This is a genomic window from Hymenobacter artigasi (assembly GCF_012275535.1).
GTDB lineage: Bacteria > Bacteroidota > Bacteroidia > Cytophagales > Hymenobacteraceae > Hymenobacter > Hymenobacter artigasi.
In genome coordinates this window covers 55,955-113,625 of record NZ_JAAVTK010000014.1, presented here as the reverse complement: position 1 = coordinate 113,625, position 57,671 = coordinate 55,955, and the positions used below count along the sequence as shown (strand labels likewise).

At 61.6% G+C, this 57,671-nt stretch carries 45 protein-coding genes and 1 pseudogene (1 of these 46 cut by a window edge); 19 read left to right on the top strand and 27 right to left on the bottom strand.

What is annotated here, in order from left to right; translation table 11 throughout:
• Positions 1–8: 8 nt before the first annotated feature.
• The 6 genes from HBN54_RS19135 to HBN54_RS19110 all read left to right on the top strand — a co-directional run bounded on the left by HBN54_RS19135 (position 9) and on the right by HBN54_RS19110 (position 6,621).
• Positions 9–944, top strand: coding sequence for a hypothetical protein (locus tag HBN54_RS19135; RefSeq protein ID WP_168674836.1), 936 nt, complete (start codon positions 9–11; stop codon positions 942–944).
• A gap of 204 nt (positions 945–1,148) precedes the next feature.
• Positions 1,149–1,625, top strand: a complete 477-nt coding sequence (locus tag HBN54_RS19130; protein WP_168674835.1) for a nucleoside deaminase — start codon at positions 1,149–1,151, stop codon at positions 1,623–1,625.
• Positions 1,626–1,772: 147 nt separating this feature from the next.
• Complete coding sequence (locus tag HBN54_RS19125) at positions 1,773–3,320, top strand: FAD binding domain-containing protein (protein WP_168674834.1); 1,548 nt, start codon at positions 1,773–1,775, stop codon at positions 3,318–3,320.
• Positions 3,321–3,490: 170 nt separating this feature from the next.
• Positions 3,491–5,782: a xanthine dehydrogenase molybdopterin binding subunit gene (locus tag HBN54_RS19120; RefSeq protein WP_168674833.1), complete on the top strand. Its 2,292-nt coding sequence runs from the start codon at positions 3,491–3,493 to the stop codon at positions 5,780–5,782.
• 8 nt (positions 5,783–5,790) lie between these two features.
• Positions 5,791–6,081, top strand: coding sequence for a MafI family immunity protein (locus HBN54_RS19115; RefSeq protein WP_168674832.1), 291 nt, complete (start codon positions 5,791–5,793; stop codon positions 6,079–6,081).
• 126 nt (positions 6,082–6,207) lie between these two features.
• Positions 6,208–6,621, top strand: coding sequence for a DUF3805 domain-containing protein (locus tag HBN54_RS19110; RefSeq protein WP_168674831.1), 414 nt, complete (start codon positions 6,208–6,210; stop codon positions 6,619–6,621).
• 78 nt (positions 6,622–6,699) lie between these two features.
• Here the strand turns inward: HBN54_RS19110 and HBN54_RS19105 are convergent, their stop codons facing one another.
• Together HBN54_RS19105 and HBN54_RS19095 are read right to left on the bottom strand one after the other, a co-directional pair.
• Positions 6,700–7,059: a nucleotidyltransferase domain-containing protein gene (locus HBN54_RS19105; protein WP_210428117.1), complete on the bottom strand. Its 360-nt coding sequence runs from the start codon at positions 7,057–7,059 to the stop codon at positions 6,700–6,702.
• Positions 7,060–7,274: 215 nt separating this feature from the next.
• The gene (locus tag HBN54_RS19095; protein WP_168674828.1) at positions 7,275–7,427 is read right to left on the bottom strand and encodes a HEPN domain-containing protein; all 153 of its coding nucleotides are present in this window, start codon (positions 7,425–7,427) and stop codon (positions 7,275–7,277) included.
• A gap of 241 nt (positions 7,428–7,668) precedes the next feature.
• Here HBN54_RS19095 and HBN54_RS19090 point away from each other — a divergent pair, with 241 nt between their 5' ends.
• The gene (locus HBN54_RS19090) at positions 7,669–8,166 is read left to right on the top strand and encodes a hypothetical protein (RefSeq protein ID WP_168674827.1); all 498 of its coding nucleotides are present in this window, start codon (positions 7,669–7,671) and stop codon (positions 8,164–8,166) included.
• Between the two features lie 93 nt (positions 8,167–8,259).
• On the opposite strand, the gene HBN54_RS19085 is transcribed toward HBN54_RS19090, so the two are convergent.
• From HBN54_RS19085 to allB, 11 genes are all read right to left on the bottom strand, one after another.
• On the bottom strand, positions 8,260–10,668 hold the full coding sequence (locus tag HBN54_RS19085; protein ID WP_168674826.1) for a glycoside hydrolase family 3 N-terminal domain-containing protein: 2,409 nt from the start codon (positions 10,666–10,668) through the stop codon (positions 8,260–8,262).
• 187 nt (positions 10,669–10,855) lie between these two features.
• Complete coding sequence (locus HBN54_RS19080) at positions 10,856–12,091, bottom strand: glycoside hydrolase family 88 protein (RefSeq protein WP_168674825.1); 1,236 nt, start codon at positions 12,089–12,091, stop codon at positions 10,856–10,858.
• Positions 12,091–13,512 carry a RagB/SusD family nutrient uptake outer membrane protein gene (locus HBN54_RS19075; protein WP_168674824.1) on the bottom strand — a complete coding sequence of 474 codons (1,422 nt, stop codon included), beginning with the start codon at positions 13,510–13,512 and terminating at the stop codon, positions 12,091–12,093. Before HBN54_RS19075 ends, HBN54_RS19080 begins: the two co-directional genes overlap by 1 nt.
• 36 nt (positions 13,513–13,548) lie before the next feature.
• Entirely contained in the window at positions 13,549–16,617 is a 3,069-nt protein-coding gene (locus HBN54_RS19070; protein ID WP_168674823.1) for a SusC/RagA family TonB-linked outer membrane protein, read from the bottom strand.
• Between the two features lie 391 nt (positions 16,618–17,008).
• Positions 17,009–18,442 (bottom strand): DUF6986 family protein, encoded by a 1,434-nt coding sequence (locus HBN54_RS19065; RefSeq protein ID WP_168674822.1) that lies wholly within the window; start codon positions 18,440–18,442, stop codon positions 17,009–17,011.
• Between the two features lie 186 nt (positions 18,443–18,628).
• Entirely contained in the window at positions 18,629–18,967 is a 339-nt protein-coding gene (gene uraH / locus HBN54_RS19060) for a hydroxyisourate hydrolase (protein ID WP_168674821.1), read from the bottom strand.
• Positions 18,964–19,473 (bottom strand): 2-oxo-4-hydroxy-4-carboxy-5-ureidoimidazoline decarboxylase, encoded by a 510-nt coding sequence (uraD, locus tag HBN54_RS19055; RefSeq protein ID WP_168674820.1) that lies wholly within the window; start codon positions 19,471–19,473, stop codon positions 18,964–18,966. Before uraD ends, uraH begins: the two co-directional genes overlap by 4 nt.
• On the bottom strand, positions 19,470–19,742 hold the full coding sequence (locus HBN54_RS19050; protein WP_168674819.1) for a hypothetical protein: 273 nt from the start codon (positions 19,740–19,742) through the stop codon (positions 19,470–19,472). The genes uraD and HBN54_RS19050 overlap by 4 nt, the downstream gene beginning before the upstream one ends.
• A gap of 193 nt (positions 19,743–19,935) precedes the next feature.
• The gene (gene allE, locus HBN54_RS19045; protein WP_168674818.1) at positions 19,936–20,682 is read right to left on the bottom strand and encodes a (S)-ureidoglycine aminohydrolase; all 747 of its coding nucleotides are present in this window, start codon (positions 20,680–20,682) and stop codon (positions 19,936–19,938) included.
• Positions 20,683–20,744: 62 nt separating this feature from the next.
• A complete protein-coding gene (locus HBN54_RS19040; RefSeq protein WP_168674817.1) occupies positions 20,745–22,007 on the bottom strand; it encodes an allantoate amidohydrolase in 1,263 nt (420 codons plus the stop codon).
• Between the two features lie 4 nt (positions 22,008–22,011).
• The gene (gene allB, locus HBN54_RS19035; RefSeq protein WP_168674816.1) at positions 22,012–23,349 is read right to left on the bottom strand and encodes an allantoinase AllB; all 1,338 of its coding nucleotides are present in this window, start codon (positions 23,347–23,349) and stop codon (positions 22,012–22,014) included.
• A 308-nt stretch (positions 23,350–23,657) separates the two neighbouring features.
• On the opposite strand from allB, the gene HBN54_RS19030 reads away from it, so the two are divergent.
• Both HBN54_RS19030 and HBN54_RS19025 read left to right on the top strand, forming a co-directional pair.
• Positions 23,658–25,076: a urate hydroxylase PuuD gene (locus HBN54_RS19030; RefSeq protein ID WP_210428116.1), complete on the top strand. Its 1,419-nt coding sequence runs from the start codon at positions 23,658–23,660 to the stop codon at positions 25,074–25,076.
• Between the two features lies 1 nt (position 25,077).
• A complete protein-coding gene (locus HBN54_RS19025; protein ID WP_168674815.1) occupies positions 25,078–26,121 on the top strand; it encodes an XdhC family protein in 1,044 nt (347 codons plus the stop codon).
• Between the two features lie 183 nt (positions 26,122–26,304).
• Here HBN54_RS19025 and HBN54_RS19020 read toward each other — a convergent pair whose 3' ends face one another.
• Together HBN54_RS19020 and HBN54_RS19015 are read right to left on the bottom strand one after the other, a co-directional pair.
• Entirely contained in the window at positions 26,305–26,919 is a 615-nt protein-coding gene (locus HBN54_RS19020; RefSeq protein ID WP_168674814.1) for a DUF4136 domain-containing protein, read from the bottom strand.
• Between the two features lie 307 nt (positions 26,920–27,226).
• Positions 27,227–27,832 carry a histidine phosphatase family protein gene (locus HBN54_RS19015; RefSeq protein ID WP_168674813.1) on the bottom strand — a complete coding sequence of 202 codons (606 nt, stop codon included), beginning with the start codon at positions 27,830–27,832 and terminating at the stop codon, positions 27,227–27,229.
• Between the two features lie 197 nt (positions 27,833–28,029).
• Here HBN54_RS19015 and HBN54_RS19010 point away from each other — a divergent pair, with 197 nt between their 5' ends.
• Positions 28,030–28,635, top strand: coding sequence for a Uma2 family endonuclease (locus HBN54_RS19010; RefSeq protein WP_168674812.1), 606 nt, complete (start codon positions 28,030–28,032; stop codon positions 28,633–28,635).
• A 41-nt stretch (positions 28,636–28,676) separates the two neighbouring features.
• Here the strand turns inward: HBN54_RS19010 and HBN54_RS19005 are convergent, their stop codons facing one another.
• Complete coding sequence (locus tag HBN54_RS19005; protein WP_168674811.1) at positions 28,677–30,560, bottom strand: ABC transporter ATP-binding protein; 1,884 nt, start codon at positions 30,558–30,560, stop codon at positions 28,677–28,679.
• A gap of 314 nt (positions 30,561–30,874) precedes the next feature.
• Here HBN54_RS19005 and HBN54_RS19000 point away from each other — a divergent pair, with 314 nt between their 5' ends.
• Positions 30,875–31,348, top strand: coding sequence for a hypothetical protein (locus tag HBN54_RS19000; RefSeq protein ID WP_168674810.1), 474 nt, complete (start codon positions 30,875–30,877; stop codon positions 31,346–31,348).
• 151 nt (positions 31,349–31,499) lie between these two features.
• On the opposite strand, the gene HBN54_RS18990 is transcribed toward HBN54_RS19000, so the two are convergent.
• Together HBN54_RS18990 and HBN54_RS18985 are read right to left on the bottom strand one after the other, a co-directional pair.
• On the bottom strand, positions 31,500–31,847 hold the full coding sequence (locus HBN54_RS18990; RefSeq protein ID WP_168674808.1) for a transposase: 348 nt from the start codon (positions 31,845–31,847) through the stop codon (positions 31,500–31,502).
• Positions 31,844–32,161, bottom strand: coding sequence for a transposase (locus HBN54_RS18985; protein ID WP_168674807.1), 318 nt, complete (start codon positions 32,159–32,161; stop codon positions 31,844–31,846). Before HBN54_RS18985 ends, HBN54_RS18990 begins: the two co-directional genes overlap by 4 nt.
• Positions 32,162–32,244: 83 nt before the next feature.
• Between HBN54_RS18985 and HBN54_RS18980 the strand changes: the two genes are divergently transcribed.
• Positions 32,245–33,079 (top strand): IS5 family transposase gene (locus HBN54_RS18980; RefSeq protein WP_382214478.1). Its coding sequence is split into 2 segments (ribosomal slippage): positions 32,245–32,603 and positions 32,602–33,079, totalling 837 coding nucleotides; the frame shifts between segments, so codons are not numbered across the junction.
• A gap of 75 nt (positions 33,080–33,154) precedes the next feature.
• Here the strand turns inward: HBN54_RS18980 and HBN54_RS18975 are convergent.
• Together HBN54_RS18975 and HBN54_RS18970 are read right to left on the bottom strand one after the other, a co-directional pair.
• Positions 33,155–34,144: pseudogene (locus HBN54_RS18975) on the bottom strand (DDE-type integrase/transposase/recombinase).
• A 106-nt stretch (positions 34,145–34,250) separates the two neighbouring features.
• Entirely contained in the window at positions 34,251–36,506 is a 2,256-nt protein-coding gene (locus HBN54_RS18970; RefSeq protein ID WP_168674805.1) for a pectate lyase family protein, read from the bottom strand.
• A gap of 414 nt (positions 36,507–36,920) precedes the next feature.
• On the opposite strand from HBN54_RS18970, the gene HBN54_RS18965 reads away from it, so the two are divergent.
• From HBN54_RS18965 to HBN54_RS18950, 4 genes are all read left to right on the top strand, one after another.
• The gene (locus tag HBN54_RS18965) at positions 36,921–38,159 is read left to right on the top strand and encodes an MFS transporter (protein WP_168674804.1); all 1,239 of its coding nucleotides are present in this window, start codon (positions 36,921–36,923) and stop codon (positions 38,157–38,159) included.
• A 108-nt stretch (positions 38,160–38,267) separates the two neighbouring features.
• The gene (locus HBN54_RS18960; protein ID WP_168674803.1) at positions 38,268–40,328 is read left to right on the top strand and encodes a DUF3857 domain-containing protein; all 2,061 of its coding nucleotides are present in this window, start codon (positions 38,268–38,270) and stop codon (positions 40,326–40,328) included.
• 113 nt (positions 40,329–40,441) lie between these two features.
• Positions 40,442–42,493: a DUF3857 domain-containing protein gene (locus tag HBN54_RS18955; RefSeq protein WP_168674802.1), complete on the top strand. Its 2,052-nt coding sequence runs from the start codon at positions 40,442–40,444 to the stop codon at positions 42,491–42,493.
• A 132-nt stretch (positions 42,494–42,625) separates the two neighbouring features.
• Positions 42,626–44,566, top strand: coding sequence for a DUF3857 domain-containing protein (locus HBN54_RS18950; RefSeq protein ID WP_168674801.1), 1,941 nt, complete (start codon positions 42,626–42,628; stop codon positions 44,564–44,566).
• A gap of 322 nt (positions 44,567–44,888) precedes the next feature.
• On the opposite strand, the gene HBN54_RS18945 is transcribed toward HBN54_RS18950, so the two are convergent.
• From HBN54_RS18945 to HBN54_RS18935, 3 genes are all read right to left on the bottom strand, one after another.
• Positions 44,889–48,407 (bottom strand): T9SS type A sorting domain-containing protein, encoded by a 3,519-nt coding sequence (locus tag HBN54_RS18945; protein WP_168674800.1) that lies wholly within the window; start codon positions 48,405–48,407, stop codon positions 44,889–44,891.
• Positions 48,408–49,092: 685 nt separating this feature from the next.
• The gene (locus HBN54_RS18940) at positions 49,093–51,132 is read right to left on the bottom strand and encodes a helix-hairpin-helix domain-containing protein (protein WP_235955601.1); all 2,040 of its coding nucleotides are present in this window, start codon (positions 51,130–51,132) and stop codon (positions 49,093–49,095) included.
• A gap of 224 nt (positions 51,133–51,356) precedes the next feature.
• Positions 51,357–52,301 (bottom strand): PorV/PorQ family protein, encoded by a 945-nt coding sequence (locus tag HBN54_RS18935; RefSeq protein WP_168674798.1) that lies wholly within the window; start codon positions 52,299–52,301, stop codon positions 51,357–51,359.
• 106 nt (positions 52,302–52,407) lie between these two features.
• On the opposite strand from HBN54_RS18935, the gene HBN54_RS18930 reads away from it, so the two are divergent.
• Genes HBN54_RS18930 through HBN54_RS18920 form a run of 3 tightly spaced genes read left to right on the top strand, consistent with a single transcriptional unit; the run spans position 52,408 to position 54,340 of the window.
• On the top strand, positions 52,408–53,142 hold the full coding sequence (locus tag HBN54_RS18930; RefSeq protein WP_168674797.1) for a M48 family metallopeptidase: 735 nt from the start codon (positions 52,408–52,410) through the stop codon (positions 53,140–53,142).
• A 22-nt stretch (positions 53,143–53,164) separates the two neighbouring features.
• Positions 53,165–53,389, top strand: a complete 225-nt coding sequence (gene yidD, locus HBN54_RS18925; RefSeq protein WP_168674796.1) for a membrane protein insertion efficiency factor YidD — start codon at positions 53,165–53,167, stop codon at positions 53,387–53,389.
• A 45-nt stretch (positions 53,390–53,434) separates the two neighbouring features.
• A complete protein-coding gene (locus HBN54_RS18920; protein ID WP_168674795.1) occupies positions 53,435–54,340 on the top strand; it encodes an SdiA-regulated/phytase-like domain-containing protein in 906 nt (301 codons plus the stop codon).
• Between the two features lie 183 nt (positions 54,341–54,523).
• On the opposite strand, the gene lgt is transcribed toward HBN54_RS18920, so the two are convergent.
• The 4 genes from lgt to nadE all read right to left on the bottom strand — a co-directional run.
• Positions 54,524–55,534, bottom strand: coding sequence for a prolipoprotein diacylglyceryl transferase (gene lgt, locus HBN54_RS18915; RefSeq protein ID WP_168674794.1), 1,011 nt, complete (start codon positions 55,532–55,534; stop codon positions 54,524–54,526).
• A gap of 100 nt (positions 55,535–55,634) precedes the next feature.
• Entirely contained in the window at positions 55,635–55,937 is a 303-nt protein-coding gene (locus HBN54_RS18910) for a hypothetical protein (RefSeq protein WP_168674793.1), read from the bottom strand.
• Complete coding sequence (locus tag HBN54_RS18905) at positions 55,930–56,571, bottom strand: RNA polymerase sigma factor (protein ID WP_317170252.1); 642 nt, start codon at positions 56,569–56,571, stop codon at positions 55,930–55,932. Before HBN54_RS18905 ends, HBN54_RS18910 begins: the two co-directional genes overlap by 8 nt.
• A 310-nt stretch (positions 56,572–56,881) precedes the next feature.
• Positions 56,882–57,671: the 3' portion of an NAD(+) synthase gene (nadE, locus tag HBN54_RS18900; RefSeq protein WP_168674792.1), read on the bottom strand. The gene runs 1,133 nt beyond the window's last position; 790 of the gene's 1,923 nt are visible here — the last part of the coding sequence; the start codon falls outside the window, past its right edge; its stop codon occupies positions 56,882–56,884.

Sequence of the window (57,671 nt, the reverse complement as noted above, 5' to 3'; positions counted from 1 at the left end):
GCTCATCTATGAATACCGCTTTTTTACGCTCCAGCTTCCGGCCCTGGGGCGCTGCTTTGGCCGCTGGCTCCCTCCTACTGGCCACCGCCTGCTCGGCCCCGCGTGCCATCATCGCCACCGGCAAAGTCACGCCCCAGGGCGAGTTTCGGGTGGGCTACAACCAGGGCTTTAACGTAGCTACGGCCCCCCTGGCCAAAGCCAGCAGCGCGGTGAAGGAAGCCGCCAGCCAGGCCGCCAGCCAGCAAAAAGTAGACTACACCGAGGCCACCACCCAGCTGCAGGCCGCTGCCCTGGCCTACATCCTCGACCCGGTGCAGCCCACCGCCGACCTCAGCATCCGCTACGGCATTGTGCCGCGCCTCGATGCTGGCTATAAGTACGCTTTCGGCTCGCACGTTTTTGATGCGCAGTACCAGCTACTCGGGCCCACCGGCACCCCCGAAAACCCCGGCCGGGGCGCGGTGAGCGGCACCACGTATGCCAGCATCGGCCTGCAGTTTGCTACCCAGCGGGCCAAGCTGCCCAGCCTGCCCTTCCTGTCCGATATCAACTCGGTGCTGAATTTCCGGGCCAACCGCAACGACCTGCTTATCCCGCTCACCTTCAGCCAGTCGTTTGGGCCGGAGGAGGAAATCGGGGCCATCAGCTACGGCCTGGTGTACGCCCATAGCTGGGTGAGCTACGGCTTCGCGCCCACCAAAATCTATAATGGCTCGGTCCAAGTGCCCGAGCTGCCGCTGCAAAGCCGCAACTTCTCCTCGTTCGGCGGCTTTGTCAATCTGAAGCTGGGCTATCGGTATTTCTACGTCATCCCGGCCGTGTCGCTTTTCTACCAGAACTACGGCGACTACGCCCTCCTCAATGGCCAAAGCACCTCGCTGAGTGGCATTACGGTGGTGCCCTCGCTGGGCTTCCAGCTGCGCATTCCTAATTTCACGAAGTAGGCCGCGCAGGCTCCGGCTACCCCGAAGCGGTGCTGCATCTTCCGGATGCGGCACCGCTTTTCTTTTGCCCACCGCCGTCTGGTGGGCGGCATGGCGGGCTTCATCGGGACACCCGCCGCAGAATGTGGCTTTCTGTGGCTTTCTTTGTTGCCCGTTTTTCAAAACTTTACGCAGCTGCTGCCGCCCACCTTTTCCGCCCCACCCATGGAAGCTCCCAACCCCGAATTCATGCGCGAAGCCATTCGCCTGTCCATCGACCAGATGAAGGCCGGCCACGGCGGTCCCTTCGGCGCAGTGGTGGTAAAGGACGGTAAAATCATTGCCCGCGGCTTCAACCAGGTCACCACCACCCACGACCCCACCTGCCACGCCGAAGTCGATGCCATCCGCAAAGCCTGCAAAGCGCTGGGCACTTTCCAGCTCGACGGCTGCGACCTGTACACCAGCTGCGAGCCCTGCCCCATGTGCCTGGGCGCCATCTATTGGGCCCGCCCGCGCCGCGTGTTTTACGGCAACACTAAGACGGACGCGGCTGCAATTGGCTTCGACGACCAGTTCATCTATGAAGAACTGGACCGGCCCATGGAAGGCCGTAAATTGCCTATGACGCAGCTGCTGCGCGATGAGGCGCTGGCCGGGTTCCGGGCCTGGACGGAACTGGAAGGCAAGACGGAGTATTAATGTAAATCGTCTGTCATCCTGAGCGCAGCGAAGGACCTTATCACCGAAGGACGATTTGCGGTAATCAATTTATTTACTGCAAACTGGTCAGGCGTGATAAGGTCCTTCGCTCCGCTCAGGATGACAGGGACGCACCAAGCACTAACCATGATAAAGTTCTTCCTCAACGACCAGCCCATTCGCACCAGCGAGGCCCCGGCCAGCGCCCTGCTCGATTTCGTGCGCTACCACGAGCAGCTGAAAGGCACTAAAATCGGCTGCCGCGAGGGCGACTGCGGGGCCTGCACCGTACTGGTGGGCGAGCTAGCGGCCGACGGCCAGACGGTGAACTACCAAAGCATGACCAGCTGCCTCACGCCGCTGGGCAACGCCGCCGGCAAGCACATCGTCACGGTTGAAGGCATCAACGCGGCCGGCAGCCAGCTCACGCCCGTGCAGCAGGCCATCGTGGACGAGGGCGGCTCGCAGTGCGGCTTCTGCACGGTGGGCTTCGTGATGTCGCTCACCGGCCACAGCCTGAGCAGCGAGCCAGCCACGGATAAAAACACCATCGCGGCCATCGACGGCAACATCTGCCGCTGTACGGGCTACAAGAGCCTGGAGCGCGCCGCCGCCAAACTCACCGCCGACCTTGCCACCCGCCCCACGGAAAACACCTTGGCCTGGCTGAGCGAGAAGCAATACGTGCCCGGCTACTTTGCCAGCATTCCCGCCCAGCTGGCTGCTTTGCGCCCCGCCGCCCCGCAAGCTGCTGAAGCTTCTGTTGTCGCATCAGTTGCCGCCGCCGCCACGCCCCACGCCAACGGCGGCAGCGCCGTTTCGACCACGCCCAACGGCCACGCCCAAAGTCAGAACGACCACGGCCACGCCACCCCGGCCCCCTTCACCCACCCCCTCGTGGGCGGCGGTACTGATTTGCTGGTACAGCGCCTGGAAGAGCTGCGTGAGCAGCCCGGCGTGCGCCTGATTTTCGACCAGCCCGGCCGGCGCGGCATTCGCCACGAAACCACCGGCCGCGTGGTGCTGGGCGCGGCCACCACGGCCAGCCAGCTGCTTGAATCGGACCTCCTGCGCGGACTGCTGCCCAAGCTGCCGCAGTATCTGAAGCTGGTGAGCAGCACGCCCATCCGCAACATGGGCACCGTAGCCGGCAACTTCATCAACGGTTCACCCATCGGCGACCTCACCATTATGTTCCTGGCCCTGGGCGCGTCCGTCACGCTGCTCGATGCGGCCGGCCACACCCGCGAGCTGGCCCTGCCCGACCTCTACCTGGGCTACAAAAAGCTGGCGAAAGCGGCCGACGAGCAGGTCACCGACATCAGCTTCCCCGCCCCGCTGGCCGACGACTTCTTCCACTTCGAGAAAGTCTCCAAGCGCACCCACCTCGACATTGCCAGCGTGAATTCTGCCGCCTGGCTGCGGGTCGACAACGGCATCATCCAGGCAGCCCGCGTGTCGGCGGGTGGCGTGGGGCCGGTGCCCCTGCTGCTGGCCCGCACCAGCGAGTTTTTGGTGGGCCGCGAGCTCACGGCCGAAACCCTGACCGCCGCCAACGCCGTGATGCAGGAAGAAATCAGCCCGATTTCCGACGTGCGCGGCACCGCCGACTACAAGCGCCTGCTGCTGCGTCAGCTGCTGTGGGCACATTTCCTGGAGTTCGCGCCGGAACTGGCAGTGGATGAATTGATTTAAATTTACAGAGAGACGCCCTCCACGGCTCACCTCACCCCCCGGCCCCCTCTCCCGCGGAGAGGGGGAGCCTGACGATTTCCACAAGATTTTCGTCAGGAGCATGGCCGGTGCCCCCTCTCCACGGGAGAGGGGGTCAGGGGGTGAGGTGAACGCCAGAACGAAACCCCACCATGAACCACCTCGACCCCAACCGCCACGTGCGCGGCGAATCGCAGTACCTCGACGACGTACCCGTGCAGCAGGGCACCCTGTACGCGGCCGTGTTTGAAAGCCCGCTGGCCCACGGCGTGCTCCGCAGCCTCGATTTCAGCGCCGCGCTGCTGGCGCCCGGCGTGGCGCGGGTGCTCACGGCCCAGGACATTCCGGGCATCAACCAGATTGGTGGCATCGTGGCCGATGAGCCGCTGCTGGCCGAGGGGCACGTGCATTTCCGGGGGCAGCCGGTGGCGCTGGTGCTGGCCCGCACTGAGGCGCAGGCCCACGCCGCCCTCAAGCTCATCAAAGTCGAAATCGACCCGTTGCCCATCATCACCGACCCGCGGGTGGCGGCCGCGCAGGGGGAGCTGATTGTGCCACCGCGCACTTTCAAAATTGGCGATTCGCAGGCGGCCTGGGCTTCGTGCGCGCACGTCTTTGAGGGCGTGGCCGAGAGTGGCGGGCAGGAGCATCTGTACATCGAAACGCAGGGCGCGTACGCCTTCCCCACCGAGATGGGCGGGGTGCGCATGATTTCCTCGACCCAGGGGCCCACGGCCGTGCAGCGCCACACGGCCCACGTGCTGGGCCTGGGCATGCACCAGGTAGAAGTGGACGTGACGCGCCTCGGGGGCGGGTTCGGGGGCAAGGAAGACCAGGCCACGCCCTGGGGCGCGCTGGCCGCGCTGGGCGCCTTCCTCACCAAGAAGCCGGTGAAGCTGGTGCTCGACCGCATGGCCGACATGCGCATGACCGGCAAGCGCCACCCCTACTCGTCCGATTTCAAAATCGGCTTCGATGCCGACCTCAAAATCGTGGCCTACGAAGTCACCTTCTACCAGAACGCGGGCGCGGCGGCCGACCTCTCGCCGGCCGTGCTGGAGCGCACGCTCTTCCACGCCACCAACGCCTATTTCATACCCAACGTGACGGCCACGGCCTTTTCGTGCCGCACCAACCTGCCGCCCAATACGGCCTTCCGGGGCTTCGGCGGGCCGCAGGGCATGTTCGTGATAGAGTCGGCCCTGGCCAAGGCGGCCGAGGAGCTGGGCGTGCCGGCCAGCAAGCTGCAGCGCCGGAACCTGCTGCGCGAGGGCGACCTGTTCTCGTACCGGCAACCGGCCGAAATGTGCCACGCCGAGCAGGCCTGGGACACGGCCGCGCAGCAGTTCGACCTGGCCGGGATGCGGGCCGAGGTAGAGCAGTTCAACCAGACCAACAAGCTGAAGAAGAAGGGCCTGGCGGTGATGCCGATTTGCTTCGGCATCTCGTTCACCAAAACGCCCATGAACCAGACGCGGGCGCTGGTGCACATCTACTCCGACGGCTCGGTGGGCATCAGCACGGGCGCGGTGGAGATGGGCCAGGGCGTGAACACGAAAATCGCGCAGGTGGCGGCCCGCACGCTGGGCATCTCGATTTCGCGCATCAAAATCGAAACCACCAACACCACCCGCGTGGCCAACACCTCGCCCAGCGCCGCCAGCGCCACCGCCGACCTCAACGGCAAGGCCACCGAAATGGCCTGCGCCGCCCTGCGCGAGCGGCTGCTGCGCCACGCCTGCCTCGAGTACACGCTCAACTACGAGGGCCTGGAAATACATGACGAGCAGGTGCTGGCCGCCGGCGTGCCCGCCGAAACCAACTGGGAGAAGCTGGTGTCGTCGGCCTTCTGGAAGCGCGTGGCCCTCACCGAAAACGCCCACTACGCCACCCCCGACCTGCATTTCGACGCCACCACCAACACCGGCCACCCCTTCGCCTACCACGTGTACGGCACGGCCCTCACCAGCGTAACGGTGGACTGCCTGCGCGGCACCTACACCGTGGATGCCCTGCGCATTGCCCACGATTTCGGCCAGAGCTTCAACCCCGTCATCGACCGGGGCCAGATTGAGGGCGGCGCGGTGCAGGGCATCGGCTGGATGACCATGGAAGAAGTGGCCTACAACGCCGAGGGCCGCCTGCTCAGCAACTCGCTCAACAGCTATAAAATCCCCGACATCTACGCCGCCCCCCGGGTGCTCGACGTGCATTTCCTCGACACGCCGGGCCACCCCAAGGCCATCCTGCGCTCCAAGGCCGTGGGCGAGCCGCCGCTCATGTACGGCATCGGCACCTACTTCGCCCTGCGCGACGCGGTGCGGGCCTTCCAGGGCCACACGGCGCTGCCCTTCTCCGCCCCGCTCACGCCGGAAAAGGTGCTGGTAAGCTTGTACCCGGAATTTGCTCATGAACCCTCGGCTACGGTGGCAACAGCTAATTAGCTGGATTTATGTGGCGCTGGCTAAAAGGGCGGTTTGGACAGGATAAAGCAAGCTTGCTGGTGAAGCAGCTACTTGCTCAATCCGGACGGCTGGGGCTGCCGGCCCGAGATTCTATCATCGCCCAAGAATATCTGGACTACACGGAGTGGGGCTTGGCCTTTGAGCACATCGTGACGCGGCTTTTCGAATATGCTATTCCCCTAACGTCCGACTTTTACGAACAGGTAGAAGTTTGTGCCGAAAGCATGGGAATGGCCCCTGAAACGTATTCTATTCTGCTGCTGCTTATAAAGAAATAAGAGGCTGAAAAAGCGACAGAATCATCAGCAGCTTCAGGCTTCAACAAAATATCTGCGATGTTAAAACGTACAATTCTACCAACATTTTACTTCCTCGTTGCGGCTACACTTACAAACTGCTCCAACATGCAAAAGACGCAACAATTTGAACCAGACAATAAGTGGTTCAAGCTAATTTACCCGCCATCTTGGCAAGTAGAATCTGAAGACGGTATCTACACCTTCACAGAGGCACACGACCCAAGTTGGGCATTCCAAATATCCGCGTACCGAGCTACGCACGACACAATACCAGATTTTAGCATTAGTGAGGAATTACAGAACACCATCAAAAGTCATCCCACAGCGAAAATAATTGCTTTACCGAATCGAAAAGCTGTTTACTACACTGAACGCAAAGGCTCTTCTTTGTTGCAAATCTGGATAATTGGCGGAAAAAGGTGCAAAGCTTTTTGCAGTTATACAGCCGATGGGCCAGCATTACAAAACACGAATTACATTGCTTCGCAACAGGCGGTCAGTTCAATGAAAATTCAGTAAACATGAATAACAGAAACAGCAAGAGGCTGAAGCGCCCGTAGCTTCAGCCTCTTGCTGTTTCTGTCGCAGCGCAGGGCATTACAGTTGCATGGCGCGATTATCAGGGGCGGTGGGCTCCCATTCGCCGATGACGATGCCGGTGCGCTTGATTTCCTGCACGAAGGGGTTCCAGTCGGTGAACTGCGCGGGCGAGAAGGTGTGCGGCTCGATATCGACAAACTGCTTCTGAATGATGGCGCTGCTGATGAGGCCCACGTCCTGAAACCCGAAACCGGTGAACTCGTCGGCCACCAATGCCACGTCGATATCCGAAAACGCCCGCTGCTCGTTGCGGGCATAGGAGCCGAACATAATGACTTTCCGCAGCGACAAATGATGGCTGCGGAGGCTTTCGGCGAAGGCTTTGACCCGTTCTAAGGCAGCTGATTGAGTAAGCATTGGCGGAGGTCGGTTACATCTTGCAGCACCGCTTGGGTGAAGGCCGGGGTGGCTTGCTGGCGCAGGCTGGCCGTGTAGCTTTCATAACGTCCTTCCAGCTGAAAGGTGTTCAATTGCTGCACAAACGTGGCCTGGGCCGGCGTCAGGGCGATGGTCGTATCGGCCAGCAGCCGGGCAATATTGTGCGTAAACGGGGGCGTGTCGCCGGGGTTGTCCTACACCCAGAGCGCCTTGGCCAACTTCTCAATGGTAAGGTGGGCCCAGAACAGACACGGCACGTAAGTGCCAGCTGTGAACATGCTGCCTACCTCCTGCCAGTTCTGGGCGGCGGCATTCATCCAGTAGGCGATGTGGTCGGCTTTCGTCACGCCGCAAGTTAACGCACAAGAGGCTGAAGCTACGGGCGCTTCAGCCTCTTGTCGTTTCTGCCGCAGTTCAGGGCTCTGGGGAAGGAGTTGGGCAGGCTCGGGCTGGTGGCGGCAGCGCCGAAGGAAGGGGTAGCTGGTGGGGGCTTTGCAACGCCACCCGCCTGTTTCTTTCGCCGCCCCTATGACGCCGGAAATGGTTTTCGTACTTTTGCACCCCGATTTTACGAACCCCCTCCCCTACTTGCAACTTACCCGCTCTATCCCACTTGGTACCCACGTCCAGGGCTTCCTGATTTATGCCGCCGGCGATACCGCCGCCGCGCTGGTGCTACATCAGTTTAGCTTGCTGCGACTGCTGGGCATGGCCCTGGTGGGCGGCTTGCTCTACTCCGTGGAGGTACCGGCCTTTTTCCGCTGGCTCGACGCGCGGGTACCGGCTCGACCAGACGGCAGCCAGTTGCGCAAAACTAGCCGCGCAGCCCTCACTCTGCTCTACTTCAACCCGCTCTGGATTGCCCGGCACTACGTGTTTCTGGCCATATTTGGGGGCGCCACCGAAACGATTTCGCTGGCCCTGCTGCCCGTCGCCGGCCGCTCCTTCCTGCTGAACGCCCCGGTTTCGCTGGCGGCCAACTACTACATTCAGAACTGCGTAGCCACCGAGCGGCGCTTCATGGCCAGCTCCATCTTCTCGGGGTTCATGGCCGTGTCTTACGCCCTAAGCGCGGCTTGGCTGTAGGGCTCACGGGCAGGGCCTGATGGCCCCGGATGCAGCCGCCGGACTGGCAATGCGCCACCCGCACTCACCGGTTTCGGAACGCGGCAACGCCCGTTACTCCGCCTTGCTCACAAACGTCTGTTTCGCCCGGATATCTGTGGAGGAACTGCCCACCAGCACTTCGAATTCGCCAGGCTCGACTACCCAGTTCATGTTGCGGTCGAGGAGTTTCAGGTCGTCGGGGCGGAGGGTGAAGTGGATGGTTTTCTTCTCGCCGGGGGCCAGGCTCACGCGCTCGAAGCCGCGCAGCTGGCTGTCGTAGGTGATGACGGTGCTGAGCTTGTCGCGCAGGTAGAGCTGGACTACTTCGTCGCCTTTTACCGGGCCGGTGTTGGCTACGTCCACGGCAATTTCGATGGGGGCCTGGGGGGCGGCTTCGCTCGGGGTCACCTGGAGGTTGGAGTAGGTGAAGGTGGTGTAGCTCAGGCCGAAGCCGAAGGGATAGATTGGGCCGTTGGTGGCGGTTTTGCCGCCGCCGTTGGGGTCACCGGCAATGGGCTGGTCGGCCTGGGAGGCAGGCTTGAAGGGGAAGTTGAACTCAATCTGGCCCGTGCTTTTGGGGAAGGTCATGGGGAGCTTGCCGCCGGGGTTGTAATCGCCAAACAGCGCTTCGGCGATGGCCGTACCGCCCGACGGGCTCGGGAACCACGCCTCCAAAATGGCCGGCACGTTGCGCGCCGCCCAGTTTATAGTGAGCGGCTGGCCGTTAATGAGCACCAACACCACGGGCTTGCCGGTGGCGTGCAGGGCCTCCAGCAGTTGCTGCTGACGGCCGGGCAGGTCGAGCGAGGTGCGCGAGAGGCTTTCGCCCACGGTTTTGTCGTCCTCGCCCAGTACGGCGATGATGACGTCGGCGACCTGGGCCTTGGCCACAGCGTCGGCAATGCCCTGCTGCTCAGTGGGGCTCAGGAGCGTGGGCACCAGCTCGGTATCGGGCCAGCCGGGGCAGACTACGTCGCAGCCCTTGGCGTACTGCACCGTGAGGCCGGGGCCAGCGGCGGCCTGCAGGCCCTTGAGCACGGTGGTGACGGGGTTGTTCGAGGGGCCGTAGCGGCTGATGGCGGGGTCGGGATTATCGGCCAGCGGGCCCACTACGAGCAGGTTTTTGAGCTGGCTTTTTTGCAGGGGCAGGCGGGCGTTTTCGTTTTTCAGCAGGACGAGTGACTCGCGGTTGGCTTGCAGGGCGAAGGCCTCATCGGCGGGCGTGTGCACGGTTTTGTCGGCTTGCCGGGGGTTGGGTACATAGGGCTGGTCGAAGAGGCCGAGGCGGAATTTCACGCTTAGGACCTGGCGCACCCGCTCATCGACGGTGGCCTGGGCCAGGCGGCCGGTTTTCACCAGCTCGCGCACGTTGTTGATGTAGGTGGCGGGGGTGTAGAAGTTGGTCCACACGTTCAGGCCAGCCTCTACGGCCTGGCGGGTGCCGTCGAGGAAATCGGTTGCGACGTGGTGCTTATCCGCAATAAACTCCACCGCCCGACTATCGGACACCACGTAGCCATCGAAGCCGTATTGCTGGCGCAGCAGCTCCGTCAGGAAGTAGTGGCTGCCGGTGATGGGCACGCCGTCCCAGTCGTTGTAGCTGCTCATCACGCCCAGCGGGTGGGCCTCCTGAATGACGCGGCGAAACGGGTACAGGTACATCTGGTGCAGCTCGCGCGGGGCCACGTGCGGGTCGGTGCGGGCGTTGCCGTCGCGCCCGCCCTTGGGCACGCTGTACACGGCAAAGTGCTTGAGCGTGGCGGCTACGCCCTGGCCCTGCACGCCGAGGACCATCTGCTTGCCCAGCTCCGCGATGAGGAAGGGGTCTTCGCCGTAGCATTCCACCACGCGGCCCCAGCGCGGGTCGCGGGCGGGGTCCAGAATGGGCACGTACACATTGGTGTAGCCCAGGGCTTTGGCCTCGCGGCCCACGGTTTCGCCGGCGCGGCGCACCAGGGCCTTGTTCCAGGTGCTGCCGATGCCGATGGGCGCCGGCAAGGGCGTGGCGCGGTCGTGGTTCAGCCCGTGGATGCCCTCGTTGGTGAAATCGACGGGGATGCCCAGCCGCGTTTCCTCCACGAACCAGCGCTGCACGTTATTGATGCCCTCGGCGTGCCGGCTGAACGGGTAGGTGTATTTGCTGGCGGCTTTCGGGGTGTTGCGCACGCCGTTAAGCTCCTCGTCGATGTTGGCGATGCCGTCTTTCCAGACTTCGGTTTTCCAGCCGGGGGTGGGCATCTCGTCCTTCAGCACCCGCCCGAAACCGTAGAGCGTGGCCATCTGGCAGGTTTTTTCGTCCAGATTCATCTGGGCCAGCAGGTCGTCCACGCGCTTGTCCAGCGGCTGGGTCACGTCCTCGTACACGTCGCGCCGGCCGTTTTTGTTGAAGTCGACCCAGCCTTTGTGGTAGAGGCTTTTCTGGGCGTGAAGCGGGCCGCTGGCCAGGCACAGTAAGGCCAGGAAGAGTTTATTTCGATTCATTCGGGGAGCAATAGTCACTTGAGATATTCTGAGCCCGTTTAGGGTTTCGATTTTTTCGTCGTTTGTCATCCTGAGCTTGCGAAGGACCTTATTACAACTGCTTTTTTATGCTTGGTTCTAAATCGCACGAACTTGATAAGGTCCTTCGCAAGCTCAGGATGACAGATTTTGAAACCCTAAACAGCCCCTACTTGGCAAATACCAGGGTAGCATAATGCTGGTAGCGCCACAGGGCTTCCAGCAGGTAATAATCGGCGTAAACCAAAGGCACATCGATTTCCGAGCCAGCGGGCTTGTTGCCGGTGCTGTGCTTCAGCAGGAAGAAGTTGTTGGTGCCCGGCGCGGCCAGGTACTGCGGCGAGCACAGGCTGCTGAGCATGGCCGTGGCGGCCGCATAATACTGCTTCGGGTTCCGGGCGTACTTGCTCAGCTCCAGCAGGCCCGAAGCGGCCACGGCGGCGGCCGAGGCATCGCGCGGAGCGTTGGGGATGTCGGGCGCGTTGAAATCCCAGTACGGAATGTGGTCCGCGATTTTATTGGTTTGTTTGATGAAGTAATCGGCGGCGTGCCGGGAGGCCGCCAGGTAGCGCGGGTCGCGGGTGTAGCGGTAGAGCATGGCGTAGCCGTAGATGGCCCAGGCCTGCCCCCGGGCCCAGCAGGAGTTATCGGCGTAGCCCTGATGGGTCATTTGCTTGCGTAGCTGGCCGGTGGCGGGGTCAAAATCGAGCACGTGAAACGTGCTGTAGTCCTCGCGGAAGCGGTACTTGAGGTCGGTATTGGCGTGGGTTTTGGCGATGTGGGCGAAGCTGGTATCACCGCTGAGCTTGCTGGCCGAAAACAGCATTTCCAGGTTCATCAGGTTATCGACGATGACCGGATAGGTGAACGGTGCAAAGTCCCAGGAGCGCAACGCCCCCACCGTGGGGTTGAAGCGGCGCACCAGCGTAGCCGCGGCCTGCAGCACGACGGCGCGGTATTCCGGGCGCTGCGTCAGCGCGTAGCCCTGGCCGAAAGAGGTGTTCAGAATAAAGCCCAGGTCGTGGGTGTTGGTGGTGTTTTTTTCCGCTTCCAGGGTTGCGGTGCGGGCGGTGGCGCGGCGGCGCCACGCGTCCTTACCCGTGAAGCGGGCCAGGTACCAGAGGTTGCCGGCGAAGAACCCGCTGGTCCAGTTGCGGCTGCTGGTGAGCTGCAGCGAGCCGTCGGCGTTGGTACTGCGGGGCTGCCGGGTGCTGTCCGGGTACTGGCGCAGCAGGGCGGCGTACTGGGTTTCGGCCAGCGCCACCACCTGGGCCACGGGAATATCCGGAGCCTTTTGGGCACAAGCGGGGCCCGCCAGCGCGAGTAGCCCCACCAGCAGCAACGGGCGCGCCCCCGCCAGAATGCGCGATGCCGATACGGCCCAGCGAAAACGTAGGGCCCGCATCAAAAACCGGGGTTTTGCACCAGGCTGGGGTTCAGCAGGATTTCGCCCTGCGGCAGGGGCAGCAGCAGGGCATTGGTCGGCACGGCACGGCCGAGCACGGTCTGCTCCACCTGCTGCAGGCGGCCCAGGCGCAACAGGTCGAAGCGGCGGTGGCCTTCCTGGGCAAACTCCCAGGCGCGCTCCTGTACCAGTTGGTCAACAAAGGCCGCCTTGCTGGTGGCCGTGGTGGGCAGCGGGGCCAGTCCGGCCCGCACCCGCACCCGGTTGATGCCGGTGTACTTGGTTGGGTCGGCGGCGTTGAGGTTGTTGAGGGCCTCGGACTGCATCAGCAGCACATCGGCGAAGCGTAGAATCAGCCAGTTGGCCCGCGAGTCGTTGCCGATGCGCTTGTCGTCCCGGAACTTGTTGAAGTAGTATTGCGCCAGCGTGGCCGTACCGGCCTTGTTGGTCAGCGTCCAGTCCTTGCGCACATCGGCGGTGGCGTAGGAATTGGCAAACTGGTCGGTAGCCGTAAACGAGCCGAAGCCGCCGCCCGCCGCCGACAGGTACTGCCGCACAATGATGTTGCCCACGTTCGGCGGCAGGTCAAACTGCACCGAGAAGATGTGCTCGGCCCCGTTTTCCTTGTCGGCGCTGAACACGTCGCCAAACACGGGCAGCAGGCTGTAGAGATTGGTCCCAATGACGCGGTTGGCGGCGGCCAGCGCGTCGGCATTGTCGCCGGCCTGCGCATCGGCGCTGCTAGCGCGGGTCAGGTAGACTTTGGCCAGCAGGGCGGCCGCCGCCCCGCTCGATACCCGGCCTTTGCTGGTAGCCGCAATCTGGTTCTCGGGCAGGCAATTGGCTTCGGCAAACTTCAGGTCGTCGATAATTTGGTTGTACACCCCGGCGGTGGGCGTGCGGGCGGGGCGCAGGTCGTCGTTGGGGCCGCTCACCGGGGCCAGAATCAGGGGCACGGCCCCGAAGCTGCGCACCAGCTCGAAGTAGCCCAGCGCCCGCAGGAAGCGGGCGTTGCCCACCAGGTTGTTTTTGCGGGCCGCGTCCATGTTGATGGGCGGCACCTTCTGAATCACGTCGTTGGCCCGCGCAATCATCAGGTAGGTGCTGCTCCACCAGAAGGAAATTTCGCCGTTATTGGCCGTGTAAGTGTAGCGGTTCAGCTCGGCGCGGTCGCCGGTGGTGGCGCCCACCACCTCAATGTACTCGCCGCCCAGCTCCTGCACCAGCCAGGCCGTGCGGCCGTAGTGGCGCTGCTGCTGCATGATGGAAAACGCGCCGTTGAGGCCCGCCACGGCGTCGCCTTCATTCTGGTAAAAGTTGGAGGCCGTGAGGAAATCGTAGGGCTTTTCTTCCAGAAATTTTTCACAGGAAGAAAGCAGGCCCAGGGTAAGCAAACTGAGTAGAACGAGGTTCTTTTTCATATCGAAGCGGAATAAGGAATGCCTGGGTGGGAAGGGTTAGAAGCCGATTCTGATGCCGGCGATGTAGGTCCGGGAGCTGGGAAAGGCATTGTAGTCCGTGTTCAGGCTCAGGTTGGAGTTACCGAAGGAGTTCACCTCGGGGTCGTAGCCGGTGTATTTGGTGAGGGTAATCAGGTTCTGACCAGTCACGTAGATGCTGGCCGATTTCACCGTTTTGCCCATGCCCGCCGGCACCGGAATGGTGTAGCTGATGGTGGCCGTTTTCAGGCGCACAAAGCTGCCGTCTTCCACCACATCGCTCGTGATGCCGGTTTGGCGGCGCAGCACGCTGTTAGCCTTGGGAATGGTGTTGCTGGTGCCGGGGCCGGTCCAGCGGTCCAGCACAGCTATCACCTTGTTGGGGGCCACAAACCCCGATTCCAGCTCGTAGCGGTTCAGGTTGAGCACGCTGCTGCCCTGCACGCCCTGGATGAACACGCTCAGGCTCAGCCCCCCGAAGGTGAAGTTGTTGGTGACGCCATAGATGAACTTGGGCTGGGCCTGGCCCACGATAACGCGGTCGCCGGCATCGATGCGCTTGTTGCCGTTGTTGTCGGCGTAGCGGGGGTCGCCGGGGCGCACTTTGTCGGTGATGCCGCTCTCGGTGATTTCCTGCTGGGTTTGCCAGATGCCCTGAAATTGGTAGCCGTAGAAGGCTCCAATGGGCTCGCCCACGCGCAGAATGCCGGTGTTGCCGGCCGCGCCCGGAAACACGCTGCCGCTCGACTGCCCCACGAACCGCTCGTATTCGCCGTTCAGGTCCAGCACTTTGTTGCGGTTCAGCGAGAAGTTCAGGTTGGTTTTCCAGCCGAAGCGGGCACCCTCCACGTTCACCGTGTTCACACCCAGCTCGAAGCCCTTGTTCTGCACGCTGCCCGAGTTGAGCAGGATGCTGGAGAAGCCCGAGGTTTGCGGAATGGACACCTGCAGCAGCAAGTCGCTGGTTTTCTTGTAGTAATAATCAGCCGTGAGCAAAATCCGGTTTTTCAGGAAGCCAATGTCGATGCCCACGTCGGTCGAGGCCGTCGATTCCCAGGTCAGGTCGGGGTTGGGAATATTGGCCGCCGTGAGGCCCACCAAACGGGTGGTGCCGGCCGTGTACGGGTTGAGGCCGTAGCGGGCCAGCGACTGATAGGAGCCGATTTCCTGGTTGCCGGTCACGCCGTAGCTGGCCCGCACCTTCAGGTCCGTGAACACGGGCATCGCCTTCATAAAGTTCTCGTCGATAACCCGGTAAGCCACCGCCGCCGACGGAAAGTAGCCCCACTTGTTATTGGTACCGAAGCGCGACGAGCCATCGGCCCGCATCGTGAACGTGAACAGGTATTTCTCCATGAGCCGGTAGTTCACCCGCCCGAAGTACGAGGCCAGCGTGTTGGAATTGCGGCCCGAACCCGGCGTCAGCACATTGCCCCCAATGCCCAGGTTGTCATTACTCAAGGCATTGGTAAACAGGTTGCTGACCGAAGCATTGTAGCGGTCGAAGTTGAATTCCTGAAACGTGAGGCCGGTCACCACGTTCAGGGCGTTGTTTTCGTTGAGCTTGCGGTCGTAGGTCAGCGTGTTCTCGTTCAGCCAGCTGTAGCTCGTGGAGGAACTTTTGGAGGCGAAACCGTTGGTATTCGCCCCCTGGTACACCGTGGAGGGGATGTACTGGTCGGCCACGTTGTTGTTGATGTCGGTGCCGCCGGCCAGGCGCAGCTTCAGGCCGGGCAGTATTTCGTAGGTGGCGGCCACGTTCAGCAGGCCGCGCAGCACGGTTACCTCGTTGCGCACCTGCTCGGCGTAGGCCACCGGGTTGCCGCCGATTTCCACGTAGGGCTGGGGCTGGTTATCGAGGGTGTAGTTGCCGCTGGCGTCGCGCACGGGCACGGCCGGGTTGAAGCGCAGGGCGTCGAGCACGGTACCGCCGTTGCTGCCGCCGTCGGTGTTCACGTTGGCCCGCTGCTGCCTGGTGCGCGAGAGCTGGCTGGTAAAGCTGAAATTGACCTTCTCGCTCACCTTCCGGTCCAGGTTCAGGCGCACCGAAGCCCGCTTGAAGCCCGAGTTGATGATGATGCCCTGCTGGTCGAAGTAGTTGAAGCTCATGTTATAGCGCGTGGCATCAGTGCCCCCGCTAAAGCCCAGCTGGTAGTTGTTCATGGGCGCGGTGCGGAAAATCTCCTTCTGCCAGTTGGTGCCTTCGCCCAGGGCGGCAATCTGCTCCGGGGTGTAGGGCAGGGCGCGGGGCGAGGTATTTTCGGCGTTGTTCAGGGTCTGCACCTCGTTGAGGTAGGTGGCAAACTGGGTGGCGTTCAGCAGCTCGTAGGGCTTGCGCACGATGTTCACGCCGGTGTAGGCCTCAAAGTCGATGACGTTGCGGCCGGCCTTGCCCTTTTTGGTGGTCACAATCACCACGCCATTGGCCCCGCGCGAGCCGTAGATGGCCGTAGCCGAAGCGTCCTTCAGCACCTCAATGCTCTCGATATCGGAGGGGTTGATGGAGTTCAAATCGCCCGCGCCGGGGAAGCCGTCAATCACAAACAGCGGCTCGTTGCCGGAGTTGATGGAATTGGTGCCCCGGATGCGGATGGACAAGCCGCCGCCGGGCTCGGAGTTGGTTTGCGTCACCTGCACGCCGCTCACGCGGCCCTGCAAAATCTGCTCGGGCCGGCTGATGGGCACCTCGGCCACCTGCGCGGCCGAGATGGAGGCCACCGAGCCGGTCAGGTCCTGCCGGCGCTGGGTGCCGTAGCCCACCACCACCACGTCGTTGAGGCTGGTGCTCTTCTCCGTGAGCCGCACCGGCTCCACGGTCGAGCTGCTGCCCACGCGCACTTCCACGGTTTCGAAACCGACAAAAGAATAGACCAACACGGCCTCGTTGCCTGCCACCGGCAGGCTAAACGTACCGTCGCCACCGGTGGCGGTGCCCACGTTGGTGCCTTTCACCAGCACCGACACGCCGGGCAGGGGCGAGCGGTCGGCGGCGCTCAGGACCGTGCCGGTCACCTGCCGGGTCTGGGCCTGCGCCGTAAGGGCCGCCGTTGCGGCCAGTGGTATTAGTAAAAGAGTACTGGTTCGCATAGGCCAAGGTGGGAATTGTATCAGGGAGGTTAACTCCCTGTAAACATGCGGCTATTATCCATTTTAACCTACGCTTTTTTACGTAAACGTTTGCAGTAAAACCCCCAGGCGCGGGCTGTGGGCCTAATACCGGCACCACAACTATTAATCCCTCAAAACCAGCCGGTAGCAGCAATCATAAGGATTAGCCAAGACCTGAGAAACTGCTGCAGAAGCCGGTGCCCGCGATGGATTGCGATTCATTGCCAGCCAGCGCCCAAACCACCCGGCAATTTGCGGTGCAATGGCAACCAAATACTCAGCTGGACGACAAAGCAGGCTCAAACGAAAAGAGCCAACTGCTAAATGCAGTTGGCTCTTTTCGTTTGAATAATCCCGTTCTGGCCGCGTGCTATGCCTTCGCGCGCCGTCCTTCCAGAATGCGGAAGAACGAGCGGGTCTGCACCTCTTCCAGGGTGAGGCCGGTGGCCAGTATTTCCTCTTCCGAAATCGCGCCGCAGTTCAGGGCTTTGAGGAAGAAGTTGAGCAGGCCCTGACCGGTGGCGGCGTCGTCGAAAATGTCGCCGGTGAGCGTGGAGATGGCGGCGCGCTCCACGAAGGTTTTCAGGCGGAAAACGGCGTCGTCGTAGCTGCTCAGGAAGAAGTTGTAGGTAGCGGCGTAGCGCATGGGCAGCTGGGCGGGGTTCAGGTCCCAGCCCTGGTAGAAGCCGTTGATGAGCGAGTGCGTGGTGTGGTCGTAAGCCTGGCGCCAGGCGTTGTGCACCGACTCGCGGTTTTCGCGCAGCTGGGCAAACGTCAGGTTGTCGCCGCGGTGCGGACCGATGGGCATCACGTTGGTAGCGCCATCTGAGAGCCAGATGCCGGTGCTGCCGAGGGCCACTTTGGTCATGTGGTGGGCGAAGTCGTTCACGGGGTGGCCCATGGTCTGATACTTGGCCGTGATGCCGCAGCTGGCCGTGTAGTCGTAGGTGCCGAAGTGGGCCGCGATGCAGCGCCCCTCGCTGGCCCGGATGATGCGCATGAGCGGGTTGCGCCCTTCTTCGTCCATGATAATCTGGGTGGCCTCCACCATCGTTTCCATTTTGAGGGTGCCGGGTGCCAGGCCGTTGGCCTGCTCCAGCAGCTCGAATAGGCGCACCAGGGTAGTCATCTGCTCGGGGATGGTCACCTTAGGCAGCATCACCACAAAATTGGCGGGCAGCTTGCCGCCGGTTTCGGCCAGCAGCGTGGTCAGGAAAATGTCCAGCGTGCGCACGCCGCGCGCCTTCAGGTCTTCGGTGAAGGGCTTGATGCGAATGCCGATAAACGGCGAAAGCGTACCCTGCGTCATGCCCTTGACTACTTCCTGGGCGGCGCGCACAGCAGTTTCGTCCTCCTCGGCATCGGGCCGGTTGCCGAAGCCGTCTTCGAAGTCGATGCGGAAGTCTTCCACGGCCTCGCACTTCAGCTTCGCCACAATCTTGTTGTACACCGAATAGGCCAACCAGGCGGGCTCCTGCTTGCGGTCCTCCGGGCTCATCGCATCGAGCTTGGCCGTGAGGGCGGCTATGTCGGCCTCAAGGTGCGGCAGGTGCTCGTGGTTTTTAAACTGGAGCACGCGGGCCAGCTCCACGAAGTTGGGGGCGTAGGTGAGCAGGTTCTGGAGGGCGATGTCGCCGATTTTCACGCAGGTATCGGCCTTGAAGAGGTTGGCGCCGCCGTACACGGTGTGCACGGGCTGGCGGTCGGGCCGGTCGCCGGGGTAGGTTTTCTGGAATTGAATATTGGCCGTGCCCAGCTCATCGAGCAGGGCGGCTTTGTCGGATTCGGGTAAGCTGAGTTTCATGGTGGGAATCTGGTTGTTCGTTGTCAGTTTTCGGTTGTCAGGTGCGCCCAACCTGAACGTCATGCCGAGCGCAGCCGAGGCATCTCGCTTGCAGCAGTAATCAATGGTATTGCAACGAAGCGAGCGAGATGCCTCGGCTGCGCTCGGCATGACGCGGGTTCCTGGTATGCTCGGCATGACGTTCTATCACGACCCGCGATAAGTGGAATACCCAAACGGGTTCAGCAGCAGCGGCACATGGTAATGCTCATTACCAGTCACGTTAAAAACGATTTCCACGAAGGGATAAAAATTCGCGGTGCCGTCCTGCGCGAAATATTCCTGGGTCTCGAATTTCATTTTATAAACGCCGGGTTCCAACTGCTTTTCCTTCGGCAATAAATCGGGAATCCGACCATCGGAGTTTGTCACCCCGGCCGCAATTTCCTGCCAATAATCACCGACCTGCTGCCACAGGGCAATAGCCACGCCCACAGCGGGTTTGCCTTTCGTCGTATCGAGAATATGAGTGGTTATCTGGCTCATGCGGCAAGGAGTTTTTCGAGACGAATACGGGTAATTTTATCCTGTTCGCCGGCGGCAATTAAAATTTCATCTTCCGACTTATTAGTTAGCCGGGCTTGCAGCAATGCCAGCATTTCTTCGGCCGATTTGCCGGTGGCGCACACAATAAATATGTAACCGAATTTCTTTTCGTACGCGGCATTTCCGGCGGCTAGTGCTTCCAGCGTTTCCTGCGAAGCCTGTTTCACCGAAGCCTGCTCGCCCTCGGCCCAGGTGCTGGTGCTGGCGAATTTGGCGCGCAGGGCTTCCACATCGCCGCCAATTTTAGGGTGGTGGGTGAAGGCTTCGCGCCAGTCGGCTTCGCTTAGTTTATTCCATTGGGTTTTGGCTTCGTCCATCAACGTTTCCACGTCGGAGATGGGGAAGGCGGCGAGCATGTTTTCGACCCACGCGGTGGAGCCGCAGCAGGTTTGCAGGGCGGCGGCGAGGGCGGGCTTGGGGAGGTGGTTAAGTTCGGGGAGGGTCATGCTTGGTTCTTTTTGTCGTCGCGGTATAGCTCAGGGTGGGCGCTGGTGCGCGACATAAATTCAATGGTGCCTTTGCCTCGGCGAGCTTTCTCGGCGAAGGCAATACCAACCCCGATGCCCAGCAGCGCTAGGATGCCGCCCCCGACCACGCCCCAGCCGCTACGGAAATTCAGCCAGAGCAGCAGGCCGAGGAAGCTGCCAATCAGGGCCGGGGCGATGAAGAGCTGCAGCCACGCCAGCGACGAAAGTAACTGCTCGATGAGTTTCATGGGTTGCTTGTTCTGGCGGGTCACCTCACCCCCTGACCCCCTCTCCCGCGGAGAGGGGGCACCGGTTCTGCGCTTGTAGCACATGCTTTAGCTTGTACCGGGACCGCGCAACGATGCACAAGCTAAAGCATGTGCTACAAACCGTCAGGCTCTCCCTCTCCGCGGGAGAGGGGGCCGGGGGGTGAGGTGACGCCTACCGCACCGTCGGGAACCGATTCACGTTCTTATAATAGATATACACCGACGGCTCCTGCCCCATGGCTGTGGCCCACTGCTGGCAATACGGGGCCATCCAGATGGAATCGCCCTTTTTTACCGGGTACCAGCACTGGTCGAGCATGTAGATGGCCTGGCCTTCGAGGTACATCAGGCCGTGTTCCATGATGTGCGTTTCCACCATGGGCAGGTTGCCGCCAATGCCGTAGGTGAAGATGTTCACGGCCATGTCGAAGCCCAGCTCATTCGGCAGCAGCTCCTGGATGCGCAGGGCCTCGTCGTTCATGTACACGGGTGCTTTGCTCAGGTCGCGCTCGCCCCAATGAATGCTGGGCGTGGCCTGGTCCGCCAGGGGCTCATACACCTTGTGGAACGTGAGAATCTTCGTATCGGGCGCGGCATTGGCGAAGCCATACGCCTGCCCTACGGGCACATACACGTACTGACCGGCCGTCAGAATCCGGGTTTCGCCGCCCACGGCTGCCTGGCATTCGCCCTCCACCACGTAGAAGAAAATCTGCGAAGCCTCGGTTTTGCCCAGCAGCTGGCCGCCGGCGCTGAGGGTAACGAGGGTCTGACACAAATGCGCGCCCATCTGCTCATTGATGATGACGTTGACGGTGCAGCCAGTCCAGCCGGGCACGTTGCTGTTGATGTAGCCGTCGGGGGCGATGATGGCGTGGTTGCGCTTCGTAACCGAACGCGTCAGGGCAGACATTTCCATAAATGGAATTAAAAACTAAAAATGAAGAATTAAAAATTACTTGAGAAATATTCTGAGCATTATCAGCCCATTTTTAATTCTTCATTTTTAATTTTTAATTCATTTAAAAACCGTTCGGCCACCTCAACTGCGGCGGCCAAATCGGGCATTTCCACGTCCTCCAGCGGGTTGTGGCTGATGCCTTTGTAGCAGCGAATAAACAGCATGGTGGCCGGTGCCACGAACGATACGGGCACGGCATCGTGGCCGGCACCGCTCACCAGCGAGATGGTTTCGTAGCCGGCATCGGCAATGGCCCGGGCCAGCAGGGTGTTCAGATGGCCATCGCAGGCCACGGGCGCGGTTTGCTGCACCAGCTTCCACTCCAGCGCCACGTTGCGCTGCAGGGCCAGGGCCTCGGCGTGGCTGTGCAGGAAATCGTAGGCCTGGGCCAGCTGCTGCTCGTCGGGGCTGCGCAGGTCGAGGCTGCACGTTACCGCGCCGGGAATTACGTTGCTGGCCGCGTGGCTGATGGCCAGCTTGCCCACCGTGGCCACCAGACCCCGGCCGTGCACCTGCGCAAACTGCTCGGCGATGAGCACAAACTCGGCGGCGGCGCACAGAGCATCCTGGCGCATGGCCATGGGCACAGTGCCGGCGTGGCCGGCCATGCCCGTAAAGGTCAGCTCGACGCGCCGCTGGCCGGCAATGGCCGTCACCAGCGCCACCGGCACGTTGCGCTCCCAGAGCACCGGGCCCTGCTCAATGTGCAGCTCGAAATAGCCCAGCCACTCGGCGGCCGGAATGGCATCCAACGAAAGCTGCGAGGCATTGCCGCCCATGGCTTCCAGCGCCTGGTCGAGGGAGATGCCCGCCTCGTCACACCGGCCCAGCAGGGCGTGGTCGAAGGCCCCGGTCACCACCTGGCTGCCCAGGTAGGTAGTGTGGAAGCGCACGCCTTCCTCGTCGCTGAAGGCAATGAGTTCGATATGAAACGGCAGCTCGGCTTTCTGCGCCAGCAGGTTTTCCAGCAAATCGAGGCCCATGAGCACGCCTAGCGGGCCATCGAATTTACCGGCGTTCACCACGGTATCAATGTGCGAGGCCAGCACGAAGGTTTTGGCGTCGCGGTTCGGGCTTTCCAGCCGGGCGCGCAGGTTGCCGATGCCGTCGACGCGGGTGGGCAGGCCGGCAGCTTCAAACCAGCTTTGCACCAGGGCGCGGCCCTCCAGGAAGGCGGGCGTGCCAAAGGTGCGCGTCACGCCATCGGCGTCTTCGCTGATGGCCGCCAGCTCCTGGATGCGCCGCATAATCTGCTCGGCGCGGGCTGTGTATTCGTGCTGCATTCCGCTACCGGATTAAAAACTGGCCGTGGTTGAGATGAGTGAAATCGGGACGCTGAAAAACCTGCTCGCCCATGAGAAAAGTTAATTCCACCACGCCCGCCAATTCCTGGCAAATGTAAGGCGACACTTTGTGTTTGTGCTGAATCAGCTCCTCGCTCACCACAAAGGTCATTTCGGGGTCAAAAACGATTAAATCGGCGTCGAAGCCGGGCGCAATCCGGCCCTTTTTCTCGCTTTGGCCCGCCAGCTTCGCCGGGTTGGCGCTCAGCCAGCGGGCCATGTCGCTCAGGCTGGCCCCGCGCGGCCGGGCGGCCGTCCAGAGCACCGGCAGGGCCAGCTGCAGCGAGGCAATGCCGCCCCAGGCAGTGGTAAAGTCGCCGCTTTCGAGCTGCTTCAAATCAGGCGGCGCGGGCGAATGGTCGGTGGCCACGAAGTCGATTATGCCGGCCTGCAAGGCAGCCCACAGCTGCTCGTTGTTGGCCCGCTCGCGGATGGGCGGGGCGCACTTAAACTGCGTCTGGCCGTCGGCAATGTCTTCGGCGTTGAAATAGAGGTAGTGCTGGCCGGTTTCCACCGTTAGCGGCAAGCCCCGGGCCTTGGCGACAGCAATGGGCGCAATGGAATCGGCCGACGACAGATGCACGATGTGCACCGGGCAGTCGAACTCCTCGCACAGGCGAATCATCATATTCACAGCATCATCCTCCCACTTTTTGGGGCGCGAGGCCAGGTAGTTGGGGTACGAGCGGTGGTCGTTTTTCTTCCAGTCGTCATTGTCTTCGGATAACTCGCAGTGCACCAGCAGCGGCAGCCTGTGCCGCGCCAAAATCGGCATCACGCGCCGCAAATCATCCTCCGTGGCATTGGGAAAATCGTCAATCCCGGAGTGCGTGAGAAACGCTTTAAAGCCCAGTACGCCGGCCGCAATCAGCGGCTCAATATCGGCCGCATTGCCCGGCACCACGCCACCCCAGAAGCCCACGTTGCAGTGCAGCTGGCCCTTGGTAGCAGCTTTTTTAAGCTCCAGATTGGCTACCGATGTCGTGACCGGCGCAGAATTCAGCGGCATATCGACCAAGCTAGTGAGGCCGCCGGCCAGCGCGGCGCGGGTAGCCGTGTCGAAGCCCTCCCAGTCGGTGCGGCCCGGCTCGTTGATGTGCACGTGCGGGTCAATCACGCCGGGCAGCACGGCGCGGTGGCCCACGTCGAGCACCGAATCGGCCGCGATTTCGGCCTCGTAGGGCAGCAGGGCGCTGATGCGGCCGTTTTCGATGAGGATGGTGGCGGCGCGCTCGCCCTCGGGTGTGACCACGCGTTGACTGCGCAAAGCAAGAGTTGACATAGTAGCGGAATTTGGCGCTAAATTGGGGGCTTTTTCCCGGTTTAATTAATTAGAACATTAGGCTAGTCGTTCGCCCGGCGCAACCTCACCCCCGGCCCCTCTCCAAAAGAGAGGGGAGCCTGACGATTTTCGTCTGGAGCAAGACCGGTGCCCCCTTTTTTTTGGAGCGGGGCCGGGGGTGAGGTTGACGGTGAAGGGCGAAGCGGTAGAGAGGCTTCGGCTACGCGGACGCCAGATTAGGCATGACGTTCTGAATAATTTACATCCTCCCCTCCTACCCCAAAACTCCCCATTACCCGCCTACCCCTATGATTCAATACGTTACCCTGTTTGCCCTGCTGCTCACGTTTTTGCTGCTGCTGGGTGTCATCTTCGCCTTGCAGCGGGTGGCTAAAACCCGGCCCGATGGCGGCGTGGTGGGCGAGAATGGCTCGACGCTGGCCGGCTACTCCTACCTGCTGATGCTGCTGGCGGTGCTGGCCGCCGTGGGCACGGCCTGGGTGCTGGCCCGCGACACGCCCTGGGCCGGCCACATTCTGGAGTGGCTCAACATCGTGGTGCGCCTCATGCACATCACCTTCGGCATTGCCTGGATTGGGGCTTCGTTCTACTTCGTGTTTCTCGAAAACGCCCTCAACCGCACCGAAAACGTGCGCGACGAGCTGGCCGGCAACCTCTGGGCCGTGCACGGCGGCGGGTTTTATTACCTGGAGAAGTATAAGTCGGCCCCCAAGGTTATTCCCAAAAACCTGCACTGGTTTAAGTACGAGGCCTATTTCACCTGGCTGTCGGGGTTCAGCCTGCTGTTCGTGGTGTACTATTTCAACGCCAGCTCGATGCTGATTGACCCGCGCGTGCTGGATATTTCGCCGCTGGCAGGCGTGGGCCTCGGGGTAGGTTCGTTTGTGGTGGCCTGGCTGATTTACGATGGACTGAGCCGCACGGCGCTCGTGCGCAGCAAGTGGTTTATGGTCGTTGGGTTTATTGTTGCCACGGCGTTTGCGTTTTTCTATGCGCAGGTGTTCAGCGCCCGGGCGGCCTACCTGCACTTCGGGGCCATGCTGGGCACGCTGATGGTGGGCAACGTGTACTTCACCATTATTCCGGCCCAAAAAGCCATGGTGAAGGCGGCCACCGAAGGCACACCCCTCGACCCGCAGCTGGGCAAAAATGCCCTGGCGCGCTCGCTGCACAACAACTACTTCACGCTGCCCGTGCTGTTTGTGATGGTGAGCAACCACTTTCCCAGCACCTTCGGGCACGCCTATCCGTGGGCCATTCTGGCGGCCATCACGCTGGGCACGGCCGGCGTGAAGCACTGGCTGAACCTGCGCGAAAAGCACCAGACCGACTCGGCCGTGTGGGTGCTGCCCGCCGCCGTGGCCCTGCTGCTGGCGGTGGTGTTCGTGACGGCCCCGCCCGCGCAGTCGGGCAGCGCGGCCGGCGGCAGCGCCTGCACCCAGCAGGTGAGCATAAGCCAGGTGAACATGATTGTGCAAAAACGCTGCATCCAGTGCCACTCAAAGAATCCGACCGATGACGTCTTCAAGTCGCCCCCCAACGGCGTGGTCTACGACACGCCGGAGGATATTATCCGCCTCAAGGATAAAATCATGCAGCGCGTGGTGGTAACCAAGACGATGCCCCAGAACAACAAAACCCAGATTACCCAGGAAGAGCGCGACCTGATTGGATGCTGGATTAATCAGGGGGCGCTGAATAAATAATATGCCCGCCTCTCCCCGCGACCTGCCCGTCTGGACCCTTGCTGCCGCCTGCCTGCGGGCCGGCACGCCCGTGGCCCTGCTGGCCGTGCTGCGCAGCGAGGGCAGCAGCCCCGGCCGCCAGGGCTTCAAAATGGCCGTGACGGCCGACACCGTGGCCGGCTCCATTGGCGGGGGCATTATGGAGCACAAGTGGGTGGAGCTGGCCCGCCAGCGCCTGCAATCCGGCGATGCTACGCCCCTGCTGCGGCCCCAGGTGCACCGCCGGGAAGCGCCCGCCGACCGCTCCGGTATGATGTGCTCGGGCGAGCAGGACGTGCTGCTCTGGCCACTGCGGCCCACTGATTTAGACGCCGTAACAGCCATCGAAATCGCTTTGCAGTCGCTCGGCGGGGGCTTTCTGGAATGGAGCGCGGCAAACGGGCTCCGGTTTCTGCTGCCCGCAACTGTCGCGACTGATGGAGCGGCCACTGTGGCGGCAACCGACTTGGCCGGCTTCTGTGACTACCTGGCGGGCGCGGCGTGGTGCTACCGCGAGCGGCTGGGCTTCCGCGACCAGCTCACCATTGTGGGCGGCGGCCACGTCAGCCTAGCGCTTTCCAACGTGGCGGCCGCGCTGGACTTTGAGCTGACCGTGCTCGACGACCGGCTCGACCTGCCCACGCTCGACAGCAACCACGCGGCCCACCACCGCCGCGTTATCGACTACGAAAAAGTGGCCGCCGAAATCCCCGCCGGCCCGCACCGCTACGTGGTAGTGATGACCGTGGGCTACCGCACCGATGCCGTGGTGCTGCGCCACCTGCTGCACCACGCCCAGCAGGGTCGTACCCGGCAGGGCCACCCCTACCGCTACCTGGGCGTGATGGGCAGCACCGTGAAGGTGGCGGAGCTGCGCCGGGGCCTGCGGGAAGCCGGATTTTCAGAAACGGAGATTGCGCGGCTGCGCGGCCCCATCGGCCTGCCCATCCAGAGCCAGACCCCCGAGGAAATTGCCATCAGCATCGCCGCCGAACTGATTCAGGCACGGCGTAGCGCGGACTTGTAGTCCGCAGGTCATCATGCAGGGCGTTTAGAATCTGTTTGTGTCTCCTCGTTGAACGGCAGGCGACTAACCGGCGCGGCTTTCCTTCAACGACAAGACGCAAAGATGCGTCTCTACACCGTTTCAGCGGTGTTCTTCGCTAACTTAAAACAGCTCCTTAGCCTATTCGTGGACTAAAAGTCCGCGCTACCGCTCCGTGTCGCTGGCGCCGTTACCGCCCATGTTGCCGTTGGCAAACTCCTCGGTGAAAATGCGATAGCGGTCCAGGATGGAGCGCACGGAGCGGCGGAGCACGACTTCGCCCATGGGGCCTTCGGGCACGGTCACGCCAGAGGCGTAGCCATTCCAGACGGCGCGGTTGGTTTTTACGTCGATGAGGGTAACCAGGAGGGTGCCTTCGGCCAGCAGCAGGCGAATGGGCTCGTAGCCCTGGCGGTCTTCCCGGGGGGTGTCGTCGGTTTCCTCGATGTTGCGTTTAATCCACTGGCTGAGGTCTTCCTGCTGGAAACCATGGAATTTCATGTCGCCCTGGTACAGCCGGAAGTTCACCAGCATATCGGGGCGGCGCTTGGCCCGGCGGTAGCCCTGGGCCAGGAAGCGCTGCTGAATGGCTTCGCGCACGGATTCGCCCAGGCTGCTGGTGTCGGAGGTGAGGCCGGTGCCAGTCACGAAATCGTAGGTGCGGTAGTGGCGAAAATTGCCCCGGTAGCTATAATCCGAATCTACCCGGGCTTCGCGGGTGGTCATGCAGCCCGTCAGGGCCAGCAAAACGAGCATCAATAAGGTAATAGTAGGCTTCATACGTAAGGGAATTCTCGATGGGCGATGGAACTACCAATTTACGAAACCTTAGGCACTTAGGGGTTTAAGACAGGCGAAAAAGTTATGATTATTCGCCTCACGACCTGCCAGCCGCGATTATCGCCCGTCGGTAGCTTCCGGCAGGCGCCCCCCGGCGCACCCCCCACCCCCGGACGGCCCTATTTCGGCCGAGCTACTTCCTCAAACGGCCAACTGCCAACCCCAAAACCGGGCTTCCGCGCCAAACGAGGGCCGCAGGATTTTGGAACACCCCAGGGGGACCGGCACTTTCACCAGCGGCAGCGCATCAGGTGCCCTGGCCCGGGCAAATAGCCGAGGGGCGAATGTGCTGGCGGGACCGGCTCAGCACGGGGCGCTTGGCCTTGCCCTTGGCCCCGCCGCCGCTGAAGCTAATGGTCCAGATGCTGTCGAAATCGGTATCGGGCCAGTCCGACACGTCTTCGAGGCCCAAATCCTGCGCAATTTCCACGATGCTGTTGTGCTCCCACACCACCAGCACGGTGCCCCGGAGCTGGCGCAGCTGCCGGGCAAATGCCTTGGTGTTGGCCACCATAAAGTCGCTGTTGATGGTGAGGTTGTGCTGCACGGCGTAGGGCATCACGGTTTGCAGCATCCGCACGCGGGTGGTGTCCTTGTCGTTGGTGCCGATGACGGGCACGAAGGTGAGGTTGGGCGGCGACGGCATCAGCTGGTTGAGGACGGCGGGCAGGGCCAGCGCCCGGTTGAGGCCGGCGCAGGAAAGGTTATCGCCCTCGGCAGGCTTCTCGCCGTGCCGGATGATGACGATGCGCAACACGGATGCGGGCGGAACAACGGGCGCTTTAGGCGCAAACGGCGGAAGTTTGGAAACCAGATACAGCCGGGCCCTATCAGAGTCAGTAAGTTTTGGCATGGTGAAGAAGCATAAGGAAGAACGGCTGATTGGGCCGGCCGCAAGGTAGCGGACAGGTGGTACCAAGCGCGTTGCAGCGTCAATGGAATGGGCACCGACGCACCCATTTTGCGTTTCGTTGTTGCACAGCTGGCGTTGAACTACCAGAGCCACGTACCCATCCTCTGCCGGGCTGCTGCTATCTATCTTTGGTTTCTATGGGACACCCTGAGCTACAGCCGCACCGCTACACAACGGAGGAATACTTTGCTTTAGAAGCCCAAAGCAACCTGCGCCACGAGTTTTTCGAGGGCGAGGTATTTGCAATGGCGGGTGAGAGCATCGCCCACAATACCATTGCGCAGAACTTTGTGTTGGCGTTGCGCCCGGCCCTGCGCGGCAAACGCTGTCAGGTGATAATGGAAACCGTGCAGCTGGCCGTCGAAGCCAACCGCCACTACACCTACCCTGACATTGTGGTGAGCTGCGACCCGCAGGACCAGCAGGAGAGCCGGCGGCTGCACCACCCGCTGCTCATCGTGGAGGTGCTCTCGCCCTCTACCGAAGCCTACGACCGGGGCCTGAAATTCAATCAGTACAAGAAGCTGCCCTCGCTGCGGCACTACCTGCTGGTATCGCAAAAAACCTGGCTCGTGGAATGGTACCAGCTGAGCGAGCATGGCGTGTGGGGCCACACCGCCCTGGCCGAAGCTGCCGATGCCGTTGTTATCCCGGAGTTGAATCTGATAATGACGCTGGTGCAGATTTACGAGGAAGCGGGCGTAGTGCCGATGGCAGCGGGCTTTTTGGGGGAACAGGAATAATATTTACGGAAACCCAGTAGGGTGCGGGGTTCCCTCCATTCCTACCGGTACCCGGCCGCCTGTAGCTGAAACAGCTCCGCGTAGCGCCCGCCCTTCCCCAGCAACTCTTCGTGGCTGCCAATCTCCACAAACTGCCCGTTTTCGATGACTAGAATACGGTCAGCCATGCGGACGGTGCTGAAGCGGTGGCTGATGAGGACGGCGGTTTTGCCCTGGGTGAGCTCCTTGAAGCGCTGGAATACTTCATACTCGGCGCGGGCGTCGAGGGCGGCCGTGGGCTCGTCGAGGATGAGCAGCTGGGCGTCGCGCATGTAGGCACGGCCGAGGGCAATTTTCTGCCACTCGCCGCCGCTCAAATCCACGCCGCCGTTGAAGCGACGGCCAATCATCTGGTCGTAGCCGCCGGGCAGCTTGGCGATAACGGTATCGGCGAGGCTCTGGTGGGCGGCGGTTTCGATGCGGGGCTGGTTGTCGCGCTCTTCAATGCGGCCCACGGCTAGGTTCTGGCCGGCGGGCAGCTGGAAGCGCACAAAATCCTGGAAGATGACGCCGATTTCCTGGCGCAGCTCGGCCGGGTCGTACTCGCGCAGGTCGTGGCCATCGAGCAGAATGCGGCCCTCGCTGGGGTCGTACAGACGGGCCAATAGCTTGACGAGGGTGGTTTTGCCGGCGCCGTTTTCGCCCACCAGCGCCAGCTTTTCGCCGGCCTGCAGCTTAAAGCTCAGGTTGCGGATGGCCCATTTTGTGCCATTTTTATACTGGAACCCGACGTTTTCAAACTCAAAACCCTGCTGAATGGGCCGGGGGAAGGGTATCGGTCTTTCGCCCGTAAGTTCCTGCCGCACAATGCGCGGCCGCAGGGCAAAGAAATCGAAGAAATCCTGCAGATACAAGGCCCCATCGGCCACGGAGCTGAAGCGGCTGAGGATGCCTTCGAGCAGCGAGCGCAGCCGGGCAAAGGAGCCGGCCAGGAAGGTGAGCTGGCCCAGCGAAATCTGCCCGGCCACGGTGCGGGCAATGATGTAGACGTAGGCCCCGTAGTAGCCGGCCGCGCCGATGCCGGCGAACAGCGCCCCCCAGCCGGCGCGGCGCAGCACGAGGGATTTGTTCTGGCGGTAAAAGTCGTCGGACAGTGCGCGGAAGCGGTCGATGAGGAAGCCGGAGAGGCCAAAAATCTTCACTTCCTTGGCCGTTTCGTCGCTGGCTCCGGTCTGGCGCAGGTAGTCGAGCTCGCGGCGCTCGGGCGTCCAGGAGTGCGAGAGGGAGTAGCTGCGCTCGTTGAAGTGCGACTCGCCCAGGAAGGCCGGCACCACGGCCAGCAGCAGCAGCCCCAGCAGCCAGGGCTGGAAGGCCACCAGCCCGCCGGCCAGCAGCACGAGCGTCACGGCATCCTGGCCCTGGGCCAGCACCTGGCTCATGAGCACGGTGCGCGAGAGGGTTTGGCGGCGGGCACGCTCCAGCTTGTCGTAGAAAGTGCTGTCTTCGAACTGGTCGAGGTCAAGTTCGGCCGCGTGCTCCATGAGACGGATGGAAGACTGGTTGGCGAACAGGTCGCCGAGCAGCGAATCGAGCAGGGCCACGCCGCGCCCCAGGGCATCGGCCAGCAGCACCAGGCCAAACTCCAGCGCCACCAGCGTGAGCACAGGCGTGAGCAGCCGCTCGGGCGCGGGCAGCCGGGTGAGCTGCACCACGGCATCAATAATCAGCTTGCCCACATAGAGCGTGGCCAGCGGCAGAAACGCCCGCACAAGGCGCAGGGCAATATTGGCCAACGCCAGCGCGGGGCTGGTGTGCCAGATGAGCTTCAGAAACGCCGGCAAATGGCGCAAGGCCGATACCCGCTCGCGCACGCTCACGGCGGGCTTTTCGGGGCCGCGCGAGGCGTTGGGGTTCTTGGCGGAAATGGATTTCAGGAATTCAAACATTGCCGGGGTGCGGGCAAGGTTGGGGCCGGGTTTGGGGAGGCGACGTTTTGGCAGGGGACTACAGGGCAATACGAACCTCATACATTCTGTTCATTTTTTCGCCTTCACACCACCTTTTTCCCGACGGCATAAATAGCAATCGCTTTCTCACACCCATGTCTACTTATTGAAACAGGCTTTACGGAACTTCTGATATCAGTAGGCAGTACTCTTTTTATGTAAATTTTACAGCATTTTTTTTACTTAAAAATTTTATTATTAAAAAAAATGTTTTTATATTCGAATAATATTAACCTTTTAACCACATAAATTCCATGAAAAACCTTACTCACCTCCGAGTGCTGACTGTGCTATTGCCAGCAATGCTATTGACGAATTGCGAGGCGTCAAAAGAGTCTGCACCATCGCCAGTATCTATAAAAGCTTCTGATGCGGCTGCGGCTGCCCCTGTGCCATGTGCCTCAGAAGGTTATGGTGTGGATGCAAACGGTGTTGGTGCTTACCAGCTGCCTTCCCCCCGAACAGTTAGCATGACGACTTCGCTCACAGGCCTTACTTACCTTTTGACGATGACTCAGACGAAATACATTATTACTCCCGCAGGCAAGGAGCTTTCGGTATGGCAAGGATTGGATACAGTTACCCCCCCTACTAGCAAGCAGGTGCTTGATGCCACGGCTTGGTCTGAATGCAACAAAGGCTACCAGTCAAAATGTGTTCGTTATACCGATGGCAGAGTCACCCTATCGCTGACTACTGACCCGTCCGTATTACCGTTCGAAAACTAAGGAGCTGTTTGAGTTAACGGAATTTAAGCAGTCGCTGAATGTTGGCCAAAGAAATCCAGGCGTTGGCATGATGCCGCAGGCTTCGGTCATATTCTTTTGAGAGCCTTCGCTTTGCATTAAGCCAAGCGAAGGTTCGTTCCACAATCCAGCGCTAGGCATGAATGCAGAAATTCGTTTTCTTCACCAGCACATGCGTCGGCTTCTCGACGCGAATGCCGTAGCGCTGGGCCAGGTGCGCCCGAAAAACGCCGTGGAATGAGCTGTCCACAAACACCACCTGTACTTGCCCCAGCAAGTCGTGTGTGGCCGCCACCTCATCCCAGAAGGCGATGGCGGCCGTGCCATCGGCGGCGTTGGCCGGCAACACACTGCTGGCCAATATGTTGCCCAGCGTATCAGTCAGCACCAAACGCTTGCGGCCTTTCACCAACTTGCCCGCGTCGAAGCCCACCGTGGCGCCGGTGGCCGCGTTTTTCACGTTTTGCGTGTCGAGAATCACGGCCGTGGGCCAGGCTTTTTTTGGCCCCGTTCCCGGCTGCTCATGTTCAGACACGTGCTGACCCGTTGCCAGGTGCCGTCGGCTTCCCATTTGGCAAAATACCAGTACACCGTGCCCCAGGGTGGCAAATCGCCCGGTAAATCCCGCCATACGCACCCATTTTTGAGCACGTACAAAATCGCATTCACCACCTCCGCCAGCGGCCACTTGCCGCGCCGGCGCACCACCAACAGCGGTTCCAATTCCTGCCAGTCCCGCGTCGACAAATCCGAACTATAACGTTTGCGAGCAACCTTTTCCGCTACTTGGTTCATCAAGCAAATTTAACTCAAACAAATTCTAAGGCGTAAGGTACTCTCGTACTAAGATGCTATCCAAATAGGGATTAATTTGGGGTATGGCAACGATACAAGAGTTTAGCATTTCCGACACGTTATGGGCACGGCTGGAGCCGTTGTTGCCCGTGCATGTGCCCAAGCCTCACCCGTTGGGTCGCCACCGGCGGCGCATTGCCGACCGGCAGGTGCTGAATGCCATTTTCTTTGTGCTACGCACGGGCTGCCAATGGAAAGCAGTGGATGCGACCGGTTTGTGCAAAGGTTCGACGGCGCACAGCCGCTTCCAGGAGTGGGTACAGGCGGGCGTTTTTGCGCGTCTCTGGGACGAGGCCTTGCAGGATTATGACGAATTGATTGGCCTGAACTTCGCCTGGATGGCCCTCGACGGTTCGCTGCACAAAGCGCCGTTGGGCGGAAAAAAAAACCGGGCCCAACCCCACGGACCGCGGCAAAGGCGGCGTCAAGCGCAGCCTCTTGACCGAAGCACGCGGCATGCCGGTGGGGCTGGTGCTGGAGGGGGCGAACCGGCACGACATGAAATTGACGGAGAGCACCTTGCGTAGCTTGCCCCCCGCCGCCGAAGCCGCCCGTGACGCCCACCGGGCGGCGGGCCACGGGCAGCACCTGTGCCTGGACGCGGGCTACGATTACGCCCAGGTGCGCGAAGTAGTGGCCGAACTTGGCTACACCGCCCACATCCGGCCGCGAGGCGAAGAAGTCCAGGCCAAAAAAGCCGGCCAGAAAGCCCGGCGCTGGGTCGTGGAGCGCACCCGCTCCTGGCTCAACCGCTTCCGCCACCTGCTCATCCGCTGGGCCAAAAAGCCCGAAAACTACCTCGCTATGCTCCATTTTGCCTGCGCCCGAATTACGTGGTACAATTGCCTATTTGGATAGCCTCTAAGGCTAGGAATGGCTTTCGGAAGTACTTGCATCGGAATGGAGAAAATTCAGCTTGAAGGCTTAAACTCTCTAGATGTATAGCCCCAGCGTAAGGTGGACCGGGTCACGGGTAAAGATAGTCGGGTTCTTTTTGCCACTGCGCACAGATGAATTCATGCGGCGTTAGGCCCCGTAAGGTATCCAGGCACTTGGCGTGATTGTAAGCCAATAAAAAATGCTTGCAGGTGCTTGTTCAGTTCGTCCGTAGTCTAATGGTAGCGTTGCACGGTCGCCTCTTTGATGGTCCGATTCATGCGCTCGCCCTAGCCGCTGGTCCAAGGATAGACCGGCCCGGTCAGGCGGTGTTCCACGCCGTATTTGCGGCAAATGCAGTCAAAACTGTGCCCGCCGGGTAGGAACTGGTGGGCTTGCGGGGTAAACTGAACGCCGTTATCCGTGAGTACGGTGTGCACGCGATAAGGCAGTTTGTCGAACACCCGACGCAGGAGTTCGGCGGCCACCACACGCTTAGCCCGCGGATGCAGTTCGGCAAAGGCCACCTTGCTGGTGCAGTCGATGGCCACAAACAAGTATTGCTTGCCTTCTTCGGTCTAGACTTCGGCGAAATCGACGTGCAGGTAGCCAATAGAATAGTCCTTGAATTTCTTCTTCAGCGGACTTTACCCCTGCTCGCTCAACGGCAGGCGGTTGAGGCTGTGGCTGTGGCTGTGGCGCTGAAAACAGCGGTGCAGGGCTGAGCGCGAAAGCCGTGGAATCGTGGCTTGCAAGGCGTAGAGGCAGTCGTCCATCGGCAGCAGGGTATTGCTGGCGCCACAACGCCACGGCAATGGCCTCCTCCTCGGTCGAGAGCACCGTTGAGGCCGGTGTGGGTCCCATCGGAGCGTCCTAAACGGTGGCGCGCTTGCGCCTTTTGGCTACGGTTTTGGGGTTGATGCCGTGGCGAACTGCTAATGTTTGCAGGCTTTCCCAACTACGCTGGATAACGCGCCGTATTGCCGCCGTTGTGCGGGTAGTAGCGTGGAGGGGCTGAGGTAGGAAACAGCACCCTTCGCCCTCCAGGCTACTGCCCGCAAAACGGCCCGAAAACTTGCGCTTCCGGGCCGTTTCAGTACCTACCCGGCCCCTTTAAATACGGGGCTGGTGGCAGTGGCGTAGCATCAGAGGCTTATTGCTTGAGCAGCTGGCTCGTCCGCAGGTAGCCGTCTTCGTCCTGCAGGCGAATAAAGTACACGCCGGGCTTCACGTCTTTCAGGTCGAAGGACTGATTGGTGAGGCCGGTTTTCACCAGGCTGCCCGTGATGGTGTAGAGCGAAAACGCCCGCTTGCTCTTCCACCCTACCGTCACTTCATCGGCCGCCGGATTTGGGTACACCTTAATGGCCAGGGCATCCTGTTGATTGCGTGTGGCCAGGGCTCCCGCATAGGCGGTGCTCATGTAGTAGATATTCGCCGTTACGTTTTTGGTGATTTGGTGCGCGCCAGCGGCGAGGGTCATCGTGAGACGGCCCGCATTCACCGTTTCGTTAACGTTGTCGATTTTAACCGTTCCGCTGAAAGCATCATTGAAGACCAGCGTTAGGGTCGCGGCAGCGGTGGTGGTAAAGGCAACGTTCGTGGTCGACTCCAGTTTCAGGCACTGCGTCAGGTTCAGGCCGTTGTAAACCACCGTTCCCTGCGAAGTGGAAAGGTTGCCGGTGATGGTGTAGAAGGTGCTGGTAGTGCCGGATGCGGTGAAATTGTGCACCATGCCCGAAGTACCCGTGCCCGGACCCGGGCCGGGGCCGGGGGGAGGCGTCGTAACGCCCTGCACCGAAACCAGACCGGTGTGGTAGTTTACCAGCGCCGTTTGCAAAGGCACATTGACCGCGGAAGAGGCATCATCGACTGCGTTGTTGAAGGTCCACTGAAAGTCGCCACCCTTCACACGCCCCGAGTACAGCATCGCATTGGTCCGGGCCGCGGCCGGGGCATCCGGCGTGTAGGTGTACATGACGGCCGCGTTGGTATCGAAGTTGTTGTAGGTGTTGGTTCCATACGCCGACACGACGGTGCTGGGAACGGTTTGCGCGCGGGTAGTCACCACGTAGGCATCAAAGTCACGCGTCGAGGCGGGGTAGCCGGTGGCGCCGTACGGCACAAAGCGCGTCTGCCCGGTCATGTAGTTATCGAAGGCCTTGATGGTGCCGCCGTCCTCGTTGGAGAAAATGGGCTGCGTCGTATAATTATTTACCATCGTCACGGGATTGAAGACATCCGTGCCCTGCATCGAGGTCAACATTGGATACTTGCAGTTACGGAAGTAGTTGCCTTCCATGAACACGGAGGAGCCCTCCGTGGAGCCGGACCCGTATTTCGCGTTGCCGTCGTAGTAGTTGTTGTAGACGTGGGCCGAATAAAACCGCACCCGGGGATGGCGCGAATCCGAATGGTCGTACCAGTTGTGGTGGTAGGTGATGTAGAGCCCCTGGGTCGTGTTTTCGCTCAGGCCCAACAGGTTGCACTTGCCCGAATCCCAGAAGTGGTTGTAAGAGAACGTCACGTAGGTCGATTTTTTGCAATCCAGCGCTCCATCGCCCTTCACCTGGTCGGCAGCACTGCCCGCGTGGCCGTAGAAATAATCGCAGTTGTGCACCCAGACGTAGTCATTGTCCTGCTGCAGGCCAATGTTATCGCCTTCGTCGCTGTCGCAGTTCATCGTTCCGATGTTGCGTATTTCAATGTTGGAGGCCCCTTTTATCCGGATTCCCCAGCCATCGGCCACGGCATCGTTCCCAACGCCTTCCAGGGTAATGGAACCAGCAGCAAAGTTGCCGTTCTCGATAACAATGTCGCCATTCAGCATGTACGTCAGGTCGGTGATTTGCCCAATCATTCGCACGAGCAGCGGCCGCGCATCCCGGCCTTTCTTAAAGCCATCCAGAATGGTTTGCAGGCCCACGCAGGGGTTGGTGGTGGCCCCGGTCACGGTGAGGGACACGGTGTTCTTGGTATTTTGGGTGATGTAGAGGATTACCGCGCCGGCTTTCACCGTGCCGTTGGCGTTGTAGGCGCCCGGCACGCGGCCATTGCTAAAGGCAAACCCTGTGCGGTCCTGGGCCAGCACCGTCAGGGAGCTGGTGACCGTGGCGGTGCCTTCGACCCCCGCGATGACGGGCGCAATTTTGAGGGTGTACGAGCCAGGCGTCAGGCCCATGGCATCGGCCCGGTAGAAGGTGCCGTAGTTTCGGATGAGCTGGTCGTCCAGCTTCTGATTAACCAGGCCGGCCCCGGTGTAGTACACGTTGTAGCTCTGCGCATTAGCAATCGGCTGCCACCGCACGTAGGCCGATTCCAGCCAGCCGGATGATTCCAGCAGGGTCAGCGTCTGCGCTCGCAGCGCCAACGGCAACAGCAATAAGAGTAAGGAAAGCAATTGCTTCATAGTCTGAGATATGGTGGGTGGTTAATGGCGGATGCCATCGGTGAGAGAGGTTCTTACAAACCTAACGGCTAAGATTCAGCAAATGAGTATATAGTGAGCCGAACGCCTGAGTATAGTTGTGCAAACGTTGCCGGGAACGTTGCCGAGCTCCCTAACGGGACATCCCGCTAGGCCCGCCTGGCCCCGCCTGGCGCGAGTTTAGCGCCGCGTAACTCGTGCCAGGCGGGGCCAGGCGAAGCTGCGCCTCGCTTCAGAACGGCCCGGTAGAACGGTGCGGCCCCGGCTTGCCGCTGACGCGGCAGCGGAGGCGCAGCCTCCGCATCATGGCCGGCACGAGTTACGCTCCGCTAAACTCGCGCCAGATGAGGTTAGAGGGGCGGGCATCCCCGCGCAATGCCGACCTTTGCGGCACCCATGCCCGTTCCTGCTGCTTCCCGCCCCTACACGCTCGGCTTCTGGCTCATGTGCCTGTCGTCGTTTCTGTTTTTCCTCAGCTTCAACCTGCTGCTGCCCGAGTTGCCCGACCACCTCACCCGGCTGGGCGGGGGCGAGTACAAGGGTTTCATCATTGCCTTGTTCACCCTCACCGCCGGGCTCAGCCGGCCGTTTTCGGGCAAGCTGGCCGATACCGTGGGGCGCATTCCGGTGATGGTGTTTGGCTCGCTGGTGTGCTTTATCTGCGGGTTTTTCTACCCGTGGGCGCTCACGGTCACGGGGTTTCTGGGGCTGCGGCTGCTACACGGGTTCAGCACAGGCTTCAAGCCCACGGGCACGGCCGCCTTCATTGCCGATATCGTGCCCGTGGCACGGCGCGGCGAGGCCATGGGCCTGCTCGGCGTGACGGGCAGCCTGGGCATGGCCGCCGGCCCGGCCCTGGGCTCGTGGCTGGCCACGCAGTTCTCGCTGAACGTGATGTTTTACGTGTCGAGTGGGGTGGCGCTGCTCTCGCTGGTGGTGCAGGGCACCCTCACCGAAACCCTCCCCCAGGCCCAGCGGCAAAAATTCAGCTTCGGGCTGCTGAAGCTGAACTGGAGCGAAGTGCTGGAGCCCAAGGTGCTGCCGGCGGCCTTCACCACGCTGCTGTGCCTGTTTCCGTTTGGGGCAGTGCTCACCGTGATTCCCGACCAGAGCCGGCTGCTGGGCCTCACGGGCTCGCACAAGGGCTGGTTTTACCTATGCTACACCATTGCCTCGCTGGTGGTGCGGCTGGTGGCGGGTAAGTCGTCGGACAAATACGGGCGGGTGCCGGTGCTGCGCTGGTCCACGGCGCTGCTGGCCGTGGGGCTGGCCATCCTGGTCTGGACGCCCTCCATCCCGGTGTTTTTGCTGGGCGCGGTGGTGTTTGGGCTGGGCACGGGCCTGAACTCGCCCACGCTCTACGCCTGGACCATCGACCTGAGCGACCCGCTGCGCCGGGGCCGGGCCGTGGCCACCATGTACATCGCCCTCGAAGCCGGCATCGGGCTGGGCGCGCTGGCGGCGGGCTGGATTTTCAGCAACCACGCCACCCACCTGCCCTACGTACACGGCCTCAGCCTGCTGTGCGTGCTGGCGGCGCTGGTGTACCTGTTGCGGATACCCGCCGACCGGCCCGCCGGCCACTCGGCCGCCGCCGACAAGGTCCCTGAGCCCTCGGCCGAAGAAGTGGTGTAGCGACCCCGCGCCGCATGCAGAATAAATAGATGAAAAATAGATGATTTTCGATTTGATTCCCTTAGTTTTAGGGGTTCAAAGATTGTCTACTCCATTCTTTTTTTCTGCATGCAAGCACCTTTACGGCCGGGCCGCTGGCTGGGCCTCGCGTCGGCTTTTTTGCTGATTACCGGCTATTCGGCCCGTGCTCAGAATGAGCCCATTAAGTTTGGGGTGATTGATAGCCATGACCTCACGGCCGCGCCTTTTGTGGGCGACAGCGCGGCTTCGGCCGTGGTGCTGTGCGATTTTGGCCGGTCGCGCCTGAAGGGGCAGGGCGGCGGTTTTCAGGTAATTTTTGAGCGGGTGACGCGCATCAAAATCCTCAAAAAGCCCGGCTACGAGTACGCCACCGTCGAAATCCCGCTCTACCACCGCGACGACAACCAGGAAAAAGTATCGAACCTGCGGGGCTTCACCTACAACCTGGTGAACAACGCCGTGGAGAAAACCCGCCTCGAAACCAGCGGCGCGTTTCTGGAAAAGCGCACGCCCACCGTCAGCGTGCAGAAATTTACGCTGCCCAACGTGCGGGTGGGCTCGGTGGTGGAATTCGCCTACACCCTGACGTCGGATTTCCTGTTCAACTTTCAGGACTGGACGTTTCAGCGCGACATTCCCGTGCGCTGGAGCGAGTACCGGGTGAGCATTCCGTCATTTTATCGCTACAAAATCCTGTATCAGGGCGCGCAGGCTTTTGCCGTGAACAAGGCCACGGTGGGCTCGACCAACCTGGTGATTGATGACAAGATTCCGGCGGGCGCGGGCATCAGCGCCGGCCAGAAGGTGGGCACGCTCACCGTGAGCGCACCCACCGAGGAGCACACCTGGGCCCTGAAAGACGTGGCAGCCTTTGGCGAAGAGCCGTTTATGACCACGGCCCGGGACTACGTGGCCCGGCTCGATTTTGAGCTCGCCGGCGAGCAGTGGCCCGACTCGCCCTACCACGACCTGACCGGCACTTGGGAGAAAATCAACGCCAGCCTGCTGGCCGAGGAGGAGTTTGGCGGCCGCCTGGGCCACATCGGCTTCATGCAGGCTCAATTGCAGGGCCTGGCCGCCAAATACCCAGTGATAACCGACCGCGCCGCCGCCGTGCGCCAGCTTGTGATGGCCGCCGTGCGCTACGACGGCACCGACCACTACTTTGCGCCCGAGCCGCTACGCAAGGCCTACGACGCCCACCGGGGCACTTCGGCCGATGTGAACCTGCTGCTCATCGCCGCCCTGCGCGAGGCCGGCATCGAGGCCCAGCCGCTGCTGCTGAGCACCCGCGACCACGGCTCCGTGAGCAAGGAATACCCGCTGCTGGACCGCTTCAACTACGTGCTGGCGCTGGTGCCGCTGGCCGATGGCAAAGACCTGCTGGTGGATGCCACCGAGCCCCTGCTCCCCTGCGGCGTGCTGCCCCAGCGCTGCCTCAACCGCGTGGCCCGCCTCATTACCAAAAAGCCGGAAGACGGCCGCTGGGTGGACCTGGCGCCCGCCCTGCGCCGCGTGCACTACCAGCAGGTGGCCCTCGCTCTGGATGCCCGGGGCGGCCTCACGGGCAAAGTGCACGACGAGCACGGCGGCTATGCCGGGGCCGAAGCCCGCGCCCGACTGGCCAGCCAGGGCGAGAAAAAATACCTGGCCGCCACCGCCCAGCGCCACGAAAGCTGGACGCTGGGCAAGCCCACCCTGGCCCAAACCGACAATGTAGAGAAGCCCCTGGTGCTGGACTACGAATTTGCGCAGCCCGCCGAGGGCCCCGCCGCCGGCTCGCTCTACCTGAGCCCGCTGAGTGAATTTGGCCTGGGCCAGAACCCGTTCCGGCGCGAGCAGCGGGACTTCCCCGTCGATTTTGGCTTGGCGCAGGACGAAACGCTGGTTATCAACCTGACCCTGCCGGCCGGCTACGAGCTGGCCGCCGTGCCCAAGCCCGCCGTGGTGGACCTCCCCGAGGGCGGCGGCCGCTTTATGTGCAGCGTAGCGGCGGCCACGCCGGGGGCGGTGACGCTCACCAGCCGCCTCACGCTCCGCAATGCCGTGTACAGTGCCGAGCAGTACCCCAACCTGCGCGAGCTCTACCGCCTGATGCTGGAAAAGCAGGGCGAAAAGCTCATCATTCAGAAGAAGGCCGGCAGCTGAGCAGCGGGTTTTTCGCTGTAATCAATGATTTAAAACGTCATGCTGGGCTCAGTCGCAGCATGACGGTCAATAAACAACCCCATCTATTCCTAAATACCCCACGCTCTCTACTCATGAAGCACTCGTTACGCTACCCGGCGGCGTTGGCCGCTATGGTACTGGCCAGCCTCACGGCCCAGGCCCAGACCGAACCCATTAAATTTGGCAAGCCCGACCCCAAAGACTTCACGGCCGCGCCGTTTGTGGGCGACTCGGCTGCTACGGCCGTGGTGCTCTGCGACTACGGCACCACCAATTTTCAGTACAACAACAACGATTTTCAGCTGATATCGGAGCGGACCACGCGCATCAAAATCCTGAAAAAAGCCGGTTACGACGCGGCCACGGTGGAAATACCACTCTACCACCGCGGGGAGAACCAGGAGAAAATCACCGGCCTGCGCGGCACCACCTACAACCTCGTGAATGGGCAGGTGGTGAAAACCAAGCTCGACGGCTCCAACACCTTCACCGAGGACGTGACGGCCAACCTGCGGATGCGCAAATTCACGTTGCCCGATGTGCGCGAGGGTTCGGTGATTGAGTACAACTACACCGTAATTTCCGACTTCCTGTTCAATTTTCAGGACTGGACGTTTCAGCGCGACATTCCCGTGCGCTGGAGCGAGTTCCGGGCCAGCATTCCGGAGTATTTTCACTACAAGATGCTGCAGCAGGGCTACCACCCGCTGGCCGTGCAAACCCGGAACGAGAGCACGATGCAGTTTACGGTGCACACGGCGGGGGGCTTCTCGGGCAGCGGCCTGAGAACCAGCCGCGAGGCGGCGACCAACGATGCCGTATCAGCACGCGCCACCAACTATGACTGGGTGATGAAGGACGTCCCGGCTTTCCGCGATGAGCCGTACATGACCACGTCGGAAGATTACCTGGACCGCATCACCTTTCAGCTGGCCGGTGAGCAGTTTCCGGACCAGGCCTATAAAAATGTGTCCGGTACCTGGTCAAAAATCGACATGGAGCTGCTGGGCATGGATAACTTTGGCGGGCAGTTGGACCGGGGCGGCTTTCTGAAAGACCAGATTATGCCGCTGGTGGCCAAATACCCCGACCAGGCGGCCCGCGCCGCCGCCGTGCGCGAAGTGGTGATGGCCGCCGTGCGCTACGACGGCACCGACCACTACGCCACCACGGCATCGCTGCGCAAGGCCTTTGATGCCCACCACGGCACGGCAGCCGATGTGAACCTGCTGCTTATTTCAGCCCTGCGCCTGGCCGGCATTCCGGCCAATCCGCTGCTGCTGAGCACCCGTAGCCACGGCCGCGTAGACCAGACCCAGCCCATGCTGTCGCGCTTCAACTATGTGATGGCGCTGGTGCCGCTGGCCGATGGCAAAGACTTGCTGGTGGATGCCACCGAGCCCCTGCTGCCCTGCGGCGTGCTGCCCAAGCGCTGCCTGAACCAGGCCGGCCGCCTCATCATGAAAAAGCCCGAAGATGGCCGCTGGGTCGACCTCAACCCGGCCCAGCGCTACGTGCACTACCAGCAGGTAGCCCTGACCATGGATGCCAAGGGCGGCCTCACGGGCAAGGTGCACGAGGAGCACGGCGGCTACGCCGGAGCCGAGGCCCGCCAGGAGCTAAGCAGCTTGGGCGAGAAGAAATACCTGGCCCAGATGACCCGCCCCCACAGCGGCTGGACGGTGCCCAAGCTGACCGTGGCTGACCGCGAAAGCGTGGACAAGCCGCTGGCTTTCGACTACGAATTCACCCAGCCCGCCGACGATAACGCCACCGCCGACCTGCTCTACCTGAGCCCGTTGCGCGAATTCAGCACCGAGCAAAACCCCTTCCGGCACGATGACCGGCTGTTTCCCGTGGACTTTGGCGCACCGCAGGACGAAACCACGATGGTAACCCTGACGCTGCCTGCCGGCTACGAGCTGGCCGAAGTGCCGAAGCCCACCATTGTGGAGATGCCCGAGGGCGGGGGGCGCTTTATGTGTACCGTTACGGCCGGCGCGCCCGGCGTGGTGCAGCTCATGAGCCGCATGAGCCTGCGAAAGCCCGTGTACGCAGCCGAGGAATACACCCACCTCCGCGAGTTCTACCGCCTGATGCTGGAAAAGCAAGGCGAGAAGCTCATTATCAAGAAGAAAGCATAGATGAGTTAAGAGTTAAAGGTTAAGAGTTAAAGGTTAGGAGTTAAGAGTTGAAACTGCGCTCGGCAACCTTTAACCCTCAACTCTTACCCTTTAATTTTTAACTCTTAACCTTTAACTCTTAACTCACATTCAATGAAAGCCCTGCTCTCTTTTCTGGCCGTGCTGCCACTTGGCAGCTTTCTGGTGCACCCGGCTGCCCCCGCGCCCAAATATGCGGTGGCTGATATTCCGGCGGCCCTGCGCGAAGGAGCCAACGCCGTGTTGCGGGCCAATGATGAGGTGGTGACCGTGAAATCGGCGGGCCGGCTGGTGCACACCGTGCACCGCGTGGTGACGGTGCTCAGCGATGCCGGCGACGACTTTGGCCGGCATGGCGAGTATTACTACGACCTCGAATCGTTGAGCTACCTGCGCGGGGCCGTGTACGACGCCGATGGCCGCCTGCTGCACCAGCTGCGGGCCGCCGAAATCCACGACCAGGGCGTGGGCGGCAACGATTTGATGACCGATGTCCGGATTCGCTACGCCGACCTGCGCCAGCCCCAAACGCCCTACACCGTAGAATTTGACTACGAAACGGTGTCGGACAACCCCTTGTTCTACCCGCATTGGCAGCCGCAGGAAGCCGAAGGCCTGGCCGTGCAAAGCGCCAGCCTACGCGTGACCACGCCCACCGCCCTGCCCCTGCGCTACCAGGAGCGGCAGCTGCCCGCCGGCACCGCCGTGGCCCACACCAGCACCAATGGCCAGGAAACCTACGAGTGGCACCTGGCCAACCTGCCCGCCGTGGATGAGGAAGAAGCCGCGCCACCGCTGGCCACCCTGACGCCGACCGTGGCCATGGCCCCCGGCACCTTCGAGGTGCAGGGCCACAAAGGCTCGGCAGCCTCCTGGCAGAACCTTGGGCTGTGGAGCTACGAGCTGAACGCTGGCCGCGACGTGCTGCCGCCCGCCACGCTGGCCAAGGTGCAGGCCCTGGTGCGCGACGCCCCCGATGCCCGCGCCCGCGCGCAGCGCGTGTACGAAATGCTGCAGGGCACTACCCGCTACATCTCGGTGCAGCTGGGCTTGGGGGGCTGGCAGACCTTCCCGGCCAGCTCGGTGGCCAGCAACGGCTACGGCGACTGCAAGGCCCTGAGCAACTACACCGTGGCCTTGCTGAAGACGGCAGGCGTACCCGCCTGCGTGGCCCTGGTGAAAGCCGGACCGGACGAACCCGATATCCGGGCCGACTTTCCCAGCACCCAGTTCAACCACGTTATTGTGTGCGTGCCGCCGGCCAAGGGCGACCGGGCCGACACGCTGTGGCTGGAATGCACCAGCCAGACCAACGCCTTCGGCTACATGGGCAGCTTCACGGGCAACCGCCACGCGCTGCTGCTCACGCCCGAGGGCGGCAAGCTAGTGGCTACGCCGCGCTACGGCACCGCCGAAAACCGCCAGGTGCGCCGCCTCGACCTGTTTCTGGATGCTACGGGCAGCGCCACGGCCACGGCCCGCACCCTGCGCATCGGCCAGGAGCAGGACCTGTATGCCGCCCTACTGCACGAGCTGGGGCCGGCAGAACAGAAAAAGTACGTCACCGACCATTTGCGGCTCTCCACTTTCACCCTCACCAAGCTGAGCCTGGCCGCCGCGCCGGCCGGTCCGCTGCCGGGCGTGGTTGAGCACCTGGCGCTGGCGCTGCCGGGCTTTGCCCCGCCCAGCGGCAAGCGCGTGTTCATCAACCCCAACCTGCTGAGCCGCCTGCCCGCCCTGCCCGCGCAAGTGGGCGAGCGCCAGTCCGACCTGTGGCTCGACCACGCCAGCCTGCACGCCGATACCGTGCGGCTGCACCTGCCCACTGGCTTCCACCCCGAAACCCTGCCCGCTCCCATACAGCTCAGCACCGCTTATGGCACCTACGCCAGCCAGTACGCCACCCTGCCCGATGGCACCATTCAGTATATCCGCCGGCTGGAGCTGAAGCGCGGCCACCTGCCCAAAACTGCCTACGCCGGCTACCTCGACTTCCGCCGCAAAATCAGCGTGGCCGATAAGACGCAGGTAGTATTATTGAAAACGGAGAGCTAGGCAGACCCCTGTATCTAAAATCATTACACAATCTAAATCATACACTACTAAACGTCAGGCACATATAGGCTTATGATTAATGGCAAAACCAATAAATAAATGGGTAGAGCCCTCAGAGGGGCGAAACTCGTCCAACGATTGCCGCTTCGCTGGGACTGCTATTCACCAGTCTGAGGTTTTGAATCACAGCTAGTGACTGCCGCACGATAGTCAAAGCTAAAAAAGCCGTTTCCAATCAGGAAACGGCTTTTTTAGCTTTGACTTATAAGCGCTTTGTCATGTCGACGCAGGAAGAGTCTGCGGCAAAATGCCAGTTGCTTAGTTAGTTGCCGGTGTGCACCAGCTTTTGAATGAAGTGCTGGCCATTCTGCGTTACCTGCACCACGTAGATGCCGGTTGCCAGCGTGCTCAGGTCGAGCGAAGGCTGGGTGGCACCGGCCTCAATGGTCTGCTGCATAACCACGCGGCCGGCCAAATCGGTGAGGCTGATGGTACCGGCTGCCGCCAAGCTCAGCTGCAGGCCCACGCGCTGCTGCGCCGGGTTGGGGAACAGCACGAAGCCCGCCGCACCCACGCCAAAGGTCACCGTCCGCACCGGCGAAAACTCGCTGCTGCCGTCCAGGTCTACCTGCCGCAGGCGGTAGTACACCTTACCCCCGCCCATTTCGGCGGCGTTAGCATCACGGTAGCTGTAGTCGTGGACAGTACTGCTCGAACCTGCGCCTTTCACTTCGGCTACCTTCTGGAAGGCCACGCCGTCGCGGCTACGCTCCAGGTCGAAGTGGTCGTTGCGGAGCTCTGTGGCGGTGCGCCAGTTCAGGCGGGCGGCGCGGCCATCGGCTTGGGCCGTGAAAGCCATAAGCACTACCGGCAGTGGGCTACTGCTAGACGAGCTGCTGGACTGACGGCTGCACAAGGCGCTCACCGGAACCGTTATCGTCGTGTTGCCGGTATCGGGCCCGGAATAAGAAATACGGAACTGATTATTACCGGTATTTTCGCCGTACAGCGCCAACAGAAGGTGCGGGCCCGCCGCCAAGGATACAGCGGTGCCGACGCTAGTGCGCGGGGCATGCGTGCCCGCATCCTTCACCACAGTATTAGCAGCTACCAACGGGTTGGCGCGGGCCTGGTTGTCGAGCCAAATATAAGCGGCATCATCGCTGAGCATCGAGAACGTGTAGTCGCCGGCCGTAATGATGTTGAGGTAGCCCCGGTAGCGAGCGCTGTAAGAATCTGGATTAGTCAACGTGCCGCTGCCAAAAGCCCCCGACAAATCGCCCCAGGCATTGTTAGCGGTATAGTTCACGTTGCCGTCAATGCGCTTCAAGTCGGCCACTTTGGGCGAGTCGAAGAACGTGAGCACGTCGTTAAAATAGCCCTTGAAATATTCGGTATACAAGCCCTGCGTAGCCGGCGAACCGTCGTAGGTGGTGCCAGTGCAGGTGCCGGTACCGGCGGGCATGGTTACGGTGGTGGCCACGCGCATGGTGCTGGCCACACCGTTATTATTGGTCGCGTCTGGGTCGGGCTCAAAAGCCGTGGCTGAGGCCACGCCCGCTACGGGCTGGTTGTTGTTGGGCAGCGTGAAGGTAAAATCGAAGCTCGGCAACGTCGTACCCCGATTCACCTGCCCAATGGCCAGCGTGGCAATGCCCGTATCGAAATTATACGTCGTGCCAACCGGGAAAGCAGTGGTGAGCAGGGCCTTGGCCAACTGCACTGTGAGTACCGTGCTAGTGGCATCGGCCGTGCCAGAGCTGCCAGCTGGGGTAATATTCTGCACGGTAGCCGTATACGTAATACTGGAAGCAGCTGCCGCCGTGCTGGGACCGCTCAGCGTCACTTTCAAATCGGCGGGGTAAATCACCACCAGGTTGTTGGTACCCGAGTTATCGTCGTCCAGCTGGCACGCTTCCGAAGTAGTGGTGCTGATGGTGGACGTTACTGCGACGGTGCCCGCCACGGAAGGTGTGTATTTTATAGTCGCGTTGGCATTGGCCCCGTTAGCCAGGGTTGTTACTGCGGTGAATGTTACCTTGCCATTGGTATTATCATAGCTACCCGAACCCGTGCTGGTGGTCACCGTCACGGCACCCGCGCCCAGGCCGGCGGGCAGCTGCACGAAGCGCGTCACGTTATCCGCCGCGTCGGGGCCATTGTTGATGAACGTCACGTTGATAACCGCCTGCTGATTGGCGGGCAAGGGGTTGGTACCAAAGCTGATGCTGGTGGCCACGTCTGCCACCGTCTGGCACAGCGCTACCGAGCAGGCACCGGCATCGGCACGACCTGCGCCGCCCCGGGTGCCGCCGTTGGGCGGGAATTCGGTGAGCGACCCTGAGAGCGTGGTTCCATTCAGGCCGCCGCTAACGTCGGTGGTAGGCGCGCCGTTGGTGTAGCTCACCAGGCCGCCGCCGCCGCCGCCGCCCGCGCCCTCCGCCTCTGCGGCAAGGGCGCTCTGGCTACCGCCCTTGCCACCCCGGGCCAGCAGGGCCGTGGTGGTCAGGTTGGTCGAGTTCACTACCACGCTGCCGCCCCCGCCACCGCCGCCCGCGCCGTCGTTGTTGCTTACTACCGTCACCGAGCCGCCATCGGCCAGCAGCGAGCCGCCGGTTACGGCCCCGCCCGCTACCAGGTAGATAAAGCCACCACCGGCCGCGCCGGCCGTGCCGCTGTTATTGTTCGAGTCGCCGGCGCCGCCGCCGCCGCCGAAGAAGGCCCGGCCGCTGCTCACCATGGGGTGGCCACCGAAGCCGCCTTTGTTCTGACGGTTGTCGCCGCCCCAGGCCGCCTGGCCGGTAGCCAGCGTCAGGGCATCCTGGTTGGTGCTGGAGTAGCTGTAGCCCCCACGCCCGCCACCGGAAGAGGTGGAAGTGGCAAAGTTGGCCGCCTCCAGGTTCCAGGCCGCGTCGTAGGCGTTGCCGGTACCCCGGTCGGGGTTGCCGGTGCCGGTGTAGGTGGTCCCGGCCACGGCCACGTTGGCACCGCCGCCGCCGGCCGCGTTGTGCGAGTTGCCGCCGCCGCCGCCGTTGGCCGGGGCACCGCGCCCGTAGCGTCCATTCAGCGCATCATACTCGGCAATGGTGCCGGCTATGCTCTCGCCTTTCTCAGCCGCGTAGGTATCGGCCGTCGAGCGGTAGCCAAGGTCATTGTTGGGAACGGCATCGGTGTTCTGCTCCAACGCGCCACCCCGAAAGCCCAGGGCCGACACGTCGAGCGTAGCGCCGGTTGCCAGCGTTACGTTGCCCGTGGTTTCAATAGCCAGTACGCCGCCCGTAGTACCGTTCCAGGCCTGCGCTTTCACGCTGATGTTGGTGTTTACGGTGAGCGTAGTGTAGCGCGGCACGCGCACTACCTGGGCATGGCCCGCCGTGGTGTACGAGCTGAATAACTTGCAGCTCAACGTAATAGTAGTGGCCGTGGGTACCGCCGCAACTTCAACCAGCTGGTAGCGGCCGGCATTGTTGAGGGCCGTCACGGTGCCGTAGGTGGCATCATCGGCGGTGCTGATGGCCGCTCCCTGGGGCTGCACCAGCAGCAGCAGGTCGCCGGCCGCCAGCGGGGCAGCAAAGCGGTTGTTCGCGTTCAGCGAGCTGCTGGCCACCGTGATGGTAGTCGCGCCCGTAGTCGCGTTGGCCGTCAGGGCAGTGTATTCGTTCACGATGGCATTGGTAGTAGCTATCGTGCCAACCCCACTTTTGCCCGCCTGGGCAGCCGCCTGCTGCCGGCCCGTACCCGCCAGCAACAACGCCAAAGCCCCTGTGCGTAGCAGGTAGTTCAAATGTCGTTTGCCAGCTACTGCCAACAGCTTGCGGCCTGATTGTAATTCTCGTTGCATGAATGGTCCTTGTGTGTGCTTATTTTCAAAAATCAGGTCAATTATTTATTAATTCTGTTTTTTCTATTTTTTGAGCCAAAAAAATGGAATCGCAAATCAGCAATTCCATTCTTATTACATTGGAAATGAGAAGCCAGGAATATCAATGCTATTAAGCATGAGATATTAATATCAATTATTGACCTAAGAATTAATCAATACAAAATTAGTATTGTAATTAATAGAGGTTATCTTATATTCGACAAAACCCAATTATCGGCGGTTAAAACCCCATTTTCACGCCTTGTAATTTTTATATCTAATTACTCGCTGTCCTCACTAATCAATGAACACAATTTTTAAAAATGTAATTATGCGATAATTAATTATCAATCTTTGAATTCAGTTTTTTTTTAATATCTCGCATTTATGCAGGAAAGCTCGCTGCACCTTTATGTTGGTGCTCTATAGTATTATTTCCAAATACGACTTAGTGTTTTTTCGCTCCCCGTCACTTCGGTGCCGGGGAGCGAATGGGGGAGAAGCCAAGGCTGCGGATTTAGATGCTGTTTGGGTTAGCGACGATGTGGCGGGGCACAGCCCAAACTCCACAGCCGGGAGTAGTGCTCGTGCGCGAAATGCCAGGCGGCTCCACAACAATAGTTGTGGAGCCGCCTGGCATTGGGCCCGGTCCAAAACTCCAGCGCTAAAACTTCACCCGCAACTGCGCCTTCACCTCACCGCGCAGCGAACCCTGGATGGACTCCAGGCCCGTGCCCACCACGTCCTGGTGGCGGTAGCGGGTTTCGGCGTAGCGCAGCCAGAGGGTGAGCGAGCGGTTGATGCGGACTTCGGCCAGGCCGTACACCCGCGTACCCTGGCCGTAGAGGGCCGGCACCGACACGGCCAGCAGCACATCCTGCTCGAACACGTATTGGCGGCTATCATAGTCGTCGGCGTCGAAAATGGCGTAGCGGGCCGTGAGCTTGAGGGTGCGGTTGAACTGGTAGCCCACGTCCTGGGCCAGCACGTAGCCACTGCGCCAGGCCAGGCCGTCGTCGTCGCGCAGGCGCGAGGCCTGCATGCGGGTGCGCAACTCCAGCTGCGGCGTGGGGGCGGTGTTGTAGTACACCAGAATGCTCTGGCGAAGCTGCTCGCCGGGCAGCGGCAGGGCGCGGGTGGGATAGATATTGCTGAGGTCGGTGCTGGCCAGGTCGCGGGGCTTCAGGCGCTGGCGCAGCTGCACGTAGAGCAGGCTGGTTTTGGTGGGCGTGTAGGCAATGCGCAGCAGGGCGTCGTGGCCGTCGGTGGGGGCGCTGGCGCGGTAGCGCAGCCACGGAAAGCGGAACTGGTCGTAGTAAGCCGAGATTTCCCAGCGGGCCACGGGCCGCACTTTTAGCCCGATATAAACGCCGGTTTCGTTGATGTTGCGGGTATTCTCGCTGAACGCATTACCGTAGAGGGTGTGAAAATTGGAATCGTAGTGCCGCACCAGCAGGGCCGCATCCACACTGGAGCCGAGGCTGGCCAGCAGGCCGTTCACGGTGCCCAGGCCGCCGCCGGTGCTGCGTGCGGTTTCGCCAAAAAGCAGGAAGTTGCGGTACACGTAGCTGTAGTTCAGGCTTAGGGCCAGGTTGTCGCGGCCGCTGAACTCGAAGTAGTTGTACGCCTCGGGGCGCTTGAGAATGGGCGTGCCGTAGTGCGTGAACAAGCCGGTGGCACCAATGGCCAGGTTGCCGTCGCGGCTGGTGTAGGTAGCATTGCCGCCCCCGAGGGTTTCGGCCAACCGGTGGCGGTTGGCAATTTCGGAGGCCGTGCGGTGGAAGCCGGTGTAGAGCAGGCCCGAGGTAAACTCATCGTACTGCGCCAGCGAATCCTGGGTTTGCTGCAGGTTGGCATCCACATTCTTGTGCGACACAAAACCCGTGACCTGCACCGTGGGCGCCACCTGATACGTAAGTGCCCCGCCCCGAAAAAACGAGTTTTCAAGCAGCGACGAATACGCCCGCACGCCCACCGACGAGCGCCGCAGCGTGGTAATCGTTTCCGCGCCCTTGCCCACGCCCAGGCCCGACGACAGCAGCAGGCCCTGCCCAAACTGCAGTTGGTAGTCGCCCAGCGCCAGCGCCTTCAGCTTGCCCCGCTCCTGAATGAGCAGGTGCGCCGACACGTAATCGGCCCCGAACTGCCCTTTGTTAGGGTTCCACACAATGGGCTCGCCGGCGTCTTTTTCCAGCGAAAAGCCCACGCTGAAATCCTTGGTATGGCTCACGCGGTAGCGAATCAGCATCTTATCGGCCGAGCCGAGGTAGCGGGTAGTGGGCCGGCCCTGGTATAGCGTGGGGGGCGTGTAGCCCTGGCGCTCCTGCAGCACCCGCTCGTAGCGCAGGTACAGGGCGTTGTTGTCCTCGCGGGCAATGCGCTGCCAGAGCGTGCCCCGGCTGGAATTGGCCCCACTCATTTGCACGCTCACGAAGGGCAGAATGCGATTTATGGTGCGCAGGTCGTAGCCCTCAATGCTTTGCAGCTCATACACACTCAGCAGGTCACCGTTGGCCTGGCGGTGGTTGAGCAGTGTGGTTATCTGGTTTTCATTGAGCAGCAGCAGCGAGCGCAGCTCCTCTCGGGTGGCGCTGTTGAGGTTGATGGGCGTTTGGTAGTACTGGAGCAGCGTCTCGTACAGGTCTTCGTAGGGCACTTCGTCCGACTGAATTTCGGCGAATAATTCCTGCGTCAGGCGGTCCAAATCTGGCGCACGGCGGACATACTCCTGGGCGTTGGCGTAATTATTAATTAATAATTGAGAATTAATAATTAGAGCTACAATCCAAATAAACCGCTTCGGAATGCCCCTGAAAAGCCAGGACTTACTGGCCCACCGTAAGCCAACGCAGCCCCAACCCAACCACTTACCAACTATGTTTTCCATCCTGAATTTTTAATTATTAATTCTCAATTACTAATTAAAAATCACTTCCCCCACGATTTACTCACGCTCAAATGCTGGCTGAAGCCCAGCGCCTGCTGAAACGCCGCCGCGTAGTCAATCTGGAAGGCGCCGGCCAGCACGCCAATGCCCGCGCTGGCTTGCTCCGTGAGCGAGGCCAGGCCCAGCCGGGCCGCCAGCACCGGCACCGGCCGGTACTCCAGCCCCACCTTGAAATTGGCGGCGCGCTCCACGTCCTTCTCGGTTTCTACCAGCAGCAGCACCTGGCTGCCGGGGCGGTAAGCCAGGCCGGCTTTGAGGATGGTAGGCACCCGCTCGGCTTGGTAGCTGGCCAGTTTGGCCTGGTTGAGGTTGTAGAGCGACGCGCCGAAGCTGAGCCGCCGGGGCACGATTTCAATCTGCCCGCCCAGCGTGCCCAACACCATGCGCCGGCTGCCCAGGCCCTCGATGCTTACCTGGAGCATATCGGCCCGCGCGCCCAGGCTTATCTGGCCAAAACGGTAGGCGTAGCCCACGCCCACGCGGGTTTCATTATAAAGCACGCCGCCGAAGCGTTGCGCCTCGAAGGCTACCACGCCATTGCGTGCCCAGGTGGGGGCGGGCGCGGGGCTCAGCGACGGGACCGCGCCTTCGGCCCCGGGCATCACGCTGCCCGTTTCGGGCGCGGTGGTGCGGCCCAGGGGCAGCGCCACCGTGAGCGCGCCCACGTTCAGGGCCGAGCTGAAGTAGCGGTTTTCGGCGTAGAAGCCCACGCTGGGCCGCTGAATTTCGCTGATGCCGGCCACGTTGTTGCCCATGCTCCACACCTCGCCGGCCAGCGCCACCGAGGCGTTGCCGAGCGCGGCGGCGCGGGCTCCGCGCACGCCGGGGCCATTGCCCTGCGCCCACACTTCCGCCCCCGGCAGCACACCCGAGACGATAACAAAAAAGCAAAAAGTAGAAATATATTGAGGTAAACAGTGTTTCATAAGGGTAAGGTAGCAACTCGGATGCGATTGCCTAAACCTGGCCCGAAATTATTTTGCCGGCCCGCGCGGTTATCCATTCCGGCACCACTGCCGAACTTGCCGCCTTATGCCCCGCTCCTTCTCTGCCGCGCCCCGCCGCGAAACCCTTGCTTACCAAAATCAGTCCCTCAGCTACACGCTCGTGTTCCGGTCGCGTCGCACCATCGGCTTTGCCGTGCGGCCCGATGGCAGCGTACATATCAGCGCTCCGGCCGGCACCTCGCCCGAGTGGGTGGCACAGCAGGTTCTGAAAAAAGCCGACTGGATTCTTAAGCACCAGGAAACCTTTGCCCGCCGGCCCGCCCCGGCTCCTACCCGGCATTTTGAGGCCGGCAGCCCGCATTACTACCAGGGCCGGGCCTACCCATTGCGCTTCGCCGAAGCCCGCCGGCCCGCCGTGACGCTGGCAGGCGATGAGCTACTAATGGCCACGCCCGCGCCCCTCACGCCGGCCCAGGCCGAAGCCCTGCTTCATGCCTGGTACGCCCGCCAGGCCGGGCCGCTTTTCGCCGAATCATTGCTGCGGGTGTGGCCGCGCTTCGCCGAGTTTAACCTGACCCGCCCTACCCTGTCGGTGCGCCAGATGCGGACGCGCTGGGGCAGCTGCACGCCGAGCGCGGCCCGCATCCGCCTCTCGCCGGAGCTGGTGCGCGCCCGCCCCGAATGCCTCGACTACGTGCTGCTGCACGAGTGCTGCCACCTGCTGGTGGGCGACCATTCCAAAGCCTTCTACGACCTGCAAACCCGGCTACTGCCCGACTGGGAACAGTGGAAAGCGGAACTGAACGCGCTGCCGAAGTAGTGACCCCGTTTTATTTTCCGCTATGATTTCCCACCTTTTCCGCGCCCTCTTCCTTGGCCTCGTCTGGTTTTACCAGCGCTTCATTTCGCCGCTCACCGCGCCGAGTTGCCGCTACGCGCCTACGTGCTCGGTGTATGCGGTGCAGGCAATCACTAAATACGGGCCGTGGCGGGGCGGCCGCCTGGCGTTGCGGCGCATTGCCAGCTGCCACCCCTGGGGCGGCCACGGCTACGACCCCGTACCCTAAACGGCGGCTTGCGTATAGACAGGCTCACTTCCATGCTTTACGTTAATGCGCTTTATTCCCCTCGTGCCGGCCGCGTTGGTCCTGTTGCTCACGGCGGCCTGCTCCCAGGCTCAATCTGATAAAACCACCGACTCGCCGCTGAACGCGGGGGTGGACATGCCCAAGGGCGGCGACCGCCGCAAGGATAAAAACGCGGCCTCCGAAATTACCGGCCTTAACAAAGTGGGCTCCGTTAAAGGCGTAGTGCCCGAAAGCTCGGGCCTGGCCCCGGCCCCCGACGGCCAGAACTATTTCAGCTTCGGCGACGACGGCAACTCGCCCACACTTTACGAAATCAGCGGCGCGGGCCAGCTGGTGCGCACCCTGGAGGTGCCAGCCACCAACACCGACTGGGAAAGCCTGAGCCGCGACGGCAGCGGCAACTACTACATCGGCGACTGCGGCAACAACGAAAGCCAACGCCAAGACCTCAAAATCTTCAAGTTTCGGCCCGACAGCCCCAAGACCGTCGGCACCATTGCCTTCTCTTACCCCGACCAGCGCGATTTCCCACCCAAGAAAAAGCAGCGCAACTTCGACTGCGAAGCCAGCCTCTGGCACGAGGGCCAGGTGTGGCTTTTCACCAAAGACCGGGGCCAGGACCGCACCAGCAATGTATATACCGTGCCCGACCAGCCTGGCACCTACACCGCCAAAAAAATCACCGGCCTGGCCATTCCCGGCCAGGTAACCGATGCCGCCCTGCGCGCCGATGGCCACCGCCTGGTGCTGCTGGGCCGCGGCGAGCTGTTCATTCTCGACGGTAATTCCTGGGCCGATATCCTGAAAGCCACGCCCCGCCAGATTTCCCTGGCTGGAGCCGGGCAAACCGAAGGGGCCGTTTTCAAAGACGATAACACCCTGCTCATCAGCACCGAGAAAGGCGATTTGTACGAGTACAAACTGCCGTAAGCGCACAGGTTTGGCAACAAAAAAGCGGTTTCGCAAGGTTGGACGTCGTGTCCAATCCTGCGAAACCGCTTTTTGCGTTACTTAAACAGGTAGTCAGTAGTCAGATTCCATCTATCTAAAAATCATTCAATTGATTTCCGTCTGACTACCGATTACTGATGGCTGACTACTTAAAACCAAGAGCTATACCCGAGGTTGCTCCAGGCCGGGCGTGGGCTGCGGGTCGCCTTCTTTGCCCAGGTCACGCGGGGCGTAGCCGTAGGGGTTTTCGGGGTCTTTGCCGGCCCGCCACAGCACCCAGATACCGATAAAAATCAGCGGGATGCTCAGCAGCTGGCCCTGGTTGAAAAGATGGCCGTCTTCAAAAGCCACCTGGTTTTCCTTTAGGTACTCGCCCAGGAAGCGCTGGGTGAAAAGCAGCACCACAAACAGACCAAACAGCTGTCCGCGCGGCGTGCGCTCTTTGGTGCGGTTCCACATGGAATAGAGCAGGACGAGCAGGAAAACGCAGAACAGCGCCTCGTAAATCTGGGTGGGGTGGCGCGGCACGGCCATGGGCGCATCGGGCGCTACGGGCGTGCCTTCGGGCTGCAGTTGGTAGGTGCGGGTGCCATCCTGGTATTGCACGGGGCGGGCGGCCACCTGCACGGCCCCGGCCGGCAGCGGGCGCGTCACGGGCAGCAGGTGGTCCACATCGCGCGGGAAGGTGAAGGCCCACGGCGCGCTGCTGGGCTTGCCCACAATCTCGGAGTTCATCAGGTTGCCGGTGCGGATGCAGGCCCCACCCAGCGCCACCACGATGACGATGCGGTCGAGCACCCACAGGTAATCGAACTTATTATTACGCGCAAACAGCCAGCAGGCCAGCAGAATGCCAATGGTAGCGCCGTGGCTGGCCAGTCCGCCCTGCCATATTTTGAACACCACCATGGGGTCGGCTTTCAGCGCCTCAAAATCATAAAACAGCATGTGGCCCAGCCGCGCGCCCACAATGGTGCCGATGAGCATGTATATCGTAATCACATCGACCCACTGGGGCGACACGCGCTCGGAACGGTAGATGTGCGTGAGCACAAACGTGCCCACCACGAAGGGCAGCATGAAGAACAGCCCGTACCAGCGCAGCGTGACCGGCCCGAGATGGGCGATGATGGGATTAACGTTCCAGAGAATAGCGTCGAGAAAAGGATGCATGCGGGGCGAAGTGGTTATAAGGCGTCAAAGGTACTATGCCCCCCGAGGTTGCGACTTTACGGCGGCAGGGCAATGAATAAGTTGGTAGCAGGGGCTGAAATCAGCGCGGAGGCAACGATTTTAGCCCGCTCGGTGGACTGGCGTGGTACCGCGCAGCGGCTGACGTAAGGGCCGGGCCGTCGCCGCTCAGGGCCAGTACCAGCGCCCCCAGCAGCACCGCGTAGGCGGGCTGGCGTAGCCAGGCGGGCAGCCATTGCCGGGGTGCCCCCGCACTGGCAACGAGCCGGGCCTGCACCCGGGCATAAAAGAACGGCCGGGGCTGGGCTACGGGCTGGTTGCGCAGCTGGCGCATCAGGTCCTCCCATTCTTCGTCGGAACCGGGGCGATTGATGATATCAGACATGGCGAAGGGGAGCTTGAACGTGTTTGCGGAGGGTTTGCCGGGCCCGGAACAGCAGGGATTCGACAGCGGCCACGGTGGTACCGAGCACGGCCGCGATTTGCTCATAGGTCAGCTCCTGCTCGTGGCGCAGCGTGAAGGCCACCTGCTGCTGGTCGGGCAAGCGGGCAATGTGAGCCAACAGGAGCTGGAGCTGCTGCTGGCCCTCCAGTAGCGCCAGCGGGTGGGCGTGGTCGGGCGGCTCGTGCAGCACGTCGTTGTTGCCGCCCAGCAGGCTGGTGAAGTAGGCAAAGCGCTTTTTGGCCTGGGCCTTGCGGCGGTTTTTCAGGGCCCGCGACGTGGCCAGGCGGTAGAGCCAGGTGCTCAACGACGCCTCGCCCCGAAACCGGCCGATGGTTTGGTGCACCTCCACGAACACCTCCTGGGCCACATCTTCCGCTTCTTCCTCGTTCCGCAGCAGGGAAAATATCGTGCGATAAATCCGGTTCTGGTAGCGTGCTACCAACGTGCGAAACGCGGCTTCGCTCCCGGCTTGCAGCTGCGCTACTAATTCCCGGTCCTCATCGGCGGCCGATGCAGAAACCGGGGCGCAAACCGACGACTCAGAAGTTACGAACAGCGGAAGGGAATACGCCACAGGAGCCGGGGCTGAGGGTTGGAAACAGGCTTTCGCAACGCAAGTCACGGCTGGTTGCCACGCTGGAAGAGTTGCGCAGACTTAGGCCCGGCTGCCGCCGTAAACTTGCGCTGGCCTTGCCAAAAACATTTTAGCGGGTTGATTACCAGATGAATTTAACGCGTCGACACTTTTTACAAGCGTACCCGGTAGGGTGCGGGGCTTGTCCCCGCCCGCCGTTGAACATAATCGCTGCTTCGGCGCGAACGGCGGGCGGGGACAAGCCCCGCACCCTACTTCGGAGCCGCTCCTCATCAACACAAAGCAGGCATTACAACCCCGCCAGCTCCTCCGAAAAGCCCCCGCTAAGAATCGGAAACCGCAGCCAGGAGCGCGGGTCCACGTTGTAATCGTCGAGGTGGAAGCTTGGCGCATACCGCTCGCGCTTCCACTGGTTGCGGCTCCAAAGGCTATAGAAGCGGCGCACGTAGGCTTTCAGCTGTTCGCGGTCGAAGCCAGTGGCCTCACCGTCCAGCGCGGCCAAGACCTGGCTGGGGCTGAGGCGGTCGTAGAAGGCCAACCGCTCGATGCGGTTGAGCAGCACGTAGGGCATAAGGTCGCGCTCGTCGGTCTGCTTGTCGGCCAGGGGGCGCAGCTCGGCGGTGGGTTGCAGCGCATTCACGTGGCGCAGGGCCGCGTAGCCCAGCTCGGTTTCGGCCCAGCGCAGCCACTTTTTCACGAAGTCCTTGTCCACGCCCGCGATGGGCGAGATGCTGCCGGCCGTGTCGCCGTCCATGGTGCAGTAGCCCACGCTGGCCTCCGAGCGATTGGAAGTAGTGATAAGCAGGCAGTTCAACACGTTGGCCATCATCCAGATGCCAGGGGCCCGCACCCGCGCCTGAATATTTTGCAGGGCCAAATCATCGGTTTGCCAGGTCAGTTCCCGGCCCAGCGCGCCCTGAATTTTGCCCACGTAGCCGGCCACTTCCTTGTCAATCTCCCAATTGTGAAACCGCGCCCCAATGCTTTCGGCCAGCTCTTTGGCCGAAGTAAAGGTGTCATCCGAAGAATTGACCGTGCCCTGGTAGGCGCAGGTGAGCAACTGATTTACCAGTGCCTGA

Excerpts from the sequence above, each read along its gene's own strand:
- HBN54_RS19135 (WP_168674836.1), top strand. The coding sequence starts at position 9 with ATGAATACCGCTTTTTTACGCTCCAGCTTCCGGCCCTGGGGCGCTGCT.
- HBN54_RS19130 (WP_168674835.1), top strand. The coding sequence starts at position 1,149 with ATGGAAGCTCCCAACCCCGAATTCATGCGCGAAGCCATTCGCCTGTCC.
- HBN54_RS19125 (WP_168674834.1), top strand. The coding sequence starts at position 1,773 with ATGATAAAGTTCTTCCTCAACGACCAGCCCATTCGCACCAGCGAGGCC.
- HBN54_RS19120 (WP_168674833.1), top strand. The coding sequence starts at position 3,491 with ATGAACCACCTCGACCCCAACCGCCACGTGCGCGGCGAATCGCAGTAC.
- HBN54_RS19115 (WP_168674832.1), top strand. The coding sequence starts at position 5,791 with ATGTGGCGCTGGCTAAAAGGGCGGTTTGGACAGGATAAAGCAAGCTTG.
- HBN54_RS19110 (WP_168674831.1), top strand. The coding sequence starts at position 6,208 with ATGCAAAAGACGCAACAATTTGAACCAGACAATAAGTGGTTCAAGCTA.
- HBN54_RS19105 (WP_210428117.1), bottom strand. The coding sequence starts at position 7,059 with ATGCTTACTCAATCAGCTGCCTTAGAACGGGTCAAAGCCTTCGCCGAA.
- HBN54_RS19085 (WP_168674826.1), bottom strand. The coding sequence starts at position 10,668 with ATGAATCGAAATAAACTCTTCCTGGCCTTACTGTGCCTGGCCAGCGGC.
- HBN54_RS19080 (WP_168674825.1), bottom strand. The coding sequence starts at position 12,091 with ATGCGGGCCCTACGTTTTCGCTGGGCCGTATCGGCATCGCGCATTCTG.
- HBN54_RS19075 (WP_168674824.1), bottom strand. The coding sequence starts at position 13,512 with ATGAAAAAGAACCTCGTTCTACTCAGTTTGCTTACCCTGGGCCTGCTT.
- HBN54_RS19070 (WP_168674823.1), bottom strand. The coding sequence starts at position 16,617 with ATGCGAACCAGTACTCTTTTACTAATACCACTGGCCGCAACGGCGGCC.
- HBN54_RS19065 (WP_168674822.1), bottom strand. The coding sequence starts at position 18,442 with ATGAAACTCAGCTTACCCGAATCCGACAAAGCCGCCCTGCTCGATGAG.
- uraH (WP_168674821.1), bottom strand. The coding sequence starts at position 18,967 with ATGAGCCAGATAACCACTCATATTCTCGATACGACGAAAGGCAAACCC.
- uraD (WP_168674820.1), bottom strand. The coding sequence starts at position 19,473 with ATGACCCTCCCCGAACTTAACCACCTCCCCAAGCCCGCCCTCGCCGCC.
- HBN54_RS19050 (WP_168674819.1), bottom strand. The coding sequence starts at position 19,742 with ATGAAACTCATCGAGCAGTTACTTTCGTCGCTGGCGTGGCTGCAGCTC.
- allE (WP_168674818.1), bottom strand. The coding sequence starts at position 20,682 with ATGGAAATGTCTGCCCTGACGCGTTCGGTTACGAAGCGCAACCACGCC.
- HBN54_RS19040 (WP_168674817.1), bottom strand. The coding sequence starts at position 22,007 with ATGCAGCACGAATACACAGCCCGCGCCGAGCAGATTATGCGGCGCATC.
- allB (WP_168674816.1), bottom strand. The coding sequence starts at position 23,349 with ATGTCAACTCTTGCTTTGCGCAGTCAACGCGTGGTCACACCCGAGGGC.
- HBN54_RS19030 (WP_210428116.1), top strand. The coding sequence starts at position 23,658 with ATGATTCAATACGTTACCCTGTTTGCCCTGCTGCTCACGTTTTTGCTG.
- HBN54_RS19025 (WP_168674815.1), top strand. The coding sequence starts at position 25,078 with ATGCCCGCCTCTCCCCGCGACCTGCCCGTCTGGACCCTTGCTGCCGCC.
- HBN54_RS19020 (WP_168674814.1), bottom strand. The coding sequence starts at position 26,919 with ATGAAGCCTACTATTACCTTATTGATGCTCGTTTTGCTGGCCCTGACG.
- HBN54_RS19015 (WP_168674813.1), bottom strand. The coding sequence starts at position 27,832 with ATGCCAAAACTTACTGACTCTGATAGGGCCCGGCTGTATCTGGTTTCC.
- HBN54_RS19010 (WP_168674812.1), top strand. The coding sequence starts at position 28,030 with ATGGGACACCCTGAGCTACAGCCGCACCGCTACACAACGGAGGAATAC.
- HBN54_RS19005 (WP_168674811.1), bottom strand. The coding sequence starts at position 30,560 with ATGTTTGAATTCCTGAAATCCATTTCCGCCAAGAACCCCAACGCCTCG.
- HBN54_RS19000 (WP_168674810.1), top strand. The coding sequence starts at position 30,875 with ATGAAAAACCTTACTCACCTCCGAGTGCTGACTGTGCTATTGCCAGCA.
- HBN54_RS18985 (WP_168674807.1), bottom strand. The coding sequence starts at position 32,161 with ATGAACCAAGTAGCGGAAAAGGTTGCTCGCAAACGTTATAGTTCGGAT.
- HBN54_RS18970 (WP_168674805.1), bottom strand. The coding sequence starts at position 36,506 with ATGAAGCAATTGCTTTCCTTACTCTTATTGCTGTTGCCGTTGGCGCTG.
- HBN54_RS18965 (WP_168674804.1), top strand. The coding sequence starts at position 36,921 with ATGCCCGTTCCTGCTGCTTCCCGCCCCTACACGCTCGGCTTCTGGCTC.
- HBN54_RS18960 (WP_168674803.1), top strand. The coding sequence starts at position 38,268 with ATGCAAGCACCTTTACGGCCGGGCCGCTGGCTGGGCCTCGCGTCGGCT.
- HBN54_RS18955 (WP_168674802.1), top strand. The coding sequence starts at position 40,442 with ATGAAGCACTCGTTACGCTACCCGGCGGCGTTGGCCGCTATGGTACTG.
- HBN54_RS18950 (WP_168674801.1), top strand. The coding sequence starts at position 42,626 with ATGAAAGCCCTGCTCTCTTTTCTGGCCGTGCTGCCACTTGGCAGCTTT.
- HBN54_RS18945 (WP_168674800.1), bottom strand. The coding sequence starts at position 48,407 with ATGCAACGAGAATTACAATCAGGCCGCAAGCTGTTGGCAGTAGCTGGC.
- HBN54_RS18935 (WP_168674798.1), bottom strand. The coding sequence starts at position 52,301 with ATGAAACACTGTTTACCTCAATATATTTCTACTTTTTGCTTTTTTGTT.
- HBN54_RS18930 (WP_168674797.1), top strand. The coding sequence starts at position 52,408 with ATGCCCCGCTCCTTCTCTGCCGCGCCCCGCCGCGAAACCCTTGCTTAC.
- yidD (WP_168674796.1), top strand. The coding sequence starts at position 53,165 with ATGATTTCCCACCTTTTCCGCGCCCTCTTCCTTGGCCTCGTCTGGTTT.
- HBN54_RS18920 (WP_168674795.1), top strand. The coding sequence starts at position 53,435 with ATGCGCTTTATTCCCCTCGTGCCGGCCGCGTTGGTCCTGTTGCTCACG.
- lgt (WP_168674794.1), bottom strand. The coding sequence starts at position 55,534 with ATGCATCCTTTTCTCGACGCTATTCTCTGGAACGTTAATCCCATCATC.
- HBN54_RS18910 (WP_168674793.1), bottom strand. The coding sequence starts at position 55,937 with ATGTCTGATATCATCAATCGCCCCGGTTCCGACGAAGAATGGGAGGAC.